Raw genomic sequence first — 57671 nt, 5'->3', positions numbered from 1 at the left:
TTACCATTGCTGATTGTACTAAATCAACTACAATAAATATACCTTGTAGCCCAATTGATACTTTAAGGGCACCAGTTATTGCTTTTTTAATGCCTACTTTTGCCAATAATGATACTATTAGTATTATTCCAACGATTGTTACCGTTGAATTAAACGCGAAAAATGTTGAAAGTCCTTTCGTAATGATATCAATAAAATTCACTTTAGCTCCTCCTTAAGCTATCTATATCAGATAGCTGCTAATTTAGTTTTTCAACTTAACCTAATTCATTTTCTTTGTCTTAGTATTTGTACAATATTATCTAGCGCTTCTGTTGCAGCAGCATCATCGAGCATTATTCCTAGTGCTCTTACTTGGGGTATTCCATAATCCCTCTGTAATTCAACAGTCGTTGCTAATAAATCTGCTCCAACTATTGCCTCTTCAAGATCATTGACTTTGCTTATCACAACTTTAACTTTTTTAAATCCTTCTGCTTTTAGACGATCTTCAATTTCTTCTCTTAAGTAATTCGAAGTACAGATACCTGCTCCGCAGCAACATACAATTTTAATTGTATCGTTCATTATTTTCACCTCCAGGTTTTTTAGATGCGTATTCACATCTTACTATTATATACAGCAATTATCGTGCCAATTAAAAGTAATCTATTTAACATCCTTATAAATCATAGGTTTATAGTTTTAGTATACTATATTGTAATTACAGTTTTCTGAAATACTGTTTTTGTAATTACGATTCTAACGATCAATTAAAAAATAACCCTGAAAGTATTTACCTACTTCCCTGGCTATATGAATCTATTTTACTTCAATACACAATACACTACTTTTCTAATTATTTAGACATACAAAAAAAGCGTCTTCGACGCGTTTCAAGTAAGATAGTAAAATTTGGACCTCAGCGAGCTAGTCGAACTTTCCTGTCTTAAAACAAAAGTTGATATGCACCTACTTAGATATCAACATAAATGACAGCTTTTTATAATAAAAAGCTGTCATTTATTAAACTTAATATGAATAAATTAATTATTTATCTTTAGCAGCACTTTCTCCTGCAATCTTACCAAATGTTATGATGTCAGAAATAGCATTTCCACCAAGTCTGTTTCCACCATGTATTCCACCAGTAACTTCTCCAGCAGCATAAAATCCTGGTATAATTTTACCATCTTCATTTATAACCCTTGCAGACGTATCAATTGACAATCCACCCATAGTATGATGAACAGAAGGTGATCTTGGAGTCGCATAAAAAGGTCCTGTTAGTATTTTTGATCCAAAATTTGACTTTTTGAATTCAGGATCTTCTCCCTTTTCAATATAGCCATTATACTTATTGATTTCATCTACTAAAGCACTTTCGTCCATCCCAAGTTGAATAGCAAGTTCTTCTAAGGTATCTGCTTTATACACGCTTTTGTTTCCTAGCAGATCCTCTATACTATCACCCCAGACATTTTTGCCTTCTGGCGAAAGCCCTGCTGTCTTTTCATCACAGATAATATACGCTAGCTGATCTTCTTGTTTTAAAATTGCACTAGCTAGAGTATCTCGTCCTGAATACTCATTAACAAAACGTTTTCCATCTTTATTAACAAATACTTGATCTTCAGCACTTCCCCATACTCCACCAGCTAATGATCCGGTTTCTGGATGTGAGCTAGGCATCAATTGTATGAATTCCATTCCAACCAATTTTGCACCGATTTCTCTACCCATAACAATTCCGTCTCCTGTTGCATCAGGTGTATTCGTAGATTTCATAGTTAATGGCATTGTTGGCCAGTAAGTATTGTATTCTTGTCTCATCTCACCATTTTCACCAAATCCACCAGTTGCCATTACAACCCCTTTATTTGCCATTAAAGTCACAGATGTACCATCTGTTTTTGTAGCTTTAATACCAACTACCACTCCATCTTCAACGATAAGTTCTTCCCCTTTTGTTTCCAGCATAATTTCAGTACCAAGTTCTACTGCTTTCTCTGCTAAAGGATCAATAAAGGCTGTTCCTAAAGGTTTTACTCCTCCGTGAGATCTTGGCCAAAGTGCACCTAAAATAGTACCTACATCATCTCTCATTTCTACTCCATTACCTTCTAACCATTTCATTGCTGGTAATGTATTATTGGTATATGTAGTAACCAGATCATAATCTCCCACTATTTCATTACCTTCAAGGTCTGTTCTTTTACCACCAATATATGTGTGAATAGCATGTAGTTCTGGCGAGTCAAATAAATGTGTATCACCAGACTCTATATATTCCTTAATCTGATTTTGCAATACCTCTAATGTTGGTGCAAAATCTCCATAATCTTTTGGATCTGCATCTAAGTACCCTTTTAGTTCATCCAATAAAGAATCGGTTATCTCCATAGTAGATTGAAGTTCCGGATTATTAGTGTTGTATCCACCACCAGATCGCAAAGTATTCCCTCCTATAGCGATACTTTTCTCAATAAGAATGACACTTGCACCATTTTCCGCAGCAGATACAGCAGCTGCAAATCCTGCACCGCCTCCACCTACTACTACTACATCAACTGTTTTTTCAATATCATCTTTAGCAGTAACATCATCAGCTGCTTTGTTTTTTAACGCTTCTACATCTCCACCAGCTTGTTCTATACAATCTGTCACAGCTATTAGCATAGCGTCACTAGAATATGTAGCACCACTGACTGTATCTACATTCAGTGTCTGTCCTGCCAAAATATCTTTTTTAATCTTTTCTAAAGCATTATCTCCAAGTCCTGCAGTTTCAGTGTGTTCCAAAACTGTAATATCTGTGATTTGATCCTTAGTAAAAGTAACTTCCACTTTTACAGGACCAGTATGACCTTTTGCTTCAGCAGTGTATGTTCCTGCTTTAAATTCGTTAGATGTATTACCCGTACAGGCAACCATAAAAATCATAACGAAGCTTAATAATATACAAGCTAAAGCCAATTTCTTTTTGAATAACATTAAATAACCCCCCATTTTTAAAATCAATGTTCATTGTTAAATTATAAACACTTAAATACATTGTATCACATAAGCTTTTACATAACAACAATAAGCGAACCTAAATTTAGTTGTATATAATTTTACTAGATTCTGTTATCTATACTTTATTTTATTAACTTTTACCCTAGTATAATAAAGTAAAACTCTATTAAGTAGGGTTTTTCTTCATCCCTACTTAATATTAGATAAACTAATCGGGCTTTTACAAAGATTAATCTCCACCGGGATAAAAATTAATACTATACAAGGAAAAAACTATCTCCACATCGAATATATTTTAGTTTACTACCATATATGATTGTTATTATTTTTCACTAACAATAATACCCAACAGACCAATTAAATCTACTGCTTGAATTGTATTGATAATAGCGCCTTTCAGCTCTATAGGAGGGCTAGATACTATTGGTGCTACAAACTCATTAGTGGTAAAATCCACTGTCGACAACATGGTCTTGAAAAAGTTGTTCTTTATAAACCTGCAGTCCTTAGCCTCAAATCTTTTCAATTTTGATTCAGTCATAGATGCTTCAGTAAAGTCTATGTGATCAAATAGAACATCTGTAATTTTTGTTTTATCAAAATAAGAATACTGAAATTTCGACTGTTCTAAAGTAGTATTGTTTAAAACAGTTTCGCTCATGTCTACGCCGATACATTTACAGGAAATAAACTGACAACGTTGAAAATATGCTCCTGAAAATTTGCTATTTGATAAATCACATGATTTAAATATAACATCAATAAAGCACGCCTTCTCAAAATTACAATTATTAAAGGTGCAATTTTCAAATATACTTTTCTCAATTTCAATCTTATAAAATTCGGTATCTTCGATTAATTGTCTACAACTTTTTATTTCAGCAATTTGCGTCTCATCTAATAGATATTCCTGCGCATATGTAGAGAAATCATCTATCAGTACTGGTTCTATCGATAATTGGGGGCTGGTAATTTTCATGGTTCCTATCTCCTTTTAATCAAATAAATTGGTTATATTCATCATAATTGCGGTCTATTACAGCATTGGCAGACTGCTTTTCATTTAATAATATGGATGTTTATTCTGTGTTAGAAGCTCTATTACTCGTATTTTATCATTAATGAGATTTAGTTCTCTACTATTATATATAAAAACCGACCTTTTTCAAGTCGGTTTTTATATATAATCATTATCATTCTAATCTATAGCCTCATATACTGTTAGATTCGGTTTGTACTGTATTTTTGGTGTATGGAACCTATTTTTCGACACTTCAGCAATGATGATATGTACAAAGAAGAAAAATTCTTATCACAAAAAAACTTTTATAATGTTTTCCACGTACTGCTCATTCGTCTGCAAAGGGACAGCTTTATCTATAATACTTTGCACTAGTTGTTCGTTTTTTTTAAATTCTTTAACAATTTGTTTTGTCCAAGTCTCACCATTTTTATTCAATACTTTGAGAAAATCTTCTAATTTTTCATGGTCATTGAGTATTTCTTCGAAATTTGTATATCCATATTTCTTAGCATATGAACTTGCATTAATATAATCATTAGTAGCATTTGGGAATGTATAATTCTTAAAAGGTTCTATATCTGAGTTATCAAAAACCACATATCCCTTTTCACGCATTACGTCGTTTTCAACATATTTATTAATTTCAGCCAAGAATTCATTAAATTCATCTTCGTTATAAAAATAATTTTGTGCAATATACTCACAAAGTTTTAAAACAGTTTTCCTATTAATAGCACGCTCTTCAATAGTTGCATTTGGATTGTATACAGTTCCTCTGATGTTCTTAGATATTTCACTTGCAAGTAATGAAGCATTTTTTGTTTTGCCTTCAAGTTTTTCAGTAAGAAACTGTTCAAGAGTTCCTTCTTGAAATATATATTTTACACCGAGAATTTGAAATTCATTTTCCAAAGGATTAAGATCTTGTCTTTCTGAGATGCTTTTAGCAAAGTCTAATTTACTTTGTTCAAAATAGTCCTTGTCTAAAAACTGTTTATCAAATTTTAGGGGACTACTGAAATCATGCTCCTGGAGAGCTAGAAACATTTTTCTTGACTCATCACTTATGAAGACTTCATCGTTATCAACTTTTTTTGTACTGCTAACTTTGACTGTGTTGATTTCATTATAAGTAAGATTAGATATTGGATATTTAGATGTACTATTATAAAAAGTAATGGTGCTCATATAATTCCTCCTTAATGTAGCTTGTAAATTTAAAACTTTATTTATCTAAATTATCTTCTTAAATATATATCGGGTTTATTTGAAAAAAATTTATACAAAATTAAGGTAATTTAACTTCATTATATATATTTACATATATTTGTGAGAACAGCAATTTATCACCCAAACATTATCAATATTTAGTTTTTCACTTCTTTTTTAGTCATAACTCTTCATTTCTTATTGAGTATCAAAAACATATTTGTGAGTTTAACAGATAATTATTATCATTTACAACTTGACAATAAAAAAGAATACAGATAGAATATACTCAATTAGTTAGTTTCATCTAACTAACTAATTGAGTTAAATCATTTGTAATTATTATAAAAGAGAGAGAGGAAACATTATGAAATTTAGAAAAATTAGCTTCATTTTAGCTATTGGATTAATCTTATTATTTACAGGTTGCTCAAACTCAGCGACTGGATCTTCCGAAACAACAGAAACTTCTGGTACTGAAGGAAATGCTCCTACTGAGTATCCTATTTCAATACAACATGCATTGGGAGAAACTGTTATAGAAAGTAAACCAGAGAGTATTGTCGCCATTTCATGGGGCAACCAAGATGTACCCTTATCACTTGGAATCGTTCCTGCAGGTGTTTCAAAAGCAAACTACGGTGTAACAGATGGCAGTAGTCTTTTACCCTGGACTGCAGAAAAATTTAAAGAATTAGGTGTTGAAAACCCAGTAGTTTTTGACGACACAGATGGTCTCGATTATGAAGCAATCAGTGATGCCCAACCAGATGTAATTCTTGCCGCTTATTCTGGTCTAACCCAGGAAGAATACGATCTATTAAGTGAAATTGCACCTGTTGTATCATATGCTACAGCTCCATGGCAGACTTTATGGCGGGATCAGATCCTTCTAGATGCCACTGGGATGGGCATGAAAGTCGAAGGTGAACAGCTGGTTAGTGAATTAGAGAAGTTGATATCAGAAAAAACCAGTGAACTCCCACAAATCCAAGGAAAAACCGCAGCCTTTTGCTACTTTGTTCCAACTGACTTAGGTAAGTTTTACGTTTATCTTCCTACTGACCCCCGTGCAGCATATCTTTCAGATTTAGGAATGGAAGTTCCGCAGAGCGTAACAAAACTTGCTGAAGGAGCTGAAAGCTTCGCAATAGAAATAAGTGCAGAAAATGTTGATCTTTTGCTTGATATAGACATTATAATTGCATATGGCGATGATAGTTTATTGGAAGCTTTACAGTCAGACCCTCTAATAGGAACAATTCCAGCAGTTGCAAGAGGCTCGGTTGTACTTATTGAAGATGGCTCCCCACTGTCAGCATCTGCTACACCTAGCGCTCTTTCCATCCCTGCGACTATCGATGAATATTTAGGTATGATTAAAGAGGCAGCTGATAAAGTAGAATGAAATATAGTAAAATAATTACAATACTAATTGGTAGTTTAATTAGTCTTGTATTATGTATTTTAGCATCCTTAGCATTTGGCGCACGTTATGTAGGCTTTCATGAAGTAATTAATGCTTTGATACATACTGAAACGACAACTTTAAGTGAAATAGTAGTTCGTGAACGTATCCCCCGAACTGTTTTTAGCATAATCGCTGGAGCTTCTCTTGGGGTGTCTGGTGTTCTTATGCAGGCAATCACCAGAAACCCAATAGCAGATCCAAGTATTTTAGGTATAAACACTGGAGCCTCATTATTCGTAGTGAGTGGAATTGCATTTTTAAATATAAACTCACCCAGTCAATATATATGGTTTGCTTTGGCCGGTGCTACGGTGACATTCTTATTTGTATATGGCATTGGTTCCATGGGATATGGTGGTGCAACACCAATCAAGCTTGCTCTAGCTGGAGCAGCTACTAGCGCTGCTCTATCCTCTTTAGTTAGTGCGATTATATTGCCACGAACAGAGGTTATGCACGTTTTTCGGTTCTGGCGAGTAGGCAGCATAAGCGGAGCCACATGGGAAGGAATATATTCTGTGCTCCCCTTTCTTGTAGTTGGACTAATTATAGGGATTCTTTCAGCACCGGCATTAAATGCCCTTGCCTTAGGAGACGATATTGCAACAGGCCTTGGAGTACATACGGGGATTATAAGGATCGTAGGTGCTTTTGCAGGTGTAATATTATGTGGTGCAACTACAGCAATAGCAGGACCAATCGGTTTTGTAGGCCTTATGGTTCCACATACCATGCGTCTTATTTGTGGCCCTAATCTAAAATTTATAATCCCCATGTCAGCAATTAGCGGTGCAATTATATTAACGATATCAGATGTAATAGGAAGACTAATTGGTAGCCCAAGTGAACTTGAGGCGGGAATTGTCACAGCTTTTCTAGGGGCTCCAATTCTTATTATCATTGCAATGAGAGCAAAGGTACGATCATTATGACTATAAATAATCTTAATACCATCAAAATAGGTTATCGACATAGGCGGCTAAGGTGGATTATTGTAACCAGTTTTCTGGTTATCCTTACTTGTACACTTTGTATAACCCTGCTTTTACTTGGAAACACTAAATATTCCTTCGAAGTCATTATTAGAGTTCTTTTTGGCGAACAGATTCAGGGAGCTACTTTTGCAATTGGAACTATACGATTACCGAGAATGTTATCTGGACTTCTTGTTGGAATGGCATTTGGAATGTCTGGAAACACCTTTCAAACAATGCTTAGAAACCCTTTAGCTAGTCCGGATATCATAGGTGTCACTTCCGGTTCCAGTGCTGCTGCAGTTTTTTGTATACTAGTACTAAATGCAAGCGGAACTATCGTTTCAGCAGCTGCAGTAATTTCAGGACTAGTAGTAGCAGCATTGATTTACTTTCTCTCAAAAGGTGGAAGTTTCTCTGGAGGACGGTTAATACTTATTGGAATAGGTATACAAGCAATGATCAATGCTTTCATATCTTTCCTCTTACTCAAGGCATCACAACATGATGTTCCCGGTGCACTCAGATGGCTAAGTGGCAGTCTAAATGGAATGCAAATGAAAAACATTCCTGGGCTTTTCATAGTTGTATTAGTTTTTGGACTTGTTATAATTTTGCTAGGGAAACATCTAAAAATCTTAGAATTAGGTGAGCAATCAGCCGTTACACTTGGCGTAAAAACTGATCAAGCACGACTTTTATTAGTTATAAGTTCTGTCTTTTTAATTGCCTTTGCTACTGCAGTCACAGGTCCTATTGCATTTGTATCTTTTCTGGCTGGGCCTATAGGTGCAAAACTTGTAGGTACTGGAGCACCAAACGAATTATCGTCAGGCCTTGTAGGAGCATCCTTGGTACTTGGCGCAGATATCATCGGTCAGTTTGCCTTTGATATAAGGTTTCCGGTAGGCGTTGTCACAGGAATTTTAGGTGCGCCATACCTTATCTTTTTACTTATTCGTATGAATCGAATGGGAGGATCATCATGAAAAAAACACAATTATTTAAAGCAAACAATATAGTCGCAGGGTATGATAATAAAATCGTCATTAATGGAATTGATTTAGAAATTCCAAGCAATAAAATTAGTGTTATCATAGGTGCAAATGCTTGTGGAAAGTCGACTCTACTTAAAGCACTTGCCAGGTTGATTAAACCTGTTTCAGGAGAGATTGTGCTTGATGGAAAAAAAATCAGCACAATCCCTTCCAAACAGTTAGCGCGTACCTTGGGACTTCTCCCACAATCTCCTGTAGTCCCAGAAGGAATTGCTGTTGCCGACTTAGTTGGAAGGGGAAGATTTCCTTATCAAACGTTTTTCAAGGGTTGGAGAAAAAAGGATTACGAGGCTATAGGAGAGGCATTGGAAATAATGGGCATTACAGATCTTGCAAACCGAAGTGTCGACGAGCTTTCTGGTGGACAACGACAGCGGGTGTGGATTGCTATGGCTCTTGCTCAACAAACAGATATCCTTCTCCTCGATGAACCTACAACTTTTCTTGATATTTCGTATCAGGTTGAAATTCTTGATTTATTGACGGACTTGAATCAAAAACGAGGTACTACTATAGTGATGGTACTTCATGATATAAACTTATCCGCCCGTTATGCAGATTATATATTCGCACTTCATAACGGAAATCTTATTTCTGAAGGTACTCCATCAGAGGTTATAAAAGAGGAATTAATTGAGCAAGTTTTTGGACTCAATTGCACAGTTATAAAAGATCCGGTTTCTGATTCACCTTTTATTGTGCCAAAGGGAAGACATCATGTTAATATGCTAAATATTTCATGTTAACAGATTTTGTAGAGTTACTAAAAGGGCAATCACATTTATTATCTGTGTATTGCTCTTTTTCTAGTTTCAATACTTTATGATCTATTAATATATCTCGTTCTATAAATAATATTTACCTATAATTCGATCAGTCCCAGCTCCACCAAAAATAATTTTATGATTTTGAATTGCAAGTTTTACAATATTGTATTCTATATCTGACCCACCTTGTTCAATAGAGACATCTTCACCTTTCCATATACTGTTTTTCAACATATAGTAACCGAATGCGCTGTTTCCCGAACCAGTAGCAGGGTCTTCTAAGTATCCAAATTTCGGCGCAAAAACTCTCGTGTGCGCAATATTTTTATTGTCATTTACTTCTGTAGAAAAGATTAAAATAATATCGATTTCATTATCAAAGCAAAATTTTTTCAGATTTTGCTCATTTGGTAATACATTAATTAAACATGAAAGATCAACAATAGGTATTATCAATGTTGTTAACCCTGCATTAATCAAATCAATTGGGTATCTACTCAATATTTTATCCGTATCCACTTCTAAACTATCGGCAATTTCTTCAATACTTATTTTTAATTCAAAAAATGTAGGCTCTGGCGCTGTAATAAACACTGCATCCTGTTCAGGAATTTTATTATACACTGTTAATGTGCCTTTTTTATTTGTGTTTATAATTATTTCACTTTTCTCTAATAAGGTTGACGAGCTTTTAATGAGACTATACATACAAGCAATTGTTCCGTGTCCACAAAAATCGACTTCACACTCAGATGAATAGTATATTAAGTTTAATCCTGATTGTTGTGAATTACTACAATAAACAACTTCTGAAACGAATCCTTTATGTTGTTTTGCTATAGTCAACATTTCGTCATGTGATAATGTTTTGCTATTTTCCAAATAAATACAAGCTGCTGGGTTCCCTAATGACTTTCCCGAAATAAAAGCATCAATCTTTTTATAATTATATTCTCTCATCCTTTAATCACCTCTTAATTAATTTAAAACTAAAATATTCTACCATTATATTTTTTTTGCGCTTTAATTATATGAACAAAACCTAAAACAAAGCATACTACAAAGACAATCCAACCATACGAATTTTTTGTTGCATAGTCTATAATACCTGATAAAATCATACCGCTACCAATTATAGTAACACCTTTTCCCATTTGTTCTGTATATGCTTTTACATTATTCTCTTTTACCCTCGTATAGTGATAGGAGTGAATTAAAGAAATTTTTTCTTTTTTCCAAATCAAAATACCCATCCAAACAACAATAATTCCCGTAATTGTCATTACTATCAGTGCAAATAACATGTATTTATTACCTCCTTTTAATACAGTTAATCTTATGGTAGTGGATTTTTGTATATTAATTATAACAAATAAAAATCCCTATAGGGTGGACTTTTAATACTGTCTACTCTATAGGGTGCATTTTACTATAGTCAGAGATAATAACCGAATACTTACCTTAAAATTTGATTTTAATTGCTCGTTAGATACCATGAGAAACCAGTTATCTTTGTAAACTCAAATTAAAATCTACCGATGTCAATTGCAGCTTGGTATGCAGTTGATGTCGCTTCGTAAATGTCCTTAGGTATTACACAGTCGCCAACTTGATAAAACTCAGGTGCACAATCTGATAGTGCAAGAGCTTCTTCACGCAAAGGCTTCTGTCCAATGGCATAAATTATAGTATCTGCTTTGATGGTTCTCTTACCATTAACATCTTCTACTATTAAACCTTCATCAATGACTTCGACTGCTTTAGTCGATGCACATACCTTCATATTAGACAAACTTTTTAATTGTTCTTTTAATGCTACACCATGAACAAGAGGAAAGCCCAGAGGTATATCCATAATACCACTCATACGATTAGAAGTCCCTTCTACTGGAGGTGGAGTTGCAACAGTTCCAGGTGCCATTTCTACAATGGTAATGTTACACTCTTTTTCTGCAAGGAAAATACCAAGTTCAAGTCCAACAAGACCTCCACCCATAATGACAATATTTTTCCCTGCTATGTCTGGATTGTAGTTTCTAAATAGTGTTTTACCTAGTTGAATTGGTTGAAATAAATGCTTATATTTCGTTCTAGACATGGTCATTCCTCCTAGTTAATAATTACATGGTTTTCTTGATAATTTTGTCTTGTAAAGTTACCTTGTAGAAAAACAGCAATAAAGTAACTTTAATCATAATAAGAAATCAACGTAATAATTAGCTATCTGTTGCTGTTCTCTCTCCAATAATATTGATGTCTGCATTTTTAAACATTTCTCTCGTGCTAATAGGTTTCTTCCCTGTCAGCTTTTCAAAATCATCAGTACAAAAGCTCATTTGGTCAAGTCTAATCGCTGTGCCAAACGAGACCATCCCTTTGCTGCAAAACGGAAAAGCTTTAGCTGCTTCTGCCCAAATTCCGTCGGTTTCCCTTGGAACACCCAATGCATCAAAATTTTTATAAGACTGTTCATCATCTATGTATTTATATTTTACTTTTTTACCTGTTACTTCTGAACCTATAGCTGTAAACTCATCCATGTTATGAAGCTCAGGACCTGTAATGTAATAAATTTTATTGTCTTCCCCTGCACCAGCTGCCACACATGCGGCAGCTTCAGCACAATCATTTCTTGCAACATGGGCTACCCTTCCATCGCCCATATTGTTGCAAAGTACACCATCGCTAGCTGCGGCTTGTTCAAAAGCAGCAATCATCGCTTCACAATATTGTGAGTCACGAAGGAATACGTAATTGAAATCTAGTGCCATGATCAAATACTCTGTGAAACGATGGTCAACGATTTCATATCCTGCATTTTCAATTTCACCGGCACCCATAATTGATGTGTATACTATTTTCTTGACTCCAGCTTCTTTTGCAGCCATAATTGCATTGACATGCATCCTGCGTCTTTTTTCACCAACCTGTGGCATGGAAATAAACAGAAGTGTGTCGCCTCCATTAAAAGCTTCTTTTAGTTGTTTAGGATCATTAAAATTTGCGTGTCTGCATTCAATACCCATATCCTGAAAATCTTTAAGTTTCTCCACAACAGGTGCAGTAAATATCAAATATTCTTTTGCTACTTTTGTTAGAATTGTTTTTGCTGAATGTCTGCCAAAGTTCCCGTCTACTCCAGTTATAATAATTTTCCCCATACTGATCCTCCTTGATTTTAAGCTCAAATACCTAGTTATTGATATTGCGAGCTTATTAATTATAATGAAGTCAGTATAGCATAATTTTTGTTAAATAGAATCATATCAAAAAACAGAAAATATTTGTGTTTCTTTGGTTACTCAGTACGACATATAATCTGTATCTACTTGACATCATACTTTTTTAAAGTTATGATTTTAACAATAGAGGTGATGGCTTTTGAAATTTTCCACGTCCTTTCTTATAAATCAAATGCAAAGTTACAATATAACTCTTAAATATCTTAAGCTATACAATAAAGATACTCTAATCTCCAGCATACGTATTTTCGATATGAAAATTATTCAAGATGATATTTTATATGTTTCGTCTATTGATTATGCCAATACAAACAAATTACTTCCACCAGTTATTTTTATGGCGGGTATCCCAACATTAGCTTTTCAAGATAATGTTGTTTATATCGACTTGAGTTTTATAGAATTATTTAATGTACTCCAATCAATATTTGATAAATACAATTTTATTGAATCAAGGCTAATTAACGCTGTCAGTGAAAATAAGTCTTTAAAAGAAATTCTTAATATCAGTTCTGAATTTTTTAATAATCCAGTTCATATATTAGATGGGAGCATGCATTACATAGAATACAGCGATAACATGCTAATGAAAGATCATACAGATGCTGCTACTGGTAAGGTATTGACAGAAATATCTGTAAATTATACTGATGACAGCATAATGAATCTCTTGCGAGAAAAAGGTCTGCTAGTTCAATTAACACATAGTAAAAATTCTGTTTATATTCGTTTGCCCGAAGTTTCTGTGGCTTACTTTTCAATTAATTTCTTTGAAAACAATACCCGTATTGCAGTCTTGAGTATACTAGAAACTATTTCACCTCTTGACAGTTCTCAATCCATTATTGTGGATCAAGTAGCTCATATAATAGCTAATGTTGTGAAAAAATTTCGCAATCATCCTACTATTTCATCTGATTTCAAACAAACTATAATTGACTTATTGGAGTCTAGACGAGTGGATCCAGAGATATTAGACTTTTATTTGAAAAAACTTGGTTGGGGATTGAATGATGGATATCATATTCTAAAAATTAAAATGAACGAAAATAGCTTTGAAAATGGTCTGTCGGAATATACTATTGGACTGATTAAACGCTACTTTCCTAAAACAATTTTACTTGACATTGATAATTTAGTAACCGTTATGATTATTAATGCCAATAGCAAAAGCTTTGAATTAAAAGAAACAATAGAACAAATTCGACCACATCTCAAAAAACAACAAGCTATAATTTCCATCAGTCGGCACTTTATAAATTTAATAAAACTTCCTGAACATTATAAAGCTATAAATGACCTGATGGTTCTCGGAAAAAAACTATCACCTGAAAATAACATATTATTTCATACTGATTTCACTATTGCTCATATACTATCTATTTGTAATCGTGAAACTGATATACGTATATTTTGCCTACCAGAAATATTTATTCTATATGAATACGATAAAAGTCACGGTACAGATTTTTTTTATAGTGTATATATCTATCTCAAGTTGAATAAAAGCCTGGCTGCAGCATCCAAAGTTCTTCTTGTGCATAGAAATACACTTGTATATCGTATTGAAAAATCAAGCAAACTTACGGGCTTAGATTTTGACGATTGCAATTTAACATTTCATGTTATCTTTTCATATGAGATAATATATTATCAACAGCTTATGTCATGATTTCATTTCTAAATGAATTTTATTAGCAAGTGCCACCGACCTAAACAGCTTAGCAGCTAAGATCGTTGGCACTTTATAAATTATATAAAATTAATTACGCTTCTAATAAAGATGCTGCTTTTTTCAATTCATTAATAATTGGAATATTCTGTGGACATGCATCTTCACATTTCCCACATTCAATACACTTTGACGCGATTCCCCCATTTCTTGCTACAAACATATTATAATGCCCTTTTGCTCCCTTCAGATTATTGTAGATAAGATAAGTATTCATAGCTCCAAAAATTGTTGGTATAGCAATATCTTGAGGACATTCCTTCAGACAATACTGGCAATCTGTACATGGTACTCTAGGAACTTTATCTAGTTCCTCTTGAACCTTTGATATTACTGATTTTTCTTCAGAAGTTATAGGAGTAAAGTCTTCCATAGTGGATAGATTATCTTTCATCTGATCTAAATCAGACATTCCACTTAGTACAGTTATCAGACCGTCTAAAGAAGCAGCGAAACGTAAAGCCCACGAAGAAAGAGATACTCGTTCATTAGCATTTTTAAGTATTGAAGCCGCAGTATCCGGTAGGCTAGCAAGAGACCCTCCTTTAACTGGTTCCATAATAATAACAGGCTTATTATGTTTTCTTGCAACCTCATAACATTTACGAGATTCTATCTTATCATTTTCCCAATCAGTATAATTGATTTGAAGCTGAACGAATTCCATTTCAGGGTGTTTTGTAAGAATTTCATCCAAGACATCTGCCTTGTCATGAAGTGAAAATCCTAAATGTTTTATCAATCCTTTTTTCTTTTGCTGTTCCAAGAAATCCCAAATTTCAAATTCATCAAAAGCTTTTGTTCTATTCCCACCTAAATTATGCAATAGGTAAAAATCAAAATATCCTGCACCTGTTCTTTTTAATGATGTCCAAAACATATCTTTTGCCTCATCAGCTGTTTTTGCACCTGCCCATGCTGGAAGCTTTGTTGCAAGCTGAAAGCTTTCCCTAGGATAACGGTCAACCAATGTAGTCTTTATTGCCTCTTCAGATTTACCATTAATATATCCATAGGCTGTATCAAAGTAAGTAAAACCTTTCTCTAAAAATAAATCTACCATTTGCTTAGTTTGTTCGATATCTACCTCGTCTTCGATCATTGGAAGTCTCATCATACCAAAACCCAGTTTTTTAATTTTTTCTCCTAAATATGGCATTTTATTGCCTCCTTTTTTAGAGTATAAACAGATTAAATATTTACTAATTGTAATTATACCAAAAGATTAACATAACTGAAACTTTTGATTTCTATTAACCTATTCTAGCATTCCTTTGCATAAGTCATTGTATTAAGCGTATTATAACAAATAAAAATCCCTATAGGGTGGACTATTAATACTGTCTATTCTATAGGGTACATTTTACTATAGTCTAATGGAATATAATACTTACTTTAATATTATTTAAAATGTCTGCATTTTCAAACATTTGTCTCGTCTGGAAGGCTTTTTTCATGTGACTTTTACAAAAATGTAAAAACATACTATAGGCTATCCCAACCCATATTTAATAATGTAATTGTAGTTTATCTAAAATTAATTCCATACCTGATATCGGGCTAGGAATTTTCACATCAAGAACATATAATATACTCAAAACAAGTGCAATCGTATAAAAAAAACAAAAAGCACTAAGATCACGCATACATTCTCTCTTTATCAAATTTGGAACTTGATACAATGCTATGATTATATAAATAGAAACAACCAATATGATCATATGAGTTCTCTCCCCTTCCTCTTAGGTAACCTACGTAGTTTAGCTATTAAAAGTGAAACTGGTGGAATAATAAACTGGTAGGGGATAGTATAAAATACATGATAGTTTTTAGCTGAATAATTATGACTGACGATAGAATCATAAGCAATAAATGCTATAATAATGGCAATTCCACCAATAGGAATTATTAATGTCTTGTAAGATTTTAATTTAAGCAGCTGTGCTATACTTGCTAAGGTTATATAGTATAAAACACATATTTTTATAAACAAACAAATGGTAATACCCATAGCAACAACAATTTCTATTCTTGTAAAAAACTCCCCAATCTCTATTATGCGGACAGTTTGATAGGCAGCATTATTACTTATGAAAGAAGAAGTACCCAATACTGAGGTATCTCGTACTGAAATAACAAGCAGGCATAATGCTCCAAGGGCAAATCCCAATAGCATATATTTGTTGACCTCCCCAAAATTATTTAATGAAGGCATTACCATTAGAAAAACCATGACTTCACAAAATGGAATAGCCGCCACTATGTGTACACTTTGAATAAAATCTTTTATTGGTAATTCAAAAATAGGTAAGAAATTTGTAAAGTCTACTTCGCTATAAAGTAATAAAAAAGTACCTGTAATTACAAAAATAGCATAGGTTACAGTTAGGTGACTGATTCTTGCCATGGGTTCTAACCCATGGCCGACTGTATAAGCACAGACAAGGGCAAATATAATAATAAAAACCGGTTTAGGAGTTTCAGGCATAACATACCCGACATAGAAATCTCCAAGCCCTTTTAAGTTTAAAGATAGTAATAAAAAAAAATATACAATATACAGTATTGATATAATTTTTCCCAAGAATGAACCATAAATTATATCATTAATCTGTATAAGGTCTTTCCCTTGAAATCTTTTAGCAAGAGCCGAATAACATAAAACAAAGGGTATACATATAACAAAAGCTGTAAGGATAGCTAACCAAGAATCATGAAATGCAATGGTATCCATAAAATGAATAAATGTAGATGTACCCAACATAAAGCTTGCAACTAAAAACATAAGTTGCGAATTATTAATTTTACCTTCTTTAATATTCATTCTTTAATTTCCTTTATTCTAGAGATTGAGGTACAGCAGGATGTGATATCTTACCCGTTGAATCAATACTACTTTGAATTTCTATTTCAACCTCAATTGATGGGAATATTTTATCCCAGTTTGACGATATTTCTTTCCATTCCTCTTTGTATTTTTTATGGATTTCTTCTCCAAAACCAAAAATATCCGTATTTAATTCCTGAGCTTTATTTAAAGCCGATAATATTTCACTTTTAATTGCCTCATTTTGAACTTTTTTTAATTCCTCAAAATCTTGTAATGTTGCTAGATTTTCTTTGGAAGTTTGTTCTACTATCTTTCCCTCTTCCTTGATTTCTACGTGTATATATATATTATCCCCTTGAATTTTAGGAGTTATTTTTCTCTTGGCATTAATAATTTCTAGAGTAACGACCTCATTTTTATATGGAACAACAAGTGCTCCTGTTTTAATATCTCCAGTTACCCATAGGAGTCCCCTAGATTCACTTTCATCTAGTTGTCCCACCATTTGATCTCCTTTAAAAATAGCCATACCTTCAATCTTTAATGTGCTTGTCTCTTTGTCCTTTAAACTGGTAATCAATGGAGCTACAGGCGAGGTTGTTTTACTCATTAAATAGTTAGTAAAGTCTTGAAATGTTACTTTTTTTGAGTGAGATTGTATTTCTTGGGCTTCACTTAACCTTGTAATGCTTTCAGCTGGAATTCTGGTTAATTCGGGTTTAGTATCTAGAATTTCAGTTGAGGTATTGCTAGATATTACAATCAATGTATTTGGGCGTGTTTCATGGGCACGCATAAAAAAATCAAGATATTTCTGAACGCCCTCCGAAGCAATTTTATTACCTATAACAATGATCTGATTATGTGCGGTGTATAGTCGTCCACTTGATTCATGGGTCATTTCTCGAATGGCGTCAAAAATGGTTTCTCCAGTACTTGTTAAATTCCAATATGCTTCACCCCCTCCATCTGAACTTCCTAATGAACCTTGTAACTCTTGTGGTTTAATAATTTGAGCTACTACTTGAACTTCTTCATCAGAAGGTGCTTTATCAATTCCTATACCTACAACGATGGGCAGCGTATTTAATTCATTTGCATTCCAACAACCAGTAAGATTAAAAAGTATTACAGTAGATATTAAAATTTTAAAAAGGATTATCATTCTTTTTTTCATTTATCCTCCAAGTTATTCATCATTTATATTTCTATTATTTTCTGTAGGCTTCATATATGATTCAGTTTGCCGATTTAAATTATATTTTCCAATTGTTTTTGGGCGTTTCAACATAGCCCAAATGGGTGCCCGAATAAACGTATCCTTCATTCCACTCATGGATAATGGAGATATTGGTAATAAATAAGGTGTCCCAAAAGATCGTAAACTTGCTAAATATACCAAAATAAACAAAAATCCCATAATTAGTCCGAAGGCGCCAAATAATCCTGCTAGCAAAAGGAAAAAGTAACGAAGTATCGCAGCAGAGTCTGTTTGTGATGATATTACAAAGCTAGAAATAGCTGTTAGGGCAACGATAATGACCATAAATGGGCTGATAAGTCCTGCTGAAACTGCTGACTCGCCAAGAACCAATGCACCTACGATACTGACTGCTGAGCCTACTGGTTTTGGTAGTCGTATTCCTGCTTCCCTAAGAATATCAAATATAATGAGCATGATTAACGTCTCAATAGCCGATGGAAAGGGTATACCATATTGACCGGCGGCCATAGTAAATAATAGTTGTGTAGGTATTAACTCTTGATGATAAGTCGTTAACGCAACATAAATTCCTGGTGACAATATAGTAATAAAATAGGATACAAATCTCAATAATCTGGTCATACTAGAAAAATATGGCCTAGAATAATAATCTTCAGTTGACTGAAAATTTTCAATAAATAGTAATGGCACTGTAAGTACGAAGGGGGAACCATCAACAAAAATTGCTGCACGTCCTTCAAGTATTTTGCTTGCTACTTTGTCAGGTTTCTCACAATTTCCAACGGTGGCAAATATCGAATATGGTGCATCTTCGATAAAAGCTTCAATATACCCTGATTCAAGTATTGCATCAGTTTTTATTCTATCTAAACGAGTATTTATTTCTGTAATCAGCTTTGGATTGACAATATCTTTCATATATACAATACAAACATTTGTATTTGTTTGATCTCCAATAGTATAGGATTCCATACGTAAATCAGGGTTTTTAATAATTCTTCGAAGTAAAGTAATATTTGTACTGATGGTTTCTGTAAATCCCTGGTGAGGTCCTCGAACAACGCTTTCTGTAACAGGTTGTTCGATACTGCGTTTCTCCCATTTTTGTAAAGGGATCGCCAATGCTTGATTAGAACCATCAAGCAAAAGAACGGTATTACCAGTTAAAATATTATCTATTAGTAACTTTATCTTTGATACGTTATCAATATTCGTTGATGAAAGCAGTCTTTCATTGATTCTATCTAAAACAGTTAAATTTGAACAATCTTTTGAACAAGACATCTCGTTTTGCAATGGCCTCATGATGCTTTCATACAACATAGTTTTATCTACCAGGCCATCAATATATACCAATGCACCTTTATAATCATGATTATTGCCAATGTTCAATAACTTAATGATAATATCATTGCTATTACCTAGAATATTCTTTAGCATGTTGAGATTTTCATCTAAATGTGATGTTAAAGATACTCCTTGATCTTTTTCATCATCTAGGTTGTTTGTATGTTTGGTTATTGCTTTTTTGTAGTGAATAATCTTTTTCAAGTAATTGAACATATTAGATTTCTCCTAAAAAATACTTTTATCTACTATTTTAGCCCCATCTCATGTTTATATACATTTTCCAAAAATTATATATGATAATATTCCCTTGCATAAGTCATTGTAATTAAGCAAAATGAATCGTAGAAAACTAGTTTATCTGAATTTATAAATATAATCTGTATATCTTTACAAAAAAATTCTATGTCAAATTAGGCTACCCTAAATAAAATGAAACTTTATTCAGTAGGAATTTTCTTCGTACCCTACTGAATATTAGTTTTCGCGAAACAAGGAGACAAGCGAAAATATATTTATTCTTTATTCCAAATAAAGTGACAATGAGTACATATCTCTCAACGTAAATTACTTAGAGATTGATTGATTGAGGGTTCGCTAAATTCATAATAGATGTTATAATAAATAAAAAAGGGTTTTGGGTTAAACTAATGACTTCAAGTAAATCTAGTAATACTAAGAAATTAATTTTAGACACTGCGTATAACATGATCAATGAACGAGGTTACTGCAAAACAACATTTCGAGAAATAGCTAAAGAATCAAATTTATCTTTAGGCGCAATTACTCATCATTTTAAAGAAAAATCAGACCTGGCTTATAGACTATCTCTATTAAGTAGTAAGCACTTTTACAATTCAATCACTAAAATTATCAAATCTCACAAATTAGATTTGATTACTGGTGATAGTGTGTATATCTGCACCTATGTAAAAATCCACTTATCAGATGATAGGTGTATGAGTTACTATTATGATCTTGTACGCGATAACTGTCTTCATAAGATTTCTATTGAAATGTACTACATGCAATTTCTTAGAAAATTTAATCATTTAAATATTAGAGTCACGAATCAAACAGTTTACTCCTGTAGTTTAGTTTTAATCGGTATGTTAAGCGAATTTGTACGTGCAAAAAAAGAAAACCATCTACGTTTAAATGTTGAAGAGATGGTTGATATATATATGATCCAGACTTTAAGTCTCCTGCAGCTTTCAGGTGAAGAAATTGAATGTGTTATGAATGTAACAAATTCTTTATACAAAAACATTTCTTTCGATACTACAGATATTTTTAATATAAAACTATTTGATAATAATTAAATAATCTATGCTAAATTTAATTCAGAATCAAATACAATTATTTTGAAAAATGCATCATTCTCATGATATTATCTAAAATCTAAATTATTACAATTTTTTAAGTATAAGTAACTAAATATATAACGCAAAGCCTCCATATCATCAGCTTTGCGCTTTGTGACTAAAATCTATTATTATATAAGCAAATTCATGTAAGAAACGAATATATCGTGACTTGCTTTCTCAAACTTTCCTTTTGCAATATCTGGAGTATGAGGATACTTAGCCTTGTGCTCATCCCAGTTGAACAAATATTTTGATTTCACTTCTGGAATAAGTTTAAAATCTCTTATAAACCCTTCAGAGTTCAGTGGCGTCCCAAAACTTTCACCGGGATTATCATATACCATGTGCTCCCGTAGGAAGTTATTGAGAGATGCCCATGTTTCAATGTTTGCGTCTTTTGCGCCAAGAATTACTTTATCAAAACCAAACAGATAACCACCTCCTGGCATCATTATATCTAAGAGTTCTTTTGCTCTATCTACAATCTGCTGTGGCGTATCTTTGTTAAGTGCACTTACTGGGAATAATCCATTAAGTATAAATTTCTTTCCAAGTTTGTCCTTAATTATCTTTGGATCACCGTATTCAAACATTAGTTTTGTACCCGCAGGTAGTTCATCATGAATAATATCAAGGTAACGCATCCAGTCATCTTCACAAAACAAGGTTGGACGAACCCCTACTGCTGCATATTGTTCAAGTTGTTTCTTAAAAGTTGGTATATATAATTCAACGAAATCTTTTTCTCTCATGAATGTTGGCATATGAAGGGGCAGCATTGTACCTCCTTCTGGGTGTCCAACTGCAGGCAATCCCCATGCATAGACAAGTGGAAGAACTGCCTCACAAGCTTCCTTTATAAACTCTCTATTTCTTCTTAAATCAATGCTTATGCCAGAAAAACTTCTTAACTGGTCAGCAACAAAATCTAATGGAGCTTCCGCCACAGCAAAAGACCCCATAGGACTTCCAGGATAATAATTATATTTCTGCATTAATCCCATATATATTGGGATAAAGCTCATTGTATCGTTCATTAGAGCAGTCTTACCCATCTCTAAAGCAGTAGAACGTTTTATGGAGTTGTCAAGAGAAAGATTTGGATGTTGGCGCGGCACAACTGTTTCAAGTAAAAAGTCGAAACCTTTTTCAATCAGTTGTGGATATTCTTCTGGAAGCATACCTACAACTTCTGGGTGTTGAACTTGACCACCTTTACTCATAACAAAATTTCTTGAATTTAATATTTCATAAATAGAAGGGGTTCTAGTACTTACGATATTTGGTGGTGTAATAGGACATGAATCCGAATAAATCTTTTCACAAAGTTCTTCTGCAGCCGAAGCAAGCTTCGTATAATCGTACTGATAAGATATTGGGTCCAACCCACCAAATTCAGCGATTAACGAATTTGGAAATGATGCTTCAACAGGCATACGTTTTGGCAACTTGTTGTTGTAAAAATCTCTATAAATCTGGCTTCTCTCTTGAACTAAATTCATTTCATCTGACATATTAAAATTCCCCCTAAATTATTCTATCTCTATACAAGAGAGTAGAAAATATTAATATAAAAGAACATGTTCTTATTTTTTATTTAATCATCTTATCTATATAATGTCAATATTTTTTTAAAATATATACTTTATACAAAATCCTCACTTTAACGCAATTAAAATAAGTTGGCAGAAATAATTGCTTTAAAGTGAAAATCCTAACACAACTATACGACACTATATCTCATATTTAATAGTTACAAACGAGAAAATTCGCTACCCATTTTCGTTCGTAAATAATTTGGTGCAAATATCATCACAAAACATAAGAACGACGAAGATTTCCAATGTTCATACGACAAGCCTCCTTCACTGAGTAATTATCCAAACTTGTATTCACATTCGAGATAGATAATAAATATATAATCTTGACATCCGTCCGAAATCGTACTATAATTTTGAGTATGATTTCGGACTTTTTTAATCTTACGGGGTGTAATAATGACAAACACTATAGAAGAACAACTAATGCAACTAAACCAATTTTATAAAGAAAATGAAGAGATCTATCACGGTCTTGCAACATATTTTGGCTTGTCTGATAGTTCTTTATGGCTACTGTATTCTCTTCATGAAGCTACTGTTCCCTACACTCAAGCTGAGATTTGCAGCACTTGGTCTATTAGTAAACAAACGATACACTCGGCACTGAAAGGTTTGGAAACTGGCGGATACATTCAAATGGAGTATTCTATTCAAAACCGCAAATCAAAACAGATTATTCTTACATCTGCTGGGAAAATTCTGGTTCAAAAAACTGTCGGGCGCATAGTAGAAGCGGAAAAGCTAGCACTATGTGGTTTGTCTGATGATGAGCGTATTCTCTTAGTTTCATTATCACAACGACATTTGGAATGCTTGAAACGTGAGATGAAACAAATAACAGAATCTGATATATTATCTGATGATCTGTAATCTCAATCACAGTTTTAACTGGAAAATGTGGATTGTGTTCGAAAGTTGCAGTAAAGCAGGGATAACCTGATTCCGCTTAGAGTCGTGTATACTGCTGGTCTGGGGAGGCATTTTAATGAACATTCAGTTATCTAATCACTTTACATACCGCAAGTTGCTGCGGTTTACTTTGCCATCCATTATTATGATGATCATTACCTCAATTTACGGAGTAGTTGACGGTTTGTTTGTTTCCAATCTCGTTGGAAGCAATGCTTTTGCTGCCGTTAATTTGATTATACCCTTCGTAATGATTTTTGGCACAGTGGGATTTATGCTTGGTACCGGCGGCAGTGCGCTAGTTGCGAAAACTCTCGGCGAAGGGGACACGATAAAAGCTAATCAAATTTTTTCAATGTTGATTTATTTCTTGATTGCGATTGGAGTTATTTTCTCCATACTCGGCATCGTTTTTCTTAAACCAATCGCCATCCTGCTTGGAGCCACGCCTGAACTGCTAGGTGATTGCGTTTCATACGGAACAGTTTTGCTCCTTGCACTGACTGCATTTATGCTACAAACTACATTTCAAACTTTTTTTGTAGTTGCTGCAAAGCCTAATATGGGCCTGACAATTTCCATAGCTTCTGGACTGACAAACATAGTTCTCGATTTTTTATTCATTCTCGTATTTAGATGGGGTGTAGTAGGAGCTGCAGCCGCAACAGGGCTTAGTCAAGTCGTAGGTGGCATTATTCCCTTCATTTATTTCTTGAGGAAAAATGACAGTGTACTTAAGCTAATGAGACCTATTTGGAACGGAAAAGCACTGCTGATAAGCTGCACAAATGGTTCCTCAGAGATGATTACAAACCTGTCAATTTCTCTGGTATGTATGATCTACAACTTCCAGTTGATGAAGCTTGTTGGCGTAAATGGCGTAGCGGCTTTCGGTATTATCATGTATGTGTCTTTTATCTTTTTGGGAGTATTTATAGGTTATTCTTTTGGCAGTGCACCGATTATTAGCTATCATTTTGGTGCTGAAAATCATATCGAACTGAAAAATATTTTCAAAAAAAGTCTTGTCATCATAGAAGCGTCTTCTTTAATTTTGACGTTGATTGCAGAAATTCTTGCAATGCCTCTTGCGAAGATATTTGTGGGGTATGACGCAGAACTGCTGGCAATAACTAGCTACGCATTGAGGTTATTTTCACTTTCGTTTCTATTCAGTGGTGTGAATATATTCGCATCAGCGTTCTTTACTGCTCTGAACAATGGTGTGGTATCTGCTTTTATTTCTTTTTTGCGTGCGCTGGTATTCCAAGTAATAATGATTTTATGGCTACCAGTATTCTTTGGCGTAAATGGCATCTGGCTTGCAGTTGTGGTAGCAGAGCTACTGACTCTTGTAATATCCATTATGCTATTTGTTGTAAAAAAGAAGCAGTACCACTATTTATAATATACCAATACCATTTCATGTTTTCCATGTGAATATTTAGTTAATAGATCTTCTATCATCCCACGTTAAAAGCTGATTTCTGTACAATACAGAAATCAGCTTTTACTTAATCATATATTTATACAATTTTTCCTCGCACTTAAATCATACTCATTGATACACAAATTTAAGAACTCATAGCAATGCCTGTGCATATTTATCTATACCTATTTACATCATATCAGTTTTATTAATCTCAGCAATCACCTATAATAAGGATTAAAGACTTTTACCCTTATTTAAGCTAAAATCTTGAATTTCTTCATAAACAGATTCAGTCTTTTCTGCACTTTTATAATTTATAATAATAATCTCTTCATTTGTAGTAATCTTTATATATGGTCCATTGCCTGCATGCAAATAAAGTCTTGCCTTTTCGATTTCATCCATTCTAAAGTTACCTTTTTTGAGACTTAATAGAGAAAGAGCATTTATTTTTCCGCGAATATTGGGTATTTCATTCACTAATAATACTTCTTGTATCTCTCCAGCATTAATACTCATGCCATACATCCCACCTATTTCTACCGTATTACCCTGTATCGAAATTTTGCTTTCTCTAGTACCCAAAAATAATGCTCCCGCTAACCCCAGAACAATGAGTACAGACACAATTATCTTTACCTTGGATAACTTATTCTTACCACTAAAACTTTTTAGCATTTAAATCCTCTCCTTACTTTATGATTTAATAAATATTAACCTCTAGTAAGTGATTTACTTAAGGTGCTATATCAATAAATTTTTCCTCATACATTCCATATACAATATATATAGAAATGAAATAAAGAATAATAAACAACCCGCTAAATACAAGCATGACTACGCTGGCTTCCCAGCCATCTATTAGCTTATATAGCCCATAACCTATGACTCCTACTACTAACCTTAATAAAAGAGCTAATAGTATATTCAGATTATTTTTCACCGCCGCTGTTGGGTTAGACCAGTTAAGCAGTGGCCTTTCTATATTGATTACAATATCTATGCTTGAAAAGAAAAGTGTTGAAGTGATACAAAATACTGTAGCAACTAATACCGTTTGTAAATTCACAGGTATAATAAATATCGTCATTATACCCAATATTAACGAGGCAACCAGTTTAATTATTAGTGTTGTATATATTCTGTATTTAATATTATCCCTAGCACTAATAGGAAGCACCTTCGTTTCCCAGAAAGTCTTTCCTTCTCTAGTAATTACAGTTGCAGAGAGACTTCCAATAATAGCAGGTGTTGTGATAATAGCTGAAAAAATATAGACATGATATGGGAATAGGACTGTAGATTTTAATAACTCTCCTTGAATCTCACCGGTAAACAATATAATAATAAACATTAATATGGGCATAAATATGGTCAGTACCGTATTCATCAAAAATACTGGGTTACTGATAATGATATTAATGTGTCTTTTAATCATTTGTAAACCCTTATTCCTACTTTTGTAATATATCTTCCCGCCTCGAATAGAATCACCTTCTTGGTTAAATTTCATTAATGCTTTACTATATACTGTTTTGGCAAAAGTTTTTAAAATTAGCACCAATACTACATTTAGACCTATGAATAGTACTCCATTAACAATAGAACCCTGTATCATTTTAGTTAACCAAATACTTGGGGGAAAACGGCGTCCAACTACCATTAATAAGCCGTCTTCCTGTAATAAAATATTGTTAAGCTCCTCTGGCTGCAGTTGTATTTTTGAAGATAACATTTGCAGCACTATAATAGCCCCTAATAACAGCATATTTCCTACTACAACCATTAGGTTTCTTCGCTTACCACTGCCTATAACAGACATAAAAGGTAGAATAATTATTGTAGCAATAATCATAGGTATCAACGGGGAAATTATCAAGGCTATGATTCCTACAATAAGACTACTGAGATTTAGTTCCCCAATAGTACCATATATTACAACTGCGGTTCCTAAGAAAAAACTGGAAATTGCAAGAAGGTAAATGTACACCGATGCCAACTTTGAAAATACGATGGTATCTTCCTTTACAGGCAAGGTAGCAATTAACCGCAAATCCTTTGAGTAAAAGAACACTGAGATAATAAATGGTATACTGACAACAACCATCAGTATCGTATTGGCTATATACATATATGTAACCGTTAATTCTGGAAAGCCCATTGCTAAAAATGAATTATAAATTTCTAGTACCATTTGAGTGGCTGGAAAAATCAAAAGGATTGGTAGGAACATAACTAATATACCTAAATACTTATTTTTCACATTGAGCTGTTGAGTATATTTGCTAAAGAAATCTATCACCTGTATTTTTGTCAACGATAAAAATTTATTCATCCTTTGTCATCTCCAGAAAGATTTCTTCTAAGGTTGCACTGCTGTTCTTTTTAATATTTTTAGGTGTATCACAAGCAATTAGCTTTCCCCTATGAATTATTGCTACCCTGTCACATAGATTTTCGACCACTTCCAGCACGTGTGAAGAAAAAAACACCGTACCACCTTTTTCACAATGCTCCCGCATAATATCCTTCAAAATCTTCGCAGAGTGGGGGTCTAACCCGACCATTGGTTCATCAAGAATAAATAGATTGGGATCTGGTAGCAAAGCACCCGATATTAAAAGTTTTTGCTTCATACCATGGGAGTATGAATTAATGGTTTGAGTAAGGGAATCATAGATTTGAAATGCCTTGGTATATTTTTCTATTCTGTCCTTCCTATGTTGTATGGTTACCTCATGCATATCTCCAATAAAATTCAAATAATCAATTCCCTTTATAGCGTCAAAAATAGTTGGATGATCTGGTACAAACGTAAAGTTCTTTTTTGCTTCTACAGGTTCCTTCGTAATATTCTTTCCATTTATTTCAATTATTCCCTCCGTTAGTGCAATGATCCCAGTAATCATCCTAATGGTAGTTGTTTTGCCCGCTCCATTCGGTCCAATAAAACCGATGATTTCCCCTTTTTCTATCTGTAATGTCAATTGATCTACAGCTTTCTTATTATTACCATAGATTTTTGATACATTCTTTAGGATTAGCATTACCTACACCCCTTCATTTTTTCGCCCTACTTACTTACTTATCTTAAACCTTGCATCCGTTACCTCAAACTGAAGCCAATGAAATTTCCCATCAATTAAATTCCAATAAATATCTCCATGGGTAGGGATAAGAATGCCTTGGACTTCCTTGTATTGATCCATATAAACTGACCATTCTTCTAAGCTATACTCCCCTCCATTTTCCATATATCTTTGTGCCACAAAACGCTCAGGCTCGCCATTATCTTTAAAGTAAAATATTCCTGAAGCACTAACATCTCCGTAAATGATAGTAGCTTTTGCAGAATGATCATCTATAACATCCCAAGTGATATATGGTGATAATGCTACCCTAGGATACCAAACAATTTCAGCTAGATATCGAACTAACGATCCTTGTACAAGTTCAGGACCCGATCCACTTCCAATAGTAAAAATCCCAATAAGCTTGATAAGCATATCAGCTTCCTGATTCATATATAAATCCCTACCATAGATTGTAACACCTTGTATGGCTTCAATTTCCGACTTCCATATAAACGATGGACGGTCAATTCCTGAATATTGTACAGCCTCAAATGGCATCCATTTGCCATCAGGCTTAGTTCTCAACACACCTACTTGGCTAATAAACATTGAAGAAATCGGCTCTTGGTCTAAACAACGTGTTAAATTCAACCATTTCTTCACAGGAAGAGGCAACTGTTTTAGTTGATTTTGACCAATCGGAATAGACGATTGATCAGAAATTTCTTGCAAAAAATTTTTTGTCTCTTTTTTTATCTGTTTTTGAAATAGATGATTTCTAATAGTACCACCAATCGCTAACACGACGAATACAACGACGATGATGCGCCATTTACGTGTCAATTTCATCTACTTCACCTTCTTTTATCATCGATCATTTCCATTTTGAAAATATTATCCATTAACTTTTCGATAAGCATGTTAAGATTTTCTATCTCATCAGAAGTAAAGGCTAAAAATAAGTTATTTAGAAAATCCAACTCTTTATCATTTCGCTTAATAAAATAAGCTTGACATTTCTTAGTCAAATCAATCCTTTTTACTCTTTGATCTTTTGAATCCGAATAAACCTCAAGGAAACCTTTCTCCTTTAAATTCTTCACCATTTGCATTACATTTTGATGGGTAGCCCCAACAATTCGAGCAATCTCTTTTACTGAAAGTTTATCCGGTATATTTTTATGAATAATTGCAATTAACAACCACTGCTTCACAGTTAATTGTGGATCCAGACGATCACCAAGGACTTGCAATCGATTAGCCATTAAAAACAAAGAAGCAAATATGCTACCTTTATGTTCATCCATGGTTAATGCTCCTTTTCGCTAAACTTTAATTCTATCTTTACTTCTTTCGCTTTAGAAGATTGGATAATCCACTTATATTGTCCTGAAAAGAGCACCATATTAATTTCTTCCTCCAAAATTTTTCCAGAATCTACGTAACCTGTATATATTAGCTCCTCATTTAATGGACTGTACAACTCAAATAAAACGTCGCCTGATTCGACTTCTGCAGTAATCTTAAAAATTTGAGGATCTTCAACTAAAAGTTCACCTTCGTACTCTCCTTTGAAAGAATCAATCGTAATCAAATAATGATCATTATCAACAGGTGTGATAAATAACTTTGTAGCTTTATAACCTACTAATTGACAACTTGTTAGCCACAGCAAACAAAAAACAACGATTGTTACACGTTTCATACACACTCACCTCTAAAAGGTAATATATTACCTTTATATTATAGCATTCTAATTATTGTTGCGTCAATAAATACTTTTGTAAAAGATATTTGCAACTCTACTCTTTCAGAAGTTGTCATACTCTCCAGTAAAGGGTTTACCCTTATTTATACTGAACATAAATATTAGAACTTACTACCATATTTGCTATCATTATAATCAATATCGAACACACAAAAATAAGAGTTCGCATATGTTCAAGTAGTTTAATCTTTAACCCTCAAACTATCAGTCTGAGGGAGTTGACCTAGTAGTCAACTGTAGGTAATATTGGCTTTACAAATCAAATACTGGATGATATCCGTATTCAAAAGCTTCTGAGGTTGACTACGTAAGTATTATTGCAAAACTCGATGGGTATTTTGAAGAACTTAGAAAAATATTCTATAAATAGATTAAGGAAAGATATGTTAATCGAAATATTAATATCGAGGTTATCATTAGAAGTTGCGGAGGTATGAAATGAAAGAAATGTATAACATCGAATGGCAAAAAGTGTATAACGCAATCCCCACAGATAAGGACAAAATACGATTTTACGCTTAATTAGCCACTATCCAAATACGATTGGGCGATAGTTTATAGTAGTTTAACTACCAAAATTATAGGTGTGAGTCTACATTTTACTATTTTTTTAAATATAAAATAGCCAGCTGAGTTCTATCTCTTAAATTCATTTTTTCTAGAATAACCGATAGATTATTTCTAACTGTTCCCTCCGAAATAAACAAATGTTTAGAGATTTCTTTGTTCGAAAATCCTTCTCCTACTAAACGTACAATATCTTGTTCTCTTGGAGTCAAACCACCAAAGACCTCAGTTTTTGGTTTCGTCAATTCTTCCAAAGCCTTTTGATCCATGACAACTGTTCCTGTAAAAAGGGCACGAATTTTAACAGCCATATTGGAGACTTCAGTGGATTTAATTAGGTAGCCTTCAGCTCCAGCCAACAGAGATCTACGAATACTATGTTCATCTTTAAATGTTGTAAGCATCATAACTCGAGTTTCCGGAAATTCTTTCTTTATTAGTCCTGTGGCTTCAATCCCATCCATTTCAGGCATTTGAATGTCCATTAATACTACATCAGGTGAATTGACCTGGGAGCTTTTCATTTCTTTCATTGTATTAATGGCTATGAGCCCATTTTCCGAGGTTCCTATTACTGTCATATCTTCTTTTTTTGACAATAATAGTTTTAAGCTTTCCCTTACTAAGGGATCATCGTCTACAATTAGAATTTTAATTCTGTTATTCATGATATCCCTCCCTCAAATAGTGGCAACACAATAATGAGTCGAAACTTGTCTTCCCCCGCTATTATCGCCGCGGAGAAGTTCCCCCCATAAGATTTCGTTCGTTGTCTTAAGCTTCTTAGACCCATACCCTCATTTAAATCTAGATACTTATTAACATAAGTATTTGCTATATTTTTAGCTATTATAACTCCATCGTTTTCTAGGCTAAAGCGAAGTATATTTTGGGTAACATCCAGTTGAGCCTTCACATTAGTAGTATTTGCATGACGGATAATATTAGTCAATCCCTCTTTTAAAGCTGTTTTCAATAGAAACCAGTAGTGAATCGGAACTTTTTCAGTATTTCCAAAAACTTTTAGGCTGATTGGTATGTCACAAAATTCTTCAACTATTCCTCGTAGATCCTCAACACCTAGTGATACATAAGGCTTCATATTATGAACTGTCTGGCGAAGAACTGTTGCACTATTATCAACTCTTTGTTTTGCTTTTTGAAAAAGCTCTTTCTCATAGGATTCAAGTTCCAGCTCCTCTATAATCGACTCAAATGCCTGTAAACCAAGAACTGCACCAGTCAACTCATGACCTACATCATCGTGAAGTTGTTGAGCTATTCGATTTCGTTCTGCAAGCTCAACCATTTGGAATACCTCCTCACGAAGAGAAAGAAATTCTTTATTCAGATTCTCAGCCTCGTATCGCCTTCTCCGTTCTATATCTGATTCCTCTTTATAATAATCTCTTTCATTTTTAGCAACCCTTAGAATGCATCCTAAAAATCCTCCTGCTATAAAAACAAAGATGATGATAAAATTAATACTGCCTCTGAATGTGACAAAAATTAATCCAGGTATAATCCATGCTGTTTTTTTCTCTAGGTATCCTTCAAAGATTGGAATGCAATAGGCTATGGAAATGTCTGGCCATAGATAACTTAATCCACCAACGAAAAGTCCCTCTAAAAAAATTATTATGCTCTCACCTGGTAAGTACTGTCTGAGGATCGAAAAGATTAGAATACCCAGAATAAGTACCATACCTAAGGCTTCTCCGGAGGTTCTTACCCAATAGGAAAATAGTAACACAATACTAATGGCTCTGGTCAAATTAAGATATACGCTTAACGAGTCGTATTTTTGTTTTATTTTTTCCATAACATCCCTAATCCTATCGTAATTATTTTATCCCGCATTAACAAGCACTAAAACTCCCGTCATAGGTTGCAGTCTTCTAGCTCCTTGTTTTGCGAAAACTAATATTCAGTAGGAGACGAAGAAAAACCCTACTGAATAAAGTTTCACTTTATCCTAATCTTTTTCTGCTTCCAACCATAATAAATGCTACACTAAAGAGAAGTAATATCCCTATAGTCATAAAAAGATTACCATCATAACCTGTGTAAACCACTTGTCTCATTCCAAGAGCGAACCAATAAGTTGGGAGTATTTGAACGATTCTCCGGATGATTTGTGGCATAATTTCAATGGGCCAAAACATCCCTCCAAGCATAGCCATAGAAATGTATAAACCGCCTAGGATGCTATAAGCAGTTTCTGTATGTTTAAAAAGGGCATACCACGCAATAGAGAGTCCTATAGATGTGGCAGAAAATACACTAAATAGCAGAAACATATTTAAAGGAGGAATAGTGACAGACCCATAGCGTAACACACCAATTCCTACTACTATTATATTTATCGACGATAAAATCAGAGTATAAGCAAGTAGATTTTCCATTAAATATCTTAAATGTGTTATTGGTGCAGCACTTATCCTTAGTATTACTTTTTTTTCTCGATCTTCCATCATGGTTTTGCATAATTTTGATGAAAGAAACATTAATATTACACCGTACATTTGAAATCCTAAAGGGATTGGAAGCCAAGTTTCTACAGAAATAAAGGCTGTAATAATAGGAGGTAGTAGTAGCATAAATATATCAAATTTTCCTTTCAGTGTACGCTTAAATACAAAGTTAAAAATTGTCATCAGAATAATCTCCTTCCTCTAAATTCACTCAAAACCAAGAGACCTCCTGCAAGAAGTACATAAATTCCTATAGAAATCATCCCTTCATAGGTCACTTGATTTTTCATAACGTAGAGGAGCACGTTTTGAGCAAGAGAATAGGGATTTCCATATGTTCCCATAAAATTCAAAACAATATTGTCCGGTAATTGAAACCACACTCCACCGAAGAGCATAGATAAAAGTGCGATTGTAGTAGCTGAACGTTCCATACTTTTATAATTGTCTAGGGAAAGGGCTAGATTCAAGTACATGACTTGAACCACAAATGAAATAAGTATAATTCCTAATATTAATCGTCCTTGGTTTCCCCAAGTCACACCATAGATAATTCTTGTGTAATGGGTAATTACGTAGCTTTGAAGACCACCATAGATTGTCGTTACTAATATAATCGAAAACATATATCGATTGATAGCAATAGGTAGAGATTTTAACCTCCACTTTCGTGCTCCTAACAGATCATGTTTTATGAGTTCTAAAGTATAAAATCCTGCAAATAATTGAAATGCTAAAATAATTGATAAGGCAACACTATCAACCATTGGAATTCCCAAATTTTGATTGAGTGCGTCATCGCTAATCATCCCAAGAATTGTAATCAACACCAAAGGCATTATAAATAAAATTCCAAGACTAGTAATATCTCTTACAATGCGTTTAAACACAAACTTTGAAGATCTTAATATCATATTACTCTACCTCCCCATCACGAAGCTGTTTTCCCGTTAATGTGAGAAAAACATCTTCTAAAGTAGGTTGTTCTGTATTAATATTTTGCACTCCTCCATGTTTTTTTGAGATAGTAAGAATATTCTCTATGTTACCAGCCCCTACCTCCGATATTATTCGAACTTCTCGACCTTGTTGATACGCTTCTTTTACTCCTGAAAGTTTTTGGATTTCTTCTATTACTTCTTCTCCAGATTCAACTAACTGAAGAGTAATTCGTTCTTCATATTGAATTTTTTGAATTAATTCTTTTTTAGTTCCTTGTGCAATTACACGCCCTTGATCGAGAATGGCAACTCTTGAAGAAATCGCCTCTACTTCTTCGATATAATGAGTAGTATAGAGGACTGTTGTACCTTCACCATTGAGTCTTCTTACTGTTTCTAAAATATAATTACGGGATTGAGCATCAATTCCAACTGTCGGCTCATCCATAACTAGAAACTTTGGTTTATGCACCAATGCACAAGCTATATTGAGTCGTCTTTTCATCCCTCCAGAAAATTTTGCAGGTAGCTTGTTTTTATACTCTGTGAGACCTACAATTTCGAGGGTCTCTTCTATATTTTTCTTGAGCTCATCCCCTCGAATGCCATATATTCCACCAAAAAAAGCTAGGTTATCCCACGCACTAAGCTCTTCAAAGATAGTTACTTCCTGAGTAACCAAACCTATTTGCCTTTTTATTTCCAGTGCATGTTTCTTTAAATCCTTCCCAAAAATAGTAATCTCACCTGAATCCACAGATATGAGTCCAATCATTCCATGAATTAATGTGGTCTTCCCTGCTCCATTTGGTCCCAAGAGTCCTAAAATTTCTCCCTCTGAAATTTGAATGTCCACACAATCAAGAGCGAGATGGTTTCCATAACGTTTCACAATATTATCTAGCTTTGCAATCATTGCAAATCCTCCTTAGCTAAGTCCTATATAGACGTTTTTATTATTATTAACAGTTTCAATTTTAATATAGAACTCAACTTTGTGTTAGTTACAAATGTCACCTTTCATCTACTTATTTATCCAATCTATATGGAAATTCTTTTAACTGTCTTTCTTCTTCACTGGAATCCAGATTTCACTTCTATACTTCGGATTTCCAGTATCAGGACTCTCGTTCCATAAAATTTCAGGGCCTTCAACTACCTCGTATCCTGAAGATGGAAACCACTCTGAATATATCCTCCCCCACACATTTTGAAGTGTTCCGGGAAATGGTCCAATAGATTCAAATACTGCCCAGGTACTGTCATTTATTCTTAATACATCATAATCTGCAGTATCACTAATTGATGTTGCTACTCCAATGTAATGATCTAGTTCTCCTTTTTCTTTCATTCTACCTTCGGAAAAATTTGTGGAAGCACTAATGATACCTCTTGGTTCTACATTTGAAATTGCTTTTAATTGTTTAATAACTTCCGATGTTAAAAGTTCGGTCATTTTTGCGATCTCTGGATTGACACCTTCAAAAATAACTGGAACTCTCTTCTTAAATCCTACTAAGTTAAATGACTCTTTTTCAAGAATTCGATAATTCATTTCACATCCTCCTTTAATTGATAATTGAAAGGTCAGTCGAGGAAAAGCTTTTAATTGTGTAATCTCACTTCTTGATTCAGAAGGGAGAATGCCATGCATAGAATGAAAATCACGAGAAAATGAATCGGCTGAAGTATAACCATATTTGACGGCTACATCAATTATTCTTAAATCCCTATCTCTTAAATCAAGTGCAGCCAGCGTTAATCTTCTTCTCCTAATATATTCTGATAAACTTATGCCTGATAAAAAGGAAAACATCCGCTTAAAATGATACTCTGAACAGTAAGCAATTTTAGAAATTTCACTGTAATCTATCTCCTCTGTTAAGCGCTCTTCAATGTATGCCAATGCATTATTCATACTACTTAAAGAATCCATCAAATAACCTCCTCGTCATCAATAATAATATCAGATGATATATTAATCCATCCGATAATCTGTGCACAATATAGTCGTGCCATTTTTCATATGGTTTTTTATTTTATTGTCCCTTACCTTTTAAGATCATTATATATTGTTTTATTACCATATCAATATTTTTCTGGTTGAAACATATCCCAATCTTCTGCATAGTCATACTATCTCTTTTGATAATAACTGTAATTAGTATAAAAAAGATTTTACAATTTTATAGATCCTCATTGCAAATATATACGCAACAACTATTATTACTATACACCAAGGCGAAGCTGTCTAGAGCGCACTACCTACTGACTGGTTTGGTAATAAATTACGAATACTTCTACGATGGGGATTTGTTCCTTCTCATAGTGTCAGCGCAACCTTAATGGCGTCGATTCGTCGTTTAAGAAGGGTTTGTAGTGATTTGATAAATAACTTTTTCAGATAGCAATCAGAGGGAAAAGCTCATACCACCTGAAGTTTTGATCAGCCAAATGCCAATTCAAAAGAATCATACTTTACTCGATGTAGGTGCTGGCTCAGGTTTTTTTACAATTGCTATGGCAGAACGTACGCTTAACAAAGTATACGCCTTGGACCCTGATAAGCGTATGCTCTGCGTTATACAAGAAAAAGCTAAGGAAAAAAGACTCAATAATATTGAACTGATTCAAGATTCTCTTGAAAATTTAAGTATTCAAAATGAAAGTATTGATTTTGTTATGGCATCCTTAATACTTCATGAAGTAAGTTCACTCTCAGAAGCCCTCTCAAAGATATATGAGGTACTAAGTGGTTGCTGAAAATAAGAATAGAAACAAAGTACTAAAATTAGCTTTTTAATAAGAATATTTTAGAATATATGTTTAAATGCTTTGATTTAATAACAAATTGTTGTATTATAAATATATTGCTATTTACTGTTTTCCTTAAAGAATAATAGATTATGTTCATATTTATGATAATAAATAATTCTGCTCCATATATCAAGATAATAATACTTTTGCTGTTATTACATGATAAATTTAAGTTAAATAGTATATTATTATCCTATTAGAAAATCATGAGTTATTATATGATTACCACTACTTATCGTTATGCTATATTATAATTATACATACAAAATAAAATGAATACAGGAAGTGATATCATGTCAGTTCAAAATAAAGATAATAGCTCTAAATCAAGAATATTAAAAAGTGCCACAGAACTTTTTTATGAAAAAGGTTATAATGATACCTCTTTAGATGATATATCAAAATCAGCTAATGTGAATAAAGCAATGATAGCATATTATTTCAAAAATAAATCTCAATTGGCTTATGAAGTTTGTAATAATATAAACACAGATATAAAAAAAGCCCTAGCAAAACAACTAACCAAAATAGACCTTGAAGTAGTCGATAATATTATTATGACAGCAGTGGAATACAAAATTTTTGCATCGTTTAGAAAAAGAAATCCTAAATACCGTAGATTCATCAAAGAACTCTGTAAAGACAATGTGCTATTACTATCTCAAGTTAATACTGGCTTTGGAAAAGACATATATCATGACCTTAATAAAAAACATAATCTAAATTTTGATGAAATTGAAATGAAGATAAATCACTACAGTTTAACATCAAGTTTATGTGGTCTTATATTAATGCATGATTTAGGTTTTATAGATTGTGGTCATGATTATTTATCAGATAAAGAATGTACTATTATGTTTAGAACATTTGGTTTAGATCAGGCAAACATTGATAATATTCTTGAAGATTCAAAAAAAATTGCAAATAATATGGAAATAGAAATATCCAATAATTTTAAAGTAATATAACCTCATTTTCAATAGAAAGAAGTCCAATTATTATAGATCTATTATTCAAAAGCATATATACGTTTGCTATTATAATTTGTAAATTATATTAATAGAGCCTAGGATATCCTAAGCTCTACTTTTTTTATCTATTTTAGTAAAATTCTACTTTACTTTTGTTTTGCAGCACTTTCACCTGAAATTTTTCCAAAAGTCATAATATCTGATATGGCATTACCACCTAATCTGTTACCAGCATGTATACCACCAGTAACTTCACCAGCAGCATATAAACCAGATATCGGTTTATTGTTTTCATCTAAAACCCTTGCTGACGTATCTATAGCTAAACCACCCATTGTGTGATGAACAGATGGAGATCTAGGAGTAGCATAGAATGGACCAGTTTCGATTTTAGCTCCGAAATTCGATTTTCCAAATTCAGGATCGTTTTCTTTTTCACTAAAACCATTATATTTATCAATTTCTTTTACTAAAGCATCATCACTCATACCTAATTGTTTTGCTAGGTTCTCTAAAGTGTCTGCTTTGTAGATACTTTTATTTGCAATTAAATCCTCAATATTATCACCCCAAATATTCTTTCCATCTGGTGTGATTCCAGCAGTATTTTCATCACAAATAATATAAAACAATTGATCTTCCTGCAATAATGCAGCCTTCGCTAATACGTCCCTTTCAGAATACTCATTAACAAAACGTTTTCCTTCTTTATTAACAAATACTTGTGTTTCAGCACTTCCCCACACACCGCCTGAAAGTGCGCCTGTTTCTGGATGTGAACTAGGCATTAACTGGATAAATCCCATACCTACTAAATTTGCACCTACTTTTTCTCCCATAACAATTCCATCACCAGTAGCATTTGGTGTATTTGTACTCTTCATTGTTAAAGGCATTTCTGGCCAATAAACATTGTATTTTTGTCTCATTTCAGGATTTTCACCAAATCCTCCTGTTGCCATAACAACACCTTTACTTGCATTTAGAGTAACTGAAGTACCGTCTGACTTAGTTGCTTTAACGCCTACAACTTTGCCATCTTTTTCAATCAATTCTTCTCCACTTGTTTCTAACATTATTTCTGCACCAAGCTCTACTGCCTTTTTCTCTAATGGATCTAAAAACGTAGTTCCTAAATGCTTGTCGCCCATATGAGATCTTGGCCATAATGCTCCGAGGATAGTACTAACATCGTCTCTAATTCCTACACCTATATCTTCTAACCAGTTTAAAGTCGGAAGGGTATTACTAGTGTATGTCTTTACAAGCTCGTAATCTACTGTAATTTCATTACCTTCTAAGTCAGTTCTTTTTCCACCAATATAAGTGTGAATAGCATGCAATTCTGCCGAGTCAAATAAAGAAGTGTCTCCTGATTTTATATAATCCTCTATTTGACCTTGTAATACTTCAAAAGTTGGAGCAAAATCACCGTATTCTTTTGGATCTGCCTCTAGATATCCTTTAAGTTCTTTTAATAAAGTATCATTCATCTCTATAGATTCTTGACGTTCAGGATCATATGTATTATATCCCCCACCTGATCTAAGAGTATTTCCACCTAGCGCTATGCTTTTTTCAATAAGAATAACACTAGCACCGTTTTCTGCTGCTGATACAGCTGCTGCCAAACCAGCACCACCACCACCAACGACTATTACATCTGCAGTTTTTTCAATTGCCTTGCCTTTAGAAGAATCTGCTTTTTTGTTTTTTAGAGCTTCAACATCTCCTCCTGCTTGTTCAACACAATCGATAACAGCAGCTAAAAATGCAACACTTGAATATGTAGCACCTGACACTTCATCCACTCCTAGTGTTTGGCCAGATAAAATATCTTCTTTAATTTTCTCAATAGCAACATCACCTAAACCTGGTGTTTCAGCTTGAGATACAATATTAATATCTGTAATCTCAGTTTCACTAAATGTTACTTCTACCTTAATAGTGTCGCTATTACCTTTTTCTTCTGCTGTATATGTTCCTGCTTTAAATGACGCCTCTGAATTACCTCCTGAGCAAGCAACCATAAAAGTCATTGCAAAGCATAGTATTAAGCAGATAATAACCGAATTCTTCTTTCTAAACATTTGTTTCCCCCCTATTTAATATTTTGTCGGAACATTATATTGTTATTTTATATACAATGTTGACCGTTTTAATTTTATCATAATATAAAATAATGTACAATTTATTTTTTAACCATGTTTAAAATTATTTTGAATTACATAGGTAAATCTTGTTAAATCAAGGCTTTAATATTATAAATTATAATTAAATGCAGTTAACTATTTTAGAACTGACAGAGGTTGGATAAAGCTCAGCCTCTGTTTTTCAGTTTCTTGTGCCAACTTCCCAGTTAGTCGCATCTCTACTCCATTTATCATAAAATTATATTGACAAGAACAAAGACTAATGCTATTGTTTAATCATGATTAAATCATAATTAAACCGCAGTCAAAAATGCAATCTATGGTTTATGATCAAATGTTATTTCGTTTTGCTGTTGTTTATTCGCTATCTGCTCGCTATTACCACTCTTTTTTCAGCCTTATTTGAAGGAGCGATATGATTAACTTCAGATTCTGATAATGTAAATAGAAAAAGAATATATCTATAAAGGTCTCTAACCTAATTGGATACCTTAAAAAAAATAATAGAAAGAGAGGCACACATAGGATGAATGAAAATACAGGTGCGAAAGAACGAATTATGGATGTGGTGATAAAGCTATTACAAGAACAAAAAGATATTAGTAAGATAACCAACAGGCAAATCGCACAGATGGCTGGTGTGAACAGCGCCTTGATCAACTATTATTATCAATCAAAAGAAAACCTTGTAAATACTGCTGTTGGGTTCTGCATGGGTGATATTGCCAAAACGATATTAAAGAAGTCAGCAAGTGAGAATCATCCTGTACATAGGGTGAAAAATTTAGTCAAAGCCATATCTGATTTCGCTTTTAGCAACTATACCTTTGCAGAAATTGTTTTTTCATCCGAACTAAAACATGGGAGTATTAATACGATTCAAATGATAATTCCCTTATTAAAAGAGATATTTGGTGATAAAAAAACAGATATTGAATTAAAGTTAATGGCTTTTCAACTCATCATTCCAATGCAAGTAATGTTTTTAAATGCAAAAGAATATACCACCTACTTGTCTCATGATCTATGGGATATTCACTCTCGAAATAAATTGCTAGATAAATTAGTGAATAATATGTTCGATTATTATCTCGACGAATTGAATTGTTAGTATTGATTATAATGAAAGTCAATCATACGTTCAAAAAAAGCACACGATGGAATCTGAAAAAGTCCTGTGAATTTACCTAAAATAAATGCTATAACAGTATATCAACAAACTAATTTTAATTATGAAAGGTAGGAAAACAATAATGAAAATTGAAGTAAGGTATTTTACAAAAACAGGTCATACAAAGAAACTAGCAGAAGGAATTGCAAATCAATTGGGGGTATGTGCAAAGCCAATTTCTGATTTAGTAGAAGGGATTGTCGATGTTCTATTTTTGGGAGAAGGCTTATATAGCTTTGATATTGATGAAGCTATGAAAGAATTTATTAAGACTCTCCATCCAAGTAATATTAAAATGGTTATCGTCTTTAGTTCTGGAGCTTTTGGAAACGCTTATGCACCCATGAAACGAGAGTTAGAAGCACAAGGATTAAACGTGTCACTACAAGAATTTCATTGCAAAGGCAATTTAGGGTTCATGTTTAAGAATAGACCAAATGAAAAAGATGTTTATAATGCAGCGGTATTCGCTAAGACCTTCATAGCAAAAATGGGAGTTTAACCTTATGGGAAAAATTAAGATGAAAAAATGGAAAAAGGCGTGTATCATTGTAATTATTTGTATTCTTGTTATTGGTCTAGGGAGTTTAGGTGGCATGATGTATGTTACAAGTGCCCAAAGTGTAGAACATTCAAGTAATGAAATCGTGTTGCCCTCTGATGAAAATGGTAAAACTGCATTGGTTATCTATCAACCAGGGAGATCAGAATTTGCAAAAAACATATCAGATAGCATTGCAAAAGGTTTAAATGATTCAGGCTATGAAGTAACCATAGATTATCCAGGAGAGTATTTACCAACAGATATAGGGCAATACGATATTGTGGCATTTGGAACCACGGCATACTATGGTGAGTTTTCACCTATTCTGGGGAACTATATGTCTGAAATAAAAAATATAGACAATAGTACACTTTTGATTTATTCTACAGGAATGATTAAGGATAATTTCACTGAGTTGGAGGGCTTAAATAAACTTTTACACAGAGAAGCAGACTACCTAGAAAAATTCATTTCAAATGAAGAAGAGAGCGAAATAAAAAGGGCATATACATTAGGATCTGAATTGGGTAATTTCTAATGAAGTGCCTAATAATTAAAAATGCTGCAAATGCTTTTACTGCTTTAAGAGTTGCCTGCACACCTATCATACTCTTTGTCACCTATAAACTACTGGATGGGAACACCAGTATGGAACTTTATATATATTTTATTTTTTTATACCTAATTATTTGTACCAGTGATTTTATCGACGGAAAGATTGCTCGCACATACGGAATTGAAACAAGGTTTGGAGTCATATTTGATTTGATTGCAGATTTTTGTTTTGTAACATTTATGCATACTGTTATGATTATTCATCATATTATTCCAGGGTGGTTTATTTTCGTTATTTTAGATAGATTTTTTAATTTTATGATTACCTCCAAAATAGAAAACAATAGCGAAAGTCAAAATTTTCAACCTAAGTCTGATAAGATTGGTCAATACATTGCAATATCCATGTATATTACTCCTTTTATTGTTTTGGTCAATTACTTCTTTTGGAGTTCACAATTATTTCTTACTCATTTAATAGTTTACTGTATTACTGGACTATCCATAGTTACATCCTATTCTAGAATAATCAATATCAAATCTTTAATAGTAAAAAAGGTAGAATAAAAGTCAATATCATACAAGAGGTATTTATAAAATTATGCTACAATTTGATTGAATAAGGAGGTCAATATTATGACAGCACAGGAACAACGCTTAGTGAGTTACGATAATGACTTAAAAATTGAAGCACTTCAATTCAACGGGATAATGCAAAAATTCCCCAATCACTTCCATGAACACTATGTAATTGGTTTTGTTGAATCAGGAAAACGGTATATGACTTGTAAAAACAAGGACTATACCATTAACACAGGAGACTTGCTATTATTCAATCCTTTGGATAATCATGCTTGTCATCAGATTGATAACAAGCCGTTAGACTGGAGAAGTATCAATATCAAGCAGGATATAATGCGCGAAACGGTTAAACAGATTACTGGTATAGATTATATTCCTAACTTTACCACTACAGTAGCGTACCAAAGTGAGGCTCTACTTCCTATGCGTGAACTTCATGGATTAATTATGGATCATAGGAAAGATTTTAAAAAAGAAGAAAATTTCCTTTTTCTCATAGAGCAGCTAATTTCACAATACACTGAACCAACACAAGATAGTCTTTCAGAAGTTAGTGGAGAAATTCAAAAAGCCTGCACTTACATAGAAACTCATTTCACAGAATTAATTTCATTGGATGATTTAAGCAAGCTTTCAAACCTAAACAAGTATACTTTGTTAAGAAACTTTACAAAGCAAAGAGGCATTACACCCTATCAGTATCTTGAAACAATACGAATTGGAGAAGCAAAAAAACTATTGGAAAAAGGTATATATCCCTTAGATGCTGCTATACAAACAGGTTTTGCGGATCAAAGCCATTTTACTAAATTTTTTAAAAATATAATCGGACTTACCCCAAAACAATATGGGGATATATTTAAGGAAAATAAAGATTAGTCCCTATGATAAGGAGTGTATCAGAAATATATGAGAATAAACAAAGAAATTGCCGGTCATTTGTCAGCTGTAATTACGATTTTAATATGGGGAACAACTTTTATATCAACAAAACTACTACTCGTTAATTTTACACCTATTGAGATATTGTTTTATCGTTTTGGTATAGGTCTGCTTGTTTTAATAGTGGCATTTCCCCATAGGCTGAAAGAAACCAATATAAAACAAGAAATGATGTTTGCCGGTGCTGGATTGTGTGGGGTTACACTTTATTTTCTCTTAGAGAATATAGCTCTAACCTATACACTTGCGTCTAATGTTGGGGTTATAATTTCTATTGCGCCGTTTTTCGTAGCATTATTCTCTTATTGGTTTTTGGATAATGAAAAAATAAAATTTAATTTTTTTATCGGTTTTTTTATCGCTATAATCGGAATTGCCCTTATCAATTTTAATGGAAGTATGGTTTTGAAATTAAATCCAATAGGTGATCTGTTGGCAGTATTAGCTGCCATCGTATGGGCGGTTTACTCAATACTTACAAGAAAAATCAGCCAATTCGGATTTAACACAATACAGACTACCCGGAAGACTTTTTTTTATGGAATACTTTTTATGATACCTGTATTATTCATATTACCCTTTGAATTTGGAATTGAAAGGTTCTCACAGCCAATTAATATATTTAATATCCTTTTTCTTGGATTAGGCGCATCGGCACTCTGTTTCGTTACATGGAATACGGCTGTCAAATTATTAGGTGCAGTAAAAACGAGCATTTACATTTACATGGTTCCAGCTATTACCGTTATAACATCAATTCTTGTATTAAGCGAAACAATCACGTGGATTGCAGTTTGCGGTATGGTGCTTACATTGGTGGGACTATTTATATCTGAGCGAAAAACGATTAATTATAAAAAGGAGCAGTAACATGGAAACACAAAATTTAACGCGCGTAAAGATTATTGACGATACTTTGTTCGCGGTTTCCTACTCCCTTTGTTACTTACTTGAAACTTACATCTATAAATACATCCAACTCATCCATAAGACTTTTTTTAGACTGCGCATTTAGATATCTAGTTGGTATTATTTGAGCCGAAATTCCGCTTAAATAAAGAAGTATCATATCGTCATAAACTTTTACAGACTTTATACTTTCCCTTGATATTGTCTCTGTAGTATGTTCACCTTTTACTGTTATATTATACTCATCTATTAGCAAAGTCTTTTCACCAAAAATAGATGAATTATCACCTTCTTGCAACAGCTTTTTAGTTGTTCTTTTTATAAGTTTTATATATTGTTTTGGATATGAAATCATCCATATTATTACAAATAATATGGCAATAGCTAACCAGTATATTTGTGGCTGTCTAAATAAACTTGTGCCTATGGCATATATAGGTACTGAAAACAATAAAGGTACTGCATACCGTAACAAATTATATACTTTTTTCTGTGATAGTGAATTTTCAACATGGTATAGATTAAAACTAATATAATCTTCTTCTGTTATTTCAAACTTAATCTCTATACTAATCCCTCCTCTTGATACTCTTTAAATGTAACATTTTCAACTTCTTAAGTAAAGCCTAACAACTTTTACTTCATTGTCACAAAGTCAAATTTATTTTCATACTTTGCTATTCTTCTATGCCAATACTTCTTGATTTTCGTTTCTTGTATTTCCTACGAACCCATTTAATCATACACCTATTACTGTATTCTAGAACATCATAAATTTCCGACTTGTAAAAATGAGTGTAGTAGTTAACCTATCTTGTATCTACTTGTTGAACATGTTAGCAATGTCATTTAAACTTTTATCAGATTTTAATATCAATTACTCAACTTATTTCAAAATAAAGCTTGGAAAATCCAATTTATAAGGGATTCCAAGCTTAAATCATTCAATTTCATTTCATACACCTATCCTTATTATAAATTAGGTAAGTTAGCTTATACTGTTAACATATTTCTCTACAGATTCTCTGCATAATTCAAGAAATGTTTCTTCGCCTATCGTATTAAGCTTAAAAAAAACTGCTTGACTACCACCAGATGTAATAGCAGAAATAAATATTTTAGGTCCATCTCCTAAAAGAGTGACATTAAGGCTTACACGATTACCACCCATCATACTGTAACGTTCATAGACTCGAACAGCCATTTTTATCTGTCCCATTGCAATATCGCTTCCATCCTCGTAACTAGCTGAAACGCTACCGTTAGTGATTTCATTATGTAGCCATTCTAATAATTCATTAAAATTACCCTCAAGATTTTTTTCATACTTTGCCATAATTCGCTCTCCTATTCCTCAATTTTACCTACTCTAAAATATAATTATAATATAAAGATATTCAATTAATTTGTCTACTTAATTCTGATAACGGTAATCTAGTGCCTGTTAATGCGAGATCAATGGAGAGAGAGACAGATTCTTATTTTTATTAATGTACACAATATGGTTGTATCATTTGAACGAATTGTTACAACATATAAGAGCAGCCTAAGCAACTCTTATTAACAACTTTCACTTGCTTTTCAGACCATTAATAAATGGTTTTATTACTATGCTATATATATTTTTTTTACACAAGCTATCAATTTAGTTAGTCTTATTTTTTTTGTTCTAACCCTCAGTAATTTTAAAGAATTGATAAATTATAGATGAATAAATACAAATGGTTAAAACATATCCCAATTCATTTTTGAAAAAATAAACGAAGAAAACATTCCACCCATTTTGTCATAAGAACATTGTTTTGCATGTTTTTTTCTTCATCGTATTTCCACATTTTTTATTTTTCAATAAATTTCTTTCTTCTTATAAAATAGAATACTCCTACTCCACTTATCATAGTAAGTACAATAAGTCCCCCAATCGGTGTATGATCTCCCGTTTTTGGCACATCATCTTTACCTGAAGATCCTGTATCAGTATCGGATGCTTTTGAGTCTGTTGTGTCAGAGTCGGCTGCTGCTATTTCAAAGCTCGTCTCCACTGAATTTTCACCATATTGAAATCTTACCGTGTGCTTTCCTGTGCCTAAACCATTCAGGTAATCTGCATGGAATGTCAGAATCGTACTTCCAGATTTCAAAGTATAATTAGAAGAATCCACTAAATTACCATCAACATAAATACCTGTCAAATCATTCAGTGCTCCCGAACAGGTTATGGTAAGGGTTCCATCACTGCCGATTTGATGTGTTCCATTCGCTCCTGATTTTATTACATAAGTCTCTGTCTGTGTTGTCACATTTTCATAGGTTGCCGTTATAACAAGCTCTCCTGCCGGCATTGTAAAGGTAGTGGTCTCACTTGTACTACTTGCAAGATTTGCACTGCCACTTTCAACCGTCCAGTTCTTGAACTGTTTACCGCTTGCTGGCGAACCTGCCGTAATGGTAACTGTTGCACCCTTTACATAGGTACCATCCCCACTTCCGTTATTTACAGTTACCTGATACAGTGTTGGTGGATTTGGTGCCGTAGTTACTGTGACTAACCTAGTTGCACCTGCTTTCTGTGTGTCTGTCTCCTTGTATCTAACATACCAGGTTCCTGCAACTACAGTGGTATTACTATCCGTACACGTATTCCACGTTGTTGCAGTTGGTGAAGCAGCGTATTCCATCACTGTAGTTGTTCCAGCTATCTTATCCACACCATCACTTAACCCTGCTGGGGCATTCTGTGTGGCTTTTTCTGTGGCTGGGGCAAGGGTAACACTGGTATTGGCTGCTGGAGTTCCTGATACAGTGATCTGGGTATAGCTATCTCTTGTAACTGTAATTCCATTGGTATTCAAAGAGTTATCACTATTATAATCCGTTGGAAAATAATATCCATCATTTGCTGTGTACACAATGTCTGTCATGGCTCCTGTAAGTCCTGTCTGGGTCGCTTCTCCTGAGTTAGCCGTCTTAGTCGTATAGCTGCCCGCTGTAATTGTTACATCATAGGTACTTAGTGGTGCACTAACTGTAATGGGTATTGCTGTTCCAAATGCAGATGCATAATCGGTTAGATCTCCAGTATTTACATCCTCTGCAAATACATATAAACTATAACTTCCTACAGAAAGTCCTGCTGGAATGGTTACGTTGGAGCTAGTTGCAGCGGTATTACTATTAATAGAACCATAATATAATACGGTTCCATTGCTATCCGTTAACATAGCGGATACCTGACTTGCACCTGTAAGTGTAGTTGCTGTACTATGATTTATTGTAAGATTTTCTGCACTATATCCAGTCTGTAAACTTGTAGCTCCACCTGTCGTTTGGGCTGAAAGTGTAGCATCCGCTCCCTTTAGTGTTAGCTTCCATTGATTAGCTGAAACGTTACTATCTCCCACACTTCCAAAAGAGGATTTACTCGCTCCCCTGGCAAATGTGAAGAGCACAGATGACAGATTCAAATGAAAAGCGGGGCGAACACCCTGAGAATTGTCTACTAGGAGCCCTTCCACGTTGACAAAACCCGAATGGGACACTTCGGCCCCATACATACCATTAAAGCCGGGTGAACGAAGCCACCACCAATACAGTGCAGATTTTGTGAAATGACTTCCAAATCCATAGGTTGCATTGTTAACTTCTGCAAGTGAAAGCAAAAATAATTTATCTGTAGTATCGTTTCCACCTAATGTGCCATAAACCGGATTATTCTCATTTGTGACAGTAGATAGATTAATTGCACCCTGTTCAGCTGTTGTAAAGGTATTTCCAAGCAGGGTCCCTGCTCCACCTGCATTATTAGTTCCATTCAGATATGCTCTTAATGTACATCCTTCCCATGTAATACTGTTATACGTATTATTATAAGCTCTCATTCCTAGGAACTCCTCTGAAAACAAGAACCCAGATTTATCTAATACTCTCCATAAGTGACTTCCATAGTATACCTTGCTGCCTGCCCACGCTGTGGCATCAGTTCCTGTACTAGTAGGATTTTTAATTCCCCCAAAGCCTAAGTTTACATCCTTAACTGTCGGTGCATCCGCCTTCACCTCTATTACACTTCCTGGCACAAAGTTCACTGCACAAATAATCATCACTGTACTCAGCGCGATTGCTAATGCTTTATTCAATCGTTTCTTTCTCATAATTTCACCTCTCCTTTGTTATACTTATAAGCTTACTTCGATCCCTTTGGCTCCTTGTCAGTACAAATTTTTGATAGACGTTTTCTTACCTGTAGGTATTGCCGTACTCTAAGTGTCCATGTTAGCTTTTCATATTGCGTGGAGCAATAAAAATACTACTAGCTAGACGGTTAGCTGCTTATATAGAAAAAACACAATTCCAAATGCAAAGATGTCTCCCATGAATTGTGTCTCTCTTATTGACGTGGAAAGGTCTTGAAACAATCATCGCTTTAACTGCTGTGCTATTAACCTCTAAATTGTTTCATACTAACTAGTAACTTCTTATTGGTTTAATTCAATTCATAATATTTTACCATATTATAGTAATGTTTCAAAGTTTTTTGTAATATTCTTCTATAAAAGCATCCAAAAGTGCCTTTCGCTTCCACAACAGCTTTTTCTTTCTATTCCAGACACTATGGAGGGAATATAGAAGTGAGTTTGTGTACTACTTGGATCAGGCCATAACTGTGGTTTACTTTATTTCCCCCAAGACATCTATTTTATAAATTCATTTCTTTCTTCAGACTGTGCAAAGCCCATGAAAAGCTGATACAACACAGAACTGCAAGTAAAATAATGACGAAAATGATATCACTTTGAGCTATATTTCCGTCTAAAATCAAGGCTCTTAAAGCGTTAATTACATGAGTAAAAGGGTTAAGATTAACAGCAATTTTCAATCCTCCAGTTAAAGTATCTACCGGGAATAAAGCTGTACTTAGGAAGAACACTGGCAGAATAATAGCGCTCATCACGGTTTCATAAACAACTTCATTTGGCAGACTTAAACTGATTGCATAAGCCAGCCCTGAAATAAAAAACGCCGTCATAAATATTAGAAAAACAATAAGTACTAGCCCCATAAAACCAGAGGCAATCTTTACAGAGAAAAAAAGACTTACTACAAACATAATTACAACTTCAATGAATGTACACAAAACAGCTTCTAATATTTGCCCGATGACAATGGAACTCCTTTGTACAGGAGCAATTAATACTCTGAAAAAACTACCGTCTGCTTTCATAAGATAATTCATTATGCCACCACTGCAGCAAGCACTAAAGCATACCAATACAATAAGCCCAGGTAAAATGAATGCAGTATAGTTTTCAATCCCGACACCCTTCATAGACTGACCCGCTACTGCGCTATATAATAGTAACCAAAGCATAGGTTGTAGGATTGTAATCACAATCGTAAAAGCGTTATGATAGCGCCATTTTACATTACGCCATAAGATTGGAAAAATGCTCATTAAGACACCCCTCTGCTTGTCAGTCTTATAAAAACATCTTCTAAAGATGGCTGCAAGATTTCTATTCCCATAAATGCAATATTTTGCTCAAATAATAAGTGTCCGGCTTGTTTTAAATCTACTTGGCTATTTTCACAACAGACACTTAGATGCTCCTCATGCAACACAACTTTTCTACCAGAGAAAAATTTGGCAATTTGTTTCAAACCGATTTTTGCAGCTCCTTTATCAGCAAATGTGATTTTTAATATGTTTTGCTGCAGATATTGGCGCAAGGTATGAGGTGTGCCTTGTAAAACTTCCTTACCATCTTTCATAATACAAATTGTATCGCTTAAACTCTCTGCTTCTTCCAAATAATGAGTAGTTAGAAAAATAGTAGTTCCGAAGTCGCTTCGAATTTTTTTCATCATTTCCCACATAGCCATACGGGACTGAACGTCCATGCCGACAGTAGGTTCATCTAAAAATAAGATCTTTGGATTTGACATCATATTAAGAGCAATATCAAGCCTCCTTTTTACTCCCCCGGAATAAGAAGAAACAGGATACTTCAAATACCTTTCTAAACCAAAACATGAAATCAAGATTTCCATCCGGTCTTTTGCTTCTGTTTTGGGAATTTTATAGAGTTTGCTTTGAAACATCATGTTCTCGGTAAGAGATAAGTGAGTATCAATTGAGGTACGCTGTGCCACACAAGCGATTCCCGAACGGATTACAGCAGCTTCATTATGAATATCTTTGCCAAACACACTGATAGTGCCGGAAGTTGGACGCAGATAAGTTGTAAGTATATTGATTAGTGTTGATTTTCCAGCTCCATTTTCTCCAAGCAAAGAGAATATTTCACCCTCTTTCACTGTCAGACTAACTCCATTTAACGCCTGCATACCATTCTGATATTTTTTAACTAAATTTTCAACATAAATTGCATCCACATTAATCCTCCTTTATTGGAAACAGAATTTCAGTAATATATTTTTCTGGATTACCTTTTATAAGCATACCCGGTCCTTTAATAAATACTTCTCGGAATGGTGGTACTAATTGCAACCTATTTTCAGTCGAAAATTTATCAATAGCCGCATAGGCTTTGTGCATGGTTTCATAAGAACCGATGTGAGTAACACAAACAGCCTTTATTCGTGGTATTTCCTTGATCTCAATCCCATTTCGGGCAGGCATTTCCGCAGTTGGCACGCATAATTCCATCTCACCAATTTTTGTTTCTAAGTTCATGGCAAGGTAGCTAAAAAATGGCGCTCCGTTTGTTTTGCCACGAATGGACTTAAATACATTCGGGAAAACTTTGTTAGCTTCTGTTGCAACTCCCTTGTAGGGAATGTAAGCAACTCGGATAGGTTCAATATCTCTGATTTCAATTTGGTATTCCATGTTTTAATTCTCCTCTTCTTTTTTAATTGCAATCCACACCTCAGAGTGGCCGCTACGTAAATCCCCATTGCTAAATGGATACTCTTCAATATCCGGCAATTCTGCATAAGCATACCCTGAGAACGGAAGCCACTCGGTCACAAAGCGTCTAAACACGCTTTGTATAGATTCTTTGAAATAGCCATCACTTTCAAAGACTACCCATGTAGCAGCTGGAATTTCATATTCAAACATTTCTACCCGAGCTGTTTCATTCGTTGCAACCGCGATATAGTAAAAAATATCATTAGAACTTTGATATGCAGTAACGCCTAAAACACTATTTGGAGCTTGATTTGATAGACAACATAATTCAGACAACGTATTGGTTTTTAATATTTCACTCCAGAAAGTCGGAACGAACTTTTGGTTTTCTTCCATGTCCTCAGATAATTTTGTGCGAACGCCGACAATCCGCATGGCGTCTTTTTCTTCAATTCGATATGGCATAGCACTACCTCCTGTAACTTGTACTGAAAATTTGATAGGGGGATAAGCATTAAGTACACTCCCTTGATTTTTTGCGGCATTCGGAGAAATCCCATGAACATTCTGAAATGCTCGATTAAAAGCTGTTGGAGAATTATATCCATATTTTAATGCAACATCTAAAACTTTTATGTTACTAGACTTCAATTTAAATGCGGCCTGTGTCATTCTTCGGCGTCGTATATAATCTGACAAGGTGATGCCAGCAACATATGTAAACATACGTTTAAAATAATAGGTAGAACAACACGCAATATTTGCCGCTTCCTCATAAGAAATTTCATTATCCAGATTATTCTCTATATAGTTTATAGCACTACTTAATTTCTCCAACCATTTCATTTCATCACCTCCTGAGAAAATCATATACCATAAGGCAATTTAATTTCTCGCTTTTCATGTCCTCTTTTGTAAACCAACCTTACCTTAATAAAAATTTTATATCAAGAATTTTAGTAAATAATGTAATCAGCACAACAATAGGAACACAAATACTCATTTTTTATATAAAAAGAATACCACCAATAAATACATTGGTGGTAAAGTTGACAGTATACAAAAACCTGATTTTCATTTATAATCGCAACCAATATGGAAATGATGCTTTTGGTTACTTAATAAACATGAATCCAACTATTATAAAGTAACTTCCTTTGGATAATAGCTGTAATTAGTATAAAAATAGTTTACAATTTCTTATAAATCCTCATTGCAAATATATACGCAACGACTATTATTACTATACACCAAGCCAAAGCAGTCCATATCTCACTACCTACTGGCTGGTTTGATAATAAATTACGAATAGCTTCTACAATGGGAGTTACAGGTTGTTTTTCCGCAAAAACACGTACTGCTGAAGGCATAGTATCTGTTGGTACAAAAGCAGAACTGACAAATGGTAAGAAAATGATTGGGTAGGCGAATGCTCCTGCACCATCTGGTGTTTTGGCAGCAAGTCCTGCGATTACAGCAACCCAAGTCAAAGCAAGTGTAAAGACCCCAAGAATTCCAAATACCGCGAGCCATTCTAAGATTCCTGCTGAAGAACGAAAACCCATTAATAATGCAACAAGTATAATCACTACTATAGAAATCCCATTAGAAATTAACGAGGTTAATACATGACCCCACAATACTGTAGAACGAGCGATTGGCATCGAGTGAAAACGTTCAAGGATCCCACGTTGTTTATCCATAAACAAACGGTAAGCTACATATGCAATCCCGCTTCCAATTGTCATTAACATTATACCTGGTAATAGATAATCAATATAATTTTCTGTACCTGTTTCAATTGCACCACCAAATACATAAACGAATAATAACATAAACGCAATTGGCGTGATACTAACTGTAATAATTGTATCCATACTTCTGAAAATATGACGCATAGACCGTCCAAACATAACACTCATATCTTTGAAAAAATATTTATTTGTAGATTCCATTTATTTCTCCCCCTTTTTTACCAATGATTGTTAGGAATATTTCTTCTAATGTAGGTTGTTTTTCTACATATTCAATTTTTGCCGGTGGGAATAATTTTTTCAATCTTTCTAGAGTATCTAGAGCAATGATTTTTCCACCATGAAGAATAGCAATTTTATTTGCAAGTTGTTCTGCTTCCTCTAAATGTTGAGTCGTTAAGAATACAGTAGTTCCTGCAGATGACAACTCTTTTACAATCTTCCAAACCTCTAAACGTGCTTCTGGATCAAGACCTGTCGTTGGCTCATCTAGGAAAATAATCTTTGGATTTCCCACAAGACTCATTGCGATGTCAATTCTCCTTTTCATCCCTCCAGAGTAAGTACCAACTCTACGGTCTGCAGCCTCTGACATACCAAAACGATTAATTAATTCCTCTGCTACAGCATTAGGATTTTCAAGATGTCTAAGTTTTGCTATCATTTGAATATTCTCACGTCCAGTCAAAATTTCGTCAATAGCAGCAAACTGACCCGTAAGACTGATCGAACCTCTAATCCCTCCATGATTTTTTTCAATATCAAAACCATTGATCACAATACTCCCAGCATCTGCTTTAAGTAAAGTAGCCATGATTTTAATCATCGTTGTTTTTCCTGCTCCATTAGAACCTAGTAATGCAAATATACCCCCTTGCTCTACTTCAAAATCTACTCCTTTAAGTACTTCTACATCTTTGTAAGACTTCTTTACACCTTTAATTTGTATGATATTTTTATTCATTTTCTTATCCTCCTCAATAAATAAAGAGCCGACAATCGTGATTTCAATCACATATTATCGGCTCTGCGTCTTAGCGTCTGGCTCTTTCATAACTGCTATATTCAGTTGTTTTACAGTGATGATGGTTTCTTGTTTACACTTGGGACAAAATAGCGGGAAATTTTCAAGCACAGTATCACCACGTATCTTGACTCTTGTTTTGTTGCCACAAACCGGGCATAATATCCAATCGTATTTACACACTCTACCATCCCTTTCGTTGTTTTTTTTGTTGATTACTATCATTTTAATATCTAAAACATTAAGTTCAATATCCATCCTTTACTTTGTTTTGTCTATAGTCTTTTATATGACTTAGTTTTGAACCTACTGTGTTAGCCATTTTTGATACCTATCGATTCGATTATGGCAAAATCAATCATTTGGGGTCGTTATCCTTTCCTAATTTTTTCATTATGTCTTGATTAAGCTTCTCGTGCCAATTTTCCGTATATGTTTTGGCGTTGCGCAGAAGTTCGTCGCAGAATTCTGCTACATCCTCACCCGTGATTTCTAAAATCTGTTTGCTTTCTGCCGCACCGGCTTCGAACAAATCTATCAATTCATATTGAATCTTCATCATGTCATAGCCGTCTCCTGCCGCAAAATTCCACATGTATTTTTGAATTTTTTCGAATACGAACTGATAGTCTTCAGGTAACGTTTTTACCCTTGCCATTTGTTGCTTATACTCTTTTTTATCGCCGACCACTTTTTTGAAAAATTCCAGCATAGTTACTATTCCTCCTTTAATTGGTTGATTTTTGACGCGACAAATTCCCATCTTTCCCAGAACCTTCTTAGTTCCTGCCTCCCTGAATCGTTGAGCTTGTAAAATTTTCGCGGCGGTCCCATATCAGATGGTTTTTTTTCTATGTCCACAAGTTTATTCTTCTCAAGCCGAACCAAAATGGTGTAAACAGTTCCATCCACAACGTCCGAAAATCCCAGGGAATTCAGCCTCCGCGTGATCTCGTAACCGTAGATTTCCTCGTGATTAATGATTTCAAGGACGCATCCTTCCAGTACACCCTTTAACATTTCTGTGATGTTTTTCATTTCATCGCCTCTTCACTATTTAGTATCACCAATATTCAGTATTACTTAGTACTGTTATATAGTATCACATAGTAGTGATAGAGTCAATAATAAATCCTGCAGCCAAAGCAATTAGTACAATTAATGGTGCTGGAATCCTTTTTGTGAATAAAAGTAAAGCAGTGAGAAACGTAATTAAAATATTATCGAGTTCGAATCCACTCTTTTGCATCAATATTATCGCCGCCACAGTGATTAAACCACCAGCAACAGCTGTAATCCCTTTCAGAGATACTTTTATTCCTTTAATCTCCTTTAAGTTTTCCCATATTGGGTATATGAAGTAAATTAAAAGTAGTCCAGGTAAAAATATTGCTATACCCCCTGCCACCGCACCTATAACTTGGGTTAGTATACTCCCGCCTCGAGCTGCCATACCACCTGCATATGCACTAAAGCTAAACATTGGACCTGGCAACCCTTGTACAAGACCAAATCCGGTCAAGAATTCTTGATTTGTCATATAGTGATTTGCTTCTACTAGTTCACTATGCATAAGGGGTACTACCACCTGCCCGCCTCCAATAACCAAATAACCATAGCGATAAAAACTTTCAAATAAATGAATGATTTTATTGTCCCAAAAACTTTAGGGACATGTCTCAACTATTTACATTAACACGCATTCTCTTCTCTTAGCACATGGAATAGGCGCAAATTCCATATTCTTACGTTCTGAAACTTTTGAATGTTTACGTACTTCCTTTGATATGGTACTAGAATCCTTTCTTGTCATTTTTGCAATAGTAGCAAAAGAATTCCCTGCCAAAAGTCCTTTTTCAATCTCAATTCGTTGAGATAATGTTAAGTGTTTGTGATTACCTTTATGGTTACTCATTGAAACCTCACTTTCTGCACAGGCAGGTAATCAACTATACCTGTATTATACATAAAGTGTCGTGTGAGAGTAACCTCTAGGATGTAGAATTTACTCTTGCATTATGGAATTTAGTTTTTCATTCAAGGCTATTGCAAATCAGTCTAAAAGATGTCATAATATAACCAAACATACGTTTGGCGGTGATTGTTGTGCCTAGAGTGGCAAGAAGAAGAAATCCCGAAATCCCACACCATGTTATGTGCAGAAGTATTACCGAAGTGACTCTTTTTAAAAATGATAGTGACAAAATTAAATATCTACAGCTTATGGCTCTATATTGCAAAAAATTAAAATGTAGCATATTAGCCTACTGTCTTATGGACAATCATGTCCATATACAACTTGATCCTCAAGGTTGTGATATCTCTAAATATATGCATGGCTTAAACCTTTGTTATGCCCAGTATTACAACCGTAAATACCAAAGGCATGGCCCCGTCTTTCAAGGTCGCTTTATTAGTAAAGTGATTGACGAGGATGAGTACAACTTAATTGTATCTGCTTATATACACAACAATCCAAAAAACCTACCTGATTATAGTGACTGTGTTGATACTTATCGTTTTTCTTCTTATGGGATATACTTAGGTATTCATCATGATTACTATGGTATGCTAAATACTGACTTTATTTTATCTCAGTTTAGCAACAATTATGATACTGCTAAAACTGTTTATACCGATTTTGTGAGTAGTTGCAACAATGTCACTCAAAAGCAGAAACAGTTTGAAATTATTGATGCATACGTCTCAAAAGATCCTTATGAATATAGAAGTGAACGATATATTTATTATAGGGATCTAACTCCTAGGACAGTAATTGAAACAGTTGCTGAAGTATTTGGCATTGGTAGTCCTGACTTTATAAAGATCAAATACAGTCACAGTGTTTCTAGTTTTAAGGCTATTTCTATATTTCTAATGAGGTGCCTTTGTGATTACTCTTATAAGGACATCTGTAAAGAGATTGGTAATCTCACTCTCTCAGAAGTTGCCAAACTCTCTGGTAAAGGTTTTACTCTTATTAATACTGATCCTAAATATCAGAAATTATTAGCACAATTATTTGAACGAATAAGAGCTGCCTAATCAACGCTTATTAATAACTATCCCTCTTTTCAGACCATTAATAAATGGTTTTATTACCATGCCAATATCTTTCTTTCACACCTTCTAAACTTAATTAGTTTTATTTTTTTTTTCCTTTTTTCAATGATTTTAAGAAATTATGTTTTGAATAAATGCTTATGGTTGCCATGTCCCTATTAGTTTTCTTAGTTTTCTGGTTGAGCCATGTCCCTATTAGTTTTCTTAGCACAATTATTTGAACGAATAAGAGCTGCCTAATCAACGCTTATTAATAACTATCCCTCTTTTCAGACCATTAATAAATGGTTTTATTACCATGCC

At 34.0% G+C, this 57671-nt stretch carries 59 protein-coding genes and 1 pseudogene (1 of these 60 running past the window's edge); 17 read left to right on the top strand and 43 right to left on the bottom strand.

All coding sequences use genetic code 11. From position 1 onward, the window contains the following. The 5 genes from GC105_RS06755 to GC105_RS06735 all read right to left on the bottom strand — a co-directional run. Positions 1-202, bottom strand: the 5' end (the start) of a protein-coding gene (locus tag GC105_RS06755) for a PTS transporter subunit IIC (protein WP_207706951.1). The gene continues 1073 nt to the left of window position 1, outside the view; 202 of the gene's 1275 nt are visible here — the first part of the coding sequence; the start codon lies at positions 200-202; its stop codon lies beyond the left edge, outside the window. Positions 203-267: 65 nt separating this feature from the next. Beyond that, positions 268-567 (bottom strand): PTS sugar transporter, encoded by a 300-nt coding sequence (locus GC105_RS06750; protein ID WP_152803003.1) that lies wholly within the window; start codon positions 565-567, stop codon positions 268-270. A gap of 462 nt (positions 568-1029) precedes the next feature. Further along, positions 1030-2973 (bottom strand): flavocytochrome c, encoded by a 1944-nt coding sequence (locus GC105_RS06745; RefSeq protein ID WP_152803002.1) that lies wholly within the window; start codon positions 2971-2973, stop codon positions 1030-1032. Positions 2974-3319: 346 nt separating this feature from the next. After that, positions 3320-3976 carry a pentapeptide repeat-containing protein gene (locus GC105_RS06740; protein ID WP_152803001.1) on the bottom strand — a complete coding sequence of 219 codons (657 nt, stop codon included), beginning with the start codon at positions 3974-3976 and terminating at the stop codon, positions 3320-3322. Between the two features lie 333 nt (positions 3977-4309). Beyond that, a complete protein-coding gene (locus GC105_RS06735) occupies positions 4310-5209 on the bottom strand; it encodes a hypothetical protein (protein ID WP_152803000.1) in 900 nt (299 codons plus the stop codon). A gap of 388 nt (positions 5210-5597) precedes the next feature. Here GC105_RS06735 and GC105_RS06730 point away from each other — a divergent pair, with 388 nt between their 5' ends. From GC105_RS06730 to GC105_RS06715, 4 genes are read left to right on the top strand one after another with little or no spacing between them, the layout of a single operon-like run. Next, positions 5598-6638 (top strand): ABC transporter substrate-binding protein, encoded by a 1041-nt coding sequence (locus GC105_RS06730; protein WP_152802999.1) that lies wholly within the window; start codon positions 5598-5600, stop codon positions 6636-6638. Continuing rightward, complete coding sequence (locus GC105_RS06725) at positions 6635-7633, top strand: FecCD family ABC transporter permease (RefSeq protein WP_152802998.1); 999 nt, start codon at positions 6635-6637, stop codon at positions 7631-7633. Before GC105_RS06730 ends, GC105_RS06725 begins: the two co-directional genes overlap by 4 nt. Further along, a complete protein-coding gene (locus GC105_RS06720) occupies positions 7630-8664 on the top strand; it encodes a FecCD family ABC transporter permease (protein WP_152802997.1) in 1035 nt (344 codons plus the stop codon). The genes GC105_RS06725 and GC105_RS06720 overlap by 4 nt, the downstream gene beginning before the upstream one ends. Beyond that, entirely contained in the window at positions 8661-9479 is an 819-nt protein-coding gene (locus GC105_RS06715) for an ABC transporter ATP-binding protein (protein WP_152802996.1), read from the top strand. The genes GC105_RS06720 and GC105_RS06715 overlap by 4 nt, the downstream gene beginning before the upstream one ends. A 99-nt stretch (positions 9480-9578) precedes the next feature. Here the strand turns inward: GC105_RS06715 and GC105_RS06710 are convergent, their stop codons facing one another. From GC105_RS06710 to GC105_RS06695, 4 genes are all read right to left on the bottom strand, one after another. Further along, the gene (locus tag GC105_RS06710) at positions 9579-10460 is read right to left on the bottom strand and encodes a PhzF family phenazine biosynthesis protein (RefSeq protein WP_152802995.1); all 882 of its coding nucleotides are present in this window, start codon (positions 10458-10460) and stop codon (positions 9579-9581) included. A gap of 29 nt (positions 10461-10489) precedes the next feature. Next, entirely contained in the window at positions 10490-10804 is a 315-nt protein-coding gene (locus GC105_RS06705; protein ID WP_152802994.1) for a DUF3784 domain-containing protein, read from the bottom strand. 221 nt (positions 10805-11025) lie between these two features. Continuing rightward, positions 11026-11598 carry an FAD-dependent oxidoreductase gene (locus GC105_RS06700; protein ID WP_193708309.1) on the bottom strand — a complete coding sequence of 191 codons (573 nt, stop codon included), beginning with the start codon at positions 11596-11598 and terminating at the stop codon, positions 11026-11028. Positions 11599-11716: 118 nt separating this feature from the next. Then, entirely contained in the window at positions 11717-12661 is a 945-nt protein-coding gene (locus tag GC105_RS06695) for an NmrA family NAD(P)-binding protein (protein WP_152802991.1), read from the bottom strand. A gap of 220 nt (positions 12662-12881) precedes the next feature. Between GC105_RS06695 and GC105_RS06690 the strand changes: the two genes are divergently transcribed. Next, on the top strand, positions 12882-14414 hold the full coding sequence (locus tag GC105_RS06690) for a PucR family transcriptional regulator (RefSeq protein ID WP_152802990.1): 1533 nt from the start codon (positions 12882-12884) through the stop codon (positions 14412-14414). 94 nt (positions 14415-14508) lie between these two features. On the opposite strand, the gene GC105_RS06685 is transcribed toward GC105_RS06690, so the two are convergent. The 5 genes from GC105_RS06685 to GC105_RS06665 all read right to left on the bottom strand — a co-directional run bounded on the left by GC105_RS06685 (position 14509) and on the right by GC105_RS06665 (position 20092). After that, complete coding sequence (locus tag GC105_RS06685) at positions 14509-15633, bottom strand: aldo/keto reductase (protein ID WP_152802989.1); 1125 nt, start codon at positions 15631-15633, stop codon at positions 14509-14511. 349 nt (positions 15634-15982) lie between these two features. Beyond that, entirely contained in the window at positions 15983-16195 is a 213-nt protein-coding gene (locus GC105_RS06680) for a hypothetical protein (RefSeq protein WP_152802988.1), read from the bottom strand. After that, a complete protein-coding gene (locus GC105_RS06675; RefSeq protein WP_152802987.1) occupies positions 16192-17298 on the bottom strand; it encodes a GerAB/ArcD/ProY family transporter in 1107 nt (368 codons plus the stop codon). Before GC105_RS06675 ends, GC105_RS06680 begins: the two co-directional genes overlap by 4 nt. Before the next feature lie 13 nt (positions 17299-17311). Further along, entirely contained in the window at positions 17312-18481 is a 1170-nt protein-coding gene (locus GC105_RS06670; protein WP_152802986.1) for a Ger(x)C family spore germination protein, read from the bottom strand. A 12-nt stretch (positions 18482-18493) separates the two neighbouring features. After that, on the bottom strand, positions 18494-20092 hold the full coding sequence (locus GC105_RS06665; protein WP_152802985.1) for a spore germination protein: 1599 nt from the start codon (positions 20090-20092) through the stop codon (positions 18494-18496). A gap of 434 nt (positions 20093-20526) precedes the next feature. Here GC105_RS06665 and GC105_RS06660 point away from each other — a divergent pair, with 434 nt between their 5' ends. After that, positions 20527-21198, top strand: coding sequence for a TetR/AcrR family transcriptional regulator (locus tag GC105_RS06660; protein WP_152802984.1), 672 nt, complete (start codon positions 20527-20529; stop codon positions 21196-21198). 173 nt (positions 21199-21371) lie between these two features. Here the strand turns inward: GC105_RS06660 and GC105_RS06655 are convergent, their stop codons facing one another. Continuing rightward, positions 21372-22757 carry a uroporphyrinogen decarboxylase/cobalamine-independent methonine synthase family protein gene (locus tag GC105_RS06655; protein ID WP_152802982.1) on the bottom strand — a complete coding sequence of 462 codons (1386 nt, stop codon included), beginning with the start codon at positions 22755-22757 and terminating at the stop codon, positions 21372-21374. A 483-nt stretch (positions 22758-23240) separates the two neighbouring features. Here GC105_RS06655 and GC105_RS06650 point away from each other — a divergent pair, with 483 nt between their 5' ends. Both GC105_RS06650 and GC105_RS06645 read left to right on the top strand, forming a co-directional pair. After that, positions 23241-23714, top strand: a complete 474-nt coding sequence (locus GC105_RS06650; RefSeq protein WP_152802981.1) for a MarR family winged helix-turn-helix transcriptional regulator — start codon at positions 23241-23243, stop codon at positions 23712-23714. A 115-nt stretch (positions 23715-23829) separates the two neighbouring features. Beyond that, positions 23830-25161 carry an MATE family efflux transporter gene (locus GC105_RS06645; RefSeq protein ID WP_152802980.1) on the top strand — a complete coding sequence of 444 codons (1332 nt, stop codon included), beginning with the start codon at positions 23830-23832 and terminating at the stop codon, positions 25159-25161. 258 nt (positions 25162-25419) lie between these two features. On the opposite strand, the gene GC105_RS06640 is transcribed toward GC105_RS06645, so the two are convergent. The 12 genes from GC105_RS06640 to GC105_RS06585 form a co-directional block, all read right to left on the bottom strand. Further along, positions 25420-25863 carry a hypothetical protein gene (locus tag GC105_RS06640; RefSeq protein ID WP_152802979.1) on the bottom strand — a complete coding sequence of 148 codons (444 nt, stop codon included), beginning with the start codon at positions 25861-25863 and terminating at the stop codon, positions 25420-25422. A gap of 58 nt (positions 25864-25921) precedes the next feature. Then, positions 25922-27520, bottom strand: coding sequence for a hypothetical protein (locus GC105_RS06635; protein ID WP_152802978.1), 1599 nt, complete (start codon positions 27518-27520; stop codon positions 25922-25924). Next, on the bottom strand, positions 27513-28232 hold the full coding sequence (locus tag GC105_RS06630) for an ABC transporter ATP-binding protein (protein WP_152802977.1): 720 nt from the start codon (positions 28230-28232) through the stop codon (positions 27513-27515). The genes GC105_RS06635 and GC105_RS06630 overlap by 8 nt, the downstream gene beginning before the upstream one ends. 30 nt (positions 28233-28262) lie before the next feature. Continuing rightward, a complete protein-coding gene (locus GC105_RS06625; RefSeq protein ID WP_152802976.1) occupies positions 28263-29108 on the bottom strand; it encodes a DUF6544 family protein in 846 nt (281 codons plus the stop codon). A gap of 5 nt (positions 29109-29113) precedes the next feature. Next, entirely contained in the window at positions 29114-29566 is a 453-nt protein-coding gene (locus GC105_RS06620; protein WP_152802974.1) for a MarR family winged helix-turn-helix transcriptional regulator, read from the bottom strand. Between the two features lie 2 nt (positions 29567-29568). Continuing rightward, positions 29569-29964 (bottom strand): hypothetical protein, encoded by a 396-nt coding sequence (locus GC105_RS06615; protein WP_152802973.1) that lies wholly within the window; start codon positions 29962-29964, stop codon positions 29569-29571. A 665-nt stretch (positions 29965-30629) separates the two neighbouring features. Further along, the gene (locus tag GC105_RS06610; RefSeq protein ID WP_152802972.1) at positions 30630-31262 is read right to left on the bottom strand and encodes a response regulator; all 633 of its coding nucleotides are present in this window, start codon (positions 31260-31262) and stop codon (positions 30630-30632) included. Further along, positions 31259-32416 (bottom strand): sensor histidine kinase, encoded by a 1158-nt coding sequence (locus GC105_RS06605; protein WP_152802971.1) that lies wholly within the window; start codon positions 32414-32416, stop codon positions 31259-31261. Before GC105_RS06605 ends, GC105_RS06610 begins: the two co-directional genes overlap by 4 nt. 148 nt (positions 32417-32564) lie before the next feature. Then, the gene (locus tag GC105_RS06600) at positions 32565-33251 is read right to left on the bottom strand and encodes an ABC transporter permease (protein WP_152802970.1); all 687 of its coding nucleotides are present in this window, start codon (positions 33249-33251) and stop codon (positions 32565-32567) included. Continuing rightward, positions 33251-33982 carry an ABC transporter permease gene (locus GC105_RS06595; protein WP_152802969.1) on the bottom strand — a complete coding sequence of 244 codons (732 nt, stop codon included), beginning with the start codon at positions 33980-33982 and terminating at the stop codon, positions 33251-33253. Before GC105_RS06595 ends, GC105_RS06600 begins: the two co-directional genes overlap by 1 nt. A gap of 1 nt (position 33983) precedes the next feature. Then, the gene (locus GC105_RS06590; protein ID WP_152802967.1) at positions 33984-34925 is read right to left on the bottom strand and encodes an ABC transporter ATP-binding protein; all 942 of its coding nucleotides are present in this window, start codon (positions 34923-34925) and stop codon (positions 33984-33986) included. Positions 34926-35066: 141 nt separating this feature from the next. Next, positions 35067-35945, bottom strand: coding sequence for an AraC family transcriptional regulator (locus tag GC105_RS06585; protein WP_152802965.1), 879 nt, complete (start codon positions 35943-35945; stop codon positions 35067-35069). A 506-nt stretch (positions 35946-36451) separates the two neighbouring features. On the opposite strand from GC105_RS06585, the gene GC105_RS06580 reads away from it, so the two are divergent. Beyond that, positions 36452-36772: a class I SAM-dependent methyltransferase gene (locus GC105_RS06580; protein ID WP_281350092.1), complete on the top strand. Its 321-nt coding sequence runs from the start codon at positions 36452-36454 to the stop codon at positions 36770-36772. Between the two features lie 326 nt (positions 36773-37098). Further along, complete coding sequence (locus tag GC105_RS17460) at positions 37099-37794, top strand: TetR/AcrR family transcriptional regulator (protein WP_152802961.1); 696 nt, start codon at positions 37099-37101, stop codon at positions 37792-37794. A 149-nt stretch (positions 37795-37943) separates the two neighbouring features. Here GC105_RS17460 and GC105_RS06570 read toward each other — a convergent pair whose 3' ends face one another. Then, positions 37944-39887: a flavocytochrome c gene (locus GC105_RS06570; RefSeq protein ID WP_152802959.1), complete on the bottom strand. Its 1944-nt coding sequence runs from the start codon at positions 39885-39887 to the stop codon at positions 37944-37946. Between the two features lie 589 nt (positions 39888-40476). Here GC105_RS06570 and GC105_RS06565 point away from each other — a divergent pair. The 6 genes from GC105_RS06565 (at position 40477) to GC105_RS06540 (ending at position 44614) form a co-directional block, all read left to right on the top strand. Then, positions 40477-41061, top strand: coding sequence for a TetR/AcrR family transcriptional regulator (locus GC105_RS06565; RefSeq protein ID WP_152802957.1), 585 nt, complete (start codon positions 40477-40479; stop codon positions 41059-41061). A gap of 142 nt (positions 41062-41203) precedes the next feature. Then, a complete protein-coding gene (locus tag GC105_RS06560; RefSeq protein WP_193708308.1) occupies positions 41204-41623 on the top strand; it encodes an NADPH-dependent FMN reductase family protein in 420 nt (139 codons plus the stop codon). 4 nt (positions 41624-41627) lie between these two features. Continuing rightward, positions 41628-42203, top strand: a complete 576-nt coding sequence (locus GC105_RS06555; protein WP_152802952.1) for an NADPH-dependent FMN reductase family protein — start codon at positions 41628-41630, stop codon at positions 42201-42203. Beyond that, the gene (locus GC105_RS06550) at positions 42203-42787 is read left to right on the top strand and encodes a CDP-alcohol phosphatidyltransferase family protein (protein ID WP_152802950.1); all 585 of its coding nucleotides are present in this window, start codon (positions 42203-42205) and stop codon (positions 42785-42787) included. Before GC105_RS06555 ends, GC105_RS06550 begins: the two co-directional genes overlap by 1 nt. Before the next feature lie 69 nt (positions 42788-42856). Next, positions 42857-43681, top strand: coding sequence for an AraC family ligand binding domain-containing protein (locus tag GC105_RS06545; RefSeq protein ID WP_152802948.1), 825 nt, complete (start codon positions 42857-42859; stop codon positions 43679-43681). 30 nt (positions 43682-43711) lie between these two features. Continuing rightward, positions 43712-44614 carry a DMT family transporter gene (locus tag GC105_RS06540; protein ID WP_152802946.1) on the top strand — a complete coding sequence of 301 codons (903 nt, stop codon included), beginning with the start codon at positions 43712-43714 and terminating at the stop codon, positions 44612-44614. A 76-nt stretch (positions 44615-44690) separates the two neighbouring features. On the opposite strand, the gene GC105_RS06535 is transcribed toward GC105_RS06540, so the two are convergent. The 15 genes and pseudogenes from GC105_RS06535 to GC105_RS06465 form a co-directional block, all read right to left on the bottom strand. Beyond that, a complete protein-coding gene (locus GC105_RS06535) occupies positions 44691-45128 on the bottom strand; it encodes a YcxB family protein (RefSeq protein ID WP_246169751.1) in 438 nt (145 codons plus the stop codon). A gap of 202 nt (positions 45129-45330) precedes the next feature. Next, a pseudogene (locus GC105_RS17705) lies at positions 45331-45450 on the bottom strand (hypothetical protein); the annotation flags it as partial. Between the two features lie 191 nt (positions 45451-45641). Continuing rightward, positions 45642-45989 carry a DUF6054 family protein gene (locus GC105_RS06525; protein WP_152802944.1) on the bottom strand — a complete coding sequence of 116 codons (348 nt, stop codon included), beginning with the start codon at positions 45987-45989 and terminating at the stop codon, positions 45642-45644. A gap of 502 nt (positions 45990-46491) precedes the next feature. Beyond that, positions 46492-48804, bottom strand: coding sequence for a DUF6273 domain-containing protein (locus tag GC105_RS06520; protein ID WP_152802942.1), 2313 nt, complete (start codon positions 48802-48804; stop codon positions 46492-46494). A 545-nt stretch (positions 48805-49349) separates the two neighbouring features. Continuing rightward, entirely contained in the window at positions 49350-50105 is a 756-nt protein-coding gene (locus tag GC105_RS06515; RefSeq protein WP_152802940.1) for an ABC transporter permease, read from the bottom strand. Further along, positions 50105-51046, bottom strand: a complete 942-nt coding sequence (locus GC105_RS06510) for an ABC transporter ATP-binding protein (protein ID WP_343029976.1) — start codon at positions 51044-51046, stop codon at positions 50105-50107. Before GC105_RS06510 ends, GC105_RS06515 begins: the two co-directional genes overlap by 1 nt. 1 nt (position 51047) lies before the next feature. Further along, the gene (locus GC105_RS06505) at positions 51048-51503 is read right to left on the bottom strand and encodes a GyrI-like domain-containing protein (protein WP_152802938.1); all 456 of its coding nucleotides are present in this window, start codon (positions 51501-51503) and stop codon (positions 51048-51050) included. A gap of 3 nt (positions 51504-51506) precedes the next feature. After that, positions 51507-52373 carry an AraC family transcriptional regulator gene (locus GC105_RS06500; RefSeq protein ID WP_152802936.1) on the bottom strand — a complete coding sequence of 289 codons (867 nt, stop codon included), beginning with the start codon at positions 52371-52373 and terminating at the stop codon, positions 51507-51509. Between the two features lie 344 nt (positions 52374-52717). After that, positions 52718-53482, bottom strand: a complete 765-nt coding sequence (locus tag GC105_RS06495; RefSeq protein ID WP_152802934.1) for an ABC transporter permease — start codon at positions 53480-53482, stop codon at positions 52718-52720. After that, the gene (locus GC105_RS06490) at positions 53466-54245 is read right to left on the bottom strand and encodes an ABC transporter ATP-binding protein (protein ID WP_152802932.1); all 780 of its coding nucleotides are present in this window, start codon (positions 54243-54245) and stop codon (positions 53466-53468) included. Before GC105_RS06490 ends, GC105_RS06495 begins: the two co-directional genes overlap by 17 nt. A 54-nt stretch (positions 54246-54299) precedes the next feature. Further along, entirely contained in the window at positions 54300-54530 is a 231-nt protein-coding gene (locus GC105_RS06485) for a cysteine-rich KTR domain-containing protein (protein WP_152802930.1), read from the bottom strand. Positions 54531-54663: 133 nt separating this feature from the next. Next, positions 54664-55017: a DUF1048 domain-containing protein gene (locus GC105_RS06480; protein WP_152802929.1), complete on the bottom strand. Its 354-nt coding sequence runs from the start codon at positions 55015-55017 to the stop codon at positions 54664-54666. Positions 55018-55022: 5 nt separating this feature from the next. Continuing rightward, a complete protein-coding gene (locus tag GC105_RS06475; RefSeq protein ID WP_152802927.1) occupies positions 55023-55343 on the bottom strand; it encodes a PadR family transcriptional regulator in 321 nt (106 codons plus the stop codon). A 64-nt stretch (positions 55344-55407) separates the two neighbouring features. Next, complete coding sequence (locus GC105_RS06470; RefSeq protein ID WP_343029980.1) at positions 55408-55950, bottom strand: chromate transporter; 543 nt, start codon at positions 55948-55950, stop codon at positions 55408-55410. A 42-nt stretch (positions 55951-55992) separates the two neighbouring features. Continuing rightward, complete coding sequence (locus GC105_RS06465; RefSeq protein WP_152802925.1) at positions 55993-56220, bottom strand: helix-turn-helix domain-containing protein; 228 nt, start codon at positions 56218-56220, stop codon at positions 55993-55995. 191 nt (positions 56221-56411) lie between these two features. On the opposite strand from GC105_RS06465, the gene GC105_RS06460 reads away from it, so the two are divergent. Then, a complete protein-coding gene (locus GC105_RS06460) occupies positions 56412-57350 on the top strand; it encodes a transposase (RefSeq protein WP_152802923.1) in 939 nt (312 codons plus the stop codon). The last annotated feature ends 321 nt before the right edge of the window (positions 57351-57671 follow it).

Source organism: Alkalibaculum sporogenes, assembly GCF_009362815.1.
Lineage (GTDB): Bacteria > Bacillota > Clostridia > Eubacteriales > Alkalibacteraceae > Alkalibaculum_A > Alkalibaculum_A sporogenes.
This window is presented reverse-complemented; position numbering and strand designations above follow the sequence as displayed.

Bases quoted from the DNA above. Each gene is read 5' to 3' on its own strand.
- GC105_RS06750 (WP_152803003.1), bottom strand. From the start codon at position 567: ATGAACGATACAATTAAAATTGTATGTTGCTGCGGAGCAGGTATCTGT.
- GC105_RS06745 (WP_152803002.1), bottom strand. From the start codon at position 2,973: ATGTTATTCAAAAAGAAATTGGCTTTAGCTTGTATATTATTAAGCTTC.
- GC105_RS06740 (WP_152803001.1), bottom strand. From the start codon at position 3,976: ATGAAAATTACCAGCCCCCAATTATCGATAGAACCAGTACTGATAGAT.
- GC105_RS06735 (WP_152803000.1), bottom strand. From the start codon at position 5,209: ATGAGCACCATTACTTTTTATAATAGTACATCTAAATATCCAATATCT.
- GC105_RS06730 (WP_152802999.1), top strand. From the start codon at position 5,598: ATGAAATTTAGAAAAATTAGCTTCATTTTAGCTATTGGATTAATCTTA.
- GC105_RS06725 (WP_152802998.1), top strand. From the start codon at position 6,635: ATGAAATATAGTAAAATAATTACAATACTAATTGGTAGTTTAATTAGT.
- GC105_RS06720 (WP_152802997.1), top strand. From the start codon at position 7,630: ATGACTATAAATAATCTTAATACCATCAAAATAGGTTATCGACATAGG.
- GC105_RS06715 (WP_152802996.1), top strand. From the start codon at position 8,661: ATGAAAAAAACACAATTATTTAAAGCAAACAATATAGTCGCAGGGTAT.
- GC105_RS06710 (WP_152802995.1), bottom strand. From the start codon at position 10,460: ATGAGAGAATATAATTATAAAAAGATTGATGCTTTTATTTCGGGAAAG.
- GC105_RS06705 (WP_152802994.1), bottom strand. From the start codon at position 10,804: ATGTTATTTGCACTGATAGTAATGACAATTACGGGAATTATTGTTGTT.
- GC105_RS06700 (WP_193708309.1), bottom strand. From the start codon at position 11,598: ATGTCTAGAACGAAATATAAGCATTTATTTCAACCAATTCAACTAGGT.
- GC105_RS06695 (WP_152802991.1), bottom strand. From the start codon at position 12,661: ATGGGGAAAATTATTATAACTGGAGTAGACGGGAACTTTGGCAGACAT.
- GC105_RS06685 (WP_152802989.1), bottom strand. From the start codon at position 15,633: ATGCCATATTTAGGAGAAAAAATTAAAAAACTGGGTTTTGGTATGATG.
- GC105_RS06680 (WP_152802988.1), bottom strand. From the start codon at position 16,195: ATGATCATATTGGTTGTTTCTATTTATATAATCATAGCATTGTATCAA.
- GC105_RS06675 (WP_152802987.1), bottom strand. From the start codon at position 17,298: ATGAATATTAAAGAAGGTAAAATTAATAATTCGCAACTTATGTTTTTA.
- GC105_RS06670 (WP_152802986.1), bottom strand. From the start codon at position 18,481: ATGAAAAAAAGAATGATAATCCTTTTTAAAATTTTAATATCTACTGTA.
- GC105_RS06665 (WP_152802985.1), bottom strand. From the start codon at position 20,092: ATGTTCAATTACTTGAAAAAGATTATTCACTACAAAAAAGCAATAACC.
- GC105_RS06660 (WP_152802984.1), top strand. From the start codon at position 20,527: ATGACTTCAAGTAAATCTAGTAATACTAAGAAATTAATTTTAGACACT.
- GC105_RS06655 (WP_152802982.1), bottom strand. From the start codon at position 22,757: ATGTCAGATGAAATGAATTTAGTTCAAGAGAGAAGCCAGATTTATAGA.
- GC105_RS06650 (WP_152802981.1), top strand. From the start codon at position 23,241: ATGACAAACACTATAGAAGAACAACTAATGCAACTAAACCAATTTTAT.
- GC105_RS06645 (WP_152802980.1), top strand. From the start codon at position 23,830: ATGAACATTCAGTTATCTAATCACTTTACATACCGCAAGTTGCTGCGG.
- GC105_RS06640 (WP_152802979.1), bottom strand. From the start codon at position 25,863: ATGCTAAAAAGTTTTAGTGGTAAGAATAAGTTATCCAAGGTAAAGATA.
- GC105_RS06635 (WP_152802978.1), bottom strand. From the start codon at position 27,520: ATGAATAAATTTTTATCGTTGACAAAAATACAGGTGATAGATTTCTTT.
- GC105_RS06630 (WP_152802977.1), bottom strand. From the start codon at position 28,232: ATGCTAATCCTAAAGAATGTATCAAAAATCTATGGTAATAATAAGAAA.
- GC105_RS06625 (WP_152802976.1), bottom strand. From the start codon at position 29,108: ATGAAATTGACACGTAAATGGCGCATCATCGTCGTTGTATTCGTCGTG.
- GC105_RS06620 (WP_152802974.1), bottom strand. From the start codon at position 29,566: ATGGATGAACATAAAGGTAGCATATTTGCTTCTTTGTTTTTAATGGCT.
- GC105_RS06615 (WP_152802973.1), bottom strand. From the start codon at position 29,964: ATGAAACGTGTAACAATCGTTGTTTTTTGTTTGCTGTGGCTAACAAGT.
- GC105_RS06610 (WP_152802972.1), bottom strand. From the start codon at position 31,262: ATGAATAACAGAATTAAAATTCTAATTGTAGACGATGATCCCTTAGTA.
- GC105_RS06605 (WP_152802971.1), bottom strand. From the start codon at position 32,416: ATGGAAAAAATAAAACAAAAATACGACTCGTTAAGCGTATATCTTAAT.
- GC105_RS06600 (WP_152802970.1), bottom strand. From the start codon at position 33,251: ATGACAATTTTTAACTTTGTATTTAAGCGTACACTGAAAGGAAAATTT.
- GC105_RS06595 (WP_152802969.1), bottom strand. From the start codon at position 33,982: ATGATATTAAGATCTTCAAAGTTTGTGTTTAAACGCATTGTAAGAGAT.
- GC105_RS06590 (WP_152802967.1), bottom strand. From the start codon at position 34,925: ATGATTGCAAAGCTAGATAATATTGTGAAACGTTATGGAAACCATCTC.
- GC105_RS06585 (WP_152802965.1), bottom strand. From the start codon at position 35,945: ATGGATTCTTTAAGTAGTATGAATAATGCATTGGCATACATTGAAGAG.
- GC105_RS17460 (WP_152802961.1), top strand. From the start codon at position 37,099: ATGAATACAGGAAGTGATATCATGTCAGTTCAAAATAAAGATAATAGC.
- GC105_RS06570 (WP_152802959.1), bottom strand. From the start codon at position 39,887: ATGTTTAGAAAGAAGAATTCGGTTATTATCTGCTTAATACTATGCTTT.
- GC105_RS06565 (WP_152802957.1), top strand. From the start codon at position 40,477: ATGAATGAAAATACAGGTGCGAAAGAACGAATTATGGATGTGGTGATA.
- GC105_RS06560 (WP_193708308.1), top strand. From the start codon at position 41,204: ATGAAAATTGAAGTAAGGTATTTTACAAAAACAGGTCATACAAAGAAA.
- GC105_RS06555 (WP_152802952.1), top strand. From the start codon at position 41,628: ATGGGAAAAATTAAGATGAAAAAATGGAAAAAGGCGTGTATCATTGTA.
- GC105_RS06550 (WP_152802950.1), top strand. From the start codon at position 42,203: ATGAAGTGCCTAATAATTAAAAATGCTGCAAATGCTTTTACTGCTTTA.
- GC105_RS06545 (WP_152802948.1), top strand. From the start codon at position 42,857: ATGACAGCACAGGAACAACGCTTAGTGAGTTACGATAATGACTTAAAA.
- GC105_RS06540 (WP_152802946.1), top strand. From the start codon at position 43,712: ATGAGAATAAACAAAGAAATTGCCGGTCATTTGTCAGCTGTAATTACG.
- GC105_RS06525 (WP_152802944.1), bottom strand. From the start codon at position 45,989: ATGGCAAAGTATGAAAAAAATCTTGAGGGTAATTTTAATGAATTATTA.
- GC105_RS06520 (WP_152802942.1), bottom strand. From the start codon at position 48,804: ATGAGAAAGAAACGATTGAATAAAGCATTAGCAATCGCGCTGAGTACA.
- GC105_RS06515 (WP_152802940.1), bottom strand. From the start codon at position 50,105: ATGAGCATTTTTCCAATCTTATGGCGTAATGTAAAATGGCGCTATCAT.
- GC105_RS06505 (WP_152802938.1), bottom strand. From the start codon at position 51,503: ATGGAATACCAAATTGAAATCAGAGATATTGAACCTATCCGAGTTGCT.
- GC105_RS06500 (WP_152802936.1), bottom strand. From the start codon at position 52,373: ATGAAATGGTTGGAGAAATTAAGTAGTGCTATAAACTATATAGAGAAT.
- GC105_RS06495 (WP_152802934.1), bottom strand. From the start codon at position 53,482: ATGGAATCTACAAATAAATATTTTTTCAAAGATATGAGTGTTATGTTT.
- GC105_RS06490 (WP_152802932.1), bottom strand. From the start codon at position 54,245: ATGAATAAAAATATCATACAAATTAAAGGTGTAAAGAAGTCTTACAAA.
- GC105_RS06485 (WP_152802930.1), bottom strand. From the start codon at position 54,530: ATGATAGTAATCAACAAAAAAAACAACGAAAGGGATGGTAGAGTGTGT.
- GC105_RS06480 (WP_152802929.1), bottom strand. From the start codon at position 55,017: ATGCTGGAATTTTTCAAAAAAGTGGTCGGCGATAAAAAAGAGTATAAG.
- GC105_RS06475 (WP_152802927.1), bottom strand. From the start codon at position 55,343: ATGAAAAACATCACAGAAATGTTAAAGGGTGTACTGGAAGGATGCGTC.
- GC105_RS06465 (WP_152802925.1), bottom strand. From the start codon at position 56,220: ATGAGTAACCATAAAGGTAATCACAAACACTTAACATTATCTCAACGA.